54 protein-coding genes (2 of these 54 running past the window's edge) are annotated in these 56280 nt (G+C 58.3%); 23 read left to right on the top strand and 31 right to left on the bottom strand.

Translation table 11 applies throughout. The annotated features are described in order from the left end of the window. Nucleotides 1–305, bottom strand: partial view of a SusC/RagA family TonB-linked outer membrane protein gene (locus EDB95_RS17130; RefSeq protein ID WP_133995018.1) — the 5' portion only. The gene continues 2890 nt to the left of window position 1, outside the view; the window shows 305 of its 3195 coding nt (coding positions 1–305); it begins with the start codon at nucleotides 303–305; its stop codon lies beyond the left edge, outside the window. 208 nt (nucleotides 306–513) lie between these two features. Here EDB95_RS17130 and EDB95_RS17125 point away from each other — a divergent pair, with 208 nt between their 5' ends. After that, entirely contained in the window at nucleotides 514–1398 is an 885-nt protein-coding gene (locus EDB95_RS17125) for a helix-turn-helix domain-containing protein (protein WP_133995017.1), read from the top strand. Here the strand turns inward: EDB95_RS17125 and EDB95_RS17120 are convergent. Continuing rightward, on the bottom strand, nucleotides 1395–3542 hold the full coding sequence (locus tag EDB95_RS17120) for a penicillin acylase family protein (RefSeq protein ID WP_133995016.1): 2148 nt from the start codon (nucleotides 3540–3542) through the stop codon (nucleotides 1395–1397). The genes EDB95_RS17125 and EDB95_RS17120 overlap by 4 nt on opposite strands. A 54-nt stretch (nucleotides 3543–3596) precedes the next feature. Here EDB95_RS17120 and EDB95_RS17115 point away from each other — a divergent pair, with 54 nt between their 5' ends. Beyond that, nucleotides 3597–4982 carry a YfcC family protein gene (locus EDB95_RS17115; RefSeq protein WP_133995015.1) on the top strand — a complete coding sequence of 462 codons (1386 nt, stop codon included), beginning with the start codon at nucleotides 3597–3599 and terminating at the stop codon, nucleotides 4980–4982. On the opposite strand, the gene EDB95_RS17110 is transcribed toward EDB95_RS17115, so the two are convergent. Further along, nucleotides 4979–7996 (bottom strand): ligand-binding sensor domain-containing protein, encoded by a 3018-nt coding sequence (locus EDB95_RS17110; protein WP_133995014.1) that lies wholly within the window; start codon nucleotides 7994–7996, stop codon nucleotides 4979–4981. The genes EDB95_RS17115 and EDB95_RS17110 overlap by 4 nt on opposite strands. 110 nt (nucleotides 7997–8106) lie before the next feature. Between EDB95_RS17110 and EDB95_RS17105 the strand changes: the two genes are divergently transcribed. Genes EDB95_RS17105 through EDB95_RS17095 form a run of 3 tightly spaced genes read left to right on the top strand, consistent with a single transcriptional unit; the run spans nucleotide 8107 to nucleotide 9365 of the window. Continuing rightward, on the top strand, nucleotides 8107–8583 hold the full coding sequence (locus tag EDB95_RS17105; protein ID WP_162852643.1) for an RNA polymerase sigma factor: 477 nt from the start codon (nucleotides 8107–8109) through the stop codon (nucleotides 8581–8583). Then, complete coding sequence (locus EDB95_RS17100; RefSeq protein WP_133995012.1) at nucleotides 8564–8770, top strand: hypothetical protein; 207 nt, start codon at nucleotides 8564–8566, stop codon at nucleotides 8768–8770. The genes EDB95_RS17105 and EDB95_RS17100 overlap by 20 nt, the downstream gene beginning before the upstream one ends. A 10-nt stretch (nucleotides 8771–8780) precedes the next feature. After that, nucleotides 8781–9365: a ClpP family protease gene (locus EDB95_RS17095; protein ID WP_133995011.1), complete on the top strand. Its 585-nt coding sequence runs from the start codon at nucleotides 8781–8783 to the stop codon at nucleotides 9363–9365. Here the strand turns inward: EDB95_RS17095 and EDB95_RS17090 are convergent. Then, on the bottom strand, nucleotides 9340–10209 hold the full coding sequence (locus EDB95_RS17090) for an MBL fold metallo-hydrolase (protein WP_133995010.1): 870 nt from the start codon (nucleotides 10207–10209) through the stop codon (nucleotides 9340–9342). The two genes, EDB95_RS17095 and EDB95_RS17090, sit on opposite strands and share 26 nt — an antisense overlap. 86 nt (nucleotides 10210–10295) lie before the next feature. Here EDB95_RS17090 and msrB point away from each other — a divergent pair, with 86 nt between their 5' ends. Together msrB and msrA are read left to right on the top strand one after the other, a co-directional pair. After that, the gene (msrB, locus tag EDB95_RS17085; protein ID WP_133995009.1) at nucleotides 10296–10826 is read left to right on the top strand and encodes a peptide-methionine (R)-S-oxide reductase MsrB; all 531 of its coding nucleotides are present in this window, start codon (nucleotides 10296–10298) and stop codon (nucleotides 10824–10826) included. A 31-nt stretch (nucleotides 10827–10857) separates the two neighbouring features. Further along, nucleotides 10858–11496: a peptide-methionine (S)-S-oxide reductase MsrA gene (msrA, locus tag EDB95_RS17080; protein WP_133995008.1), complete on the top strand. Its 639-nt coding sequence runs from the start codon at nucleotides 10858–10860 to the stop codon at nucleotides 11494–11496. On the opposite strand, the gene EDB95_RS17075 is transcribed toward msrA, so the two are convergent. Next, a complete protein-coding gene (locus tag EDB95_RS17075; RefSeq protein ID WP_133995007.1) occupies nucleotides 11493–12842 on the bottom strand; it encodes a DUF1349 domain-containing protein in 1350 nt (449 codons plus the stop codon). The two genes, msrA and EDB95_RS17075, sit on opposite strands and share 4 nt — an antisense overlap. A 60-nt stretch (nucleotides 12843–12902) precedes the next feature. Between EDB95_RS17075 and EDB95_RS17070 the strand changes: the two genes are divergently transcribed. Both EDB95_RS17070 and EDB95_RS17065 read left to right on the top strand, forming a co-directional pair. Then, on the top strand, nucleotides 12903–13391 hold the full coding sequence (locus tag EDB95_RS17070) for an asparaginase domain-containing protein (RefSeq protein ID WP_133995006.1): 489 nt from the start codon (nucleotides 12903–12905) through the stop codon (nucleotides 13389–13391). A gap of 57 nt (nucleotides 13392–13448) precedes the next feature. Then, nucleotides 13449–13703, top strand: a complete 255-nt coding sequence (locus tag EDB95_RS17065) for a SemiSWEET transporter (RefSeq protein WP_133995005.1) — start codon at nucleotides 13449–13451, stop codon at nucleotides 13701–13703. Here EDB95_RS17065 and EDB95_RS17060 read toward each other — a convergent pair whose 3' ends face one another. Then, nucleotides 13704–14090: a TfoX/Sxy family protein gene (locus EDB95_RS17060; protein ID WP_133995004.1), complete on the bottom strand. Its 387-nt coding sequence runs from the start codon at nucleotides 14088–14090 to the stop codon at nucleotides 13704–13706. A 45-nt stretch (nucleotides 14091–14135) separates the two neighbouring features. Here EDB95_RS17060 and EDB95_RS17055 point away from each other — a divergent pair, with 45 nt between their 5' ends. Further along, nucleotides 14136–14690 (top strand): HdeD family acid-resistance protein, encoded by a 555-nt coding sequence (locus tag EDB95_RS17055; RefSeq protein WP_133995003.1) that lies wholly within the window; start codon nucleotides 14136–14138, stop codon nucleotides 14688–14690. Here EDB95_RS17055 and EDB95_RS17050 read toward each other — a convergent pair whose 3' ends face one another. After that, nucleotides 14691–15311, bottom strand: coding sequence for a hypothetical protein (locus EDB95_RS17050; protein WP_133995002.1), 621 nt, complete (start codon nucleotides 15309–15311; stop codon nucleotides 14691–14693). 58 nt (nucleotides 15312–15369) lie between these two features. Between EDB95_RS17050 and EDB95_RS17045 the strand changes: the two genes are divergently transcribed. After that, on the top strand, nucleotides 15370–17322 hold the full coding sequence (locus EDB95_RS17045; protein WP_162852642.1) for a M1 family metallopeptidase: 1953 nt from the start codon (nucleotides 15370–15372) through the stop codon (nucleotides 17320–17322). Nucleotides 17323–17390: 68 nt separating this feature from the next. Next, on the top strand, nucleotides 17391–18092 hold the full coding sequence (locus EDB95_RS17040) for an SDR family oxidoreductase (protein WP_133995001.1): 702 nt from the start codon (nucleotides 17391–17393) through the stop codon (nucleotides 18090–18092). Here the strand turns inward: EDB95_RS17040 and EDB95_RS17035 are convergent. The 8 genes from EDB95_RS17035 to EDB95_RS17000 form a co-directional block, all read right to left on the bottom strand. After that, a complete protein-coding gene (locus EDB95_RS17035; protein ID WP_133995000.1) occupies nucleotides 18089–18472 on the bottom strand; it encodes a DUF3037 domain-containing protein in 384 nt (127 codons plus the stop codon). The two genes, EDB95_RS17040 and EDB95_RS17035, sit on opposite strands and share 4 nt — an antisense overlap. After that, nucleotides 18450–19211 (bottom strand): HipA family kinase, encoded by a 762-nt coding sequence (locus EDB95_RS17030; RefSeq protein ID WP_133994999.1) that lies wholly within the window; start codon nucleotides 19209–19211, stop codon nucleotides 18450–18452. The genes EDB95_RS17035 and EDB95_RS17030 overlap by 23 nt, the downstream gene beginning before the upstream one ends. Continuing rightward, nucleotides 19208–19630, bottom strand: coding sequence for a hydroxyphenylacetyl-CoA thioesterase PaaI (paaI, locus tag EDB95_RS17025; protein WP_133994998.1), 423 nt, complete (start codon nucleotides 19628–19630; stop codon nucleotides 19208–19210). The genes EDB95_RS17030 and paaI overlap by 4 nt, the downstream gene beginning before the upstream one ends. A gap of 55 nt (nucleotides 19631–19685) precedes the next feature. Further along, nucleotides 19686–20201: a DinB family protein gene (locus EDB95_RS17020; protein ID WP_133994997.1), complete on the bottom strand. Its 516-nt coding sequence runs from the start codon at nucleotides 20199–20201 to the stop codon at nucleotides 19686–19688. A gap of 63 nt (nucleotides 20202–20264) precedes the next feature. Next, on the bottom strand, nucleotides 20265–21428 hold the full coding sequence (locus EDB95_RS17015) for a DUF6786 family protein (RefSeq protein WP_133994996.1): 1164 nt from the start codon (nucleotides 21426–21428) through the stop codon (nucleotides 20265–20267). A gap of 2 nt (nucleotides 21429–21430) precedes the next feature. Next, a complete protein-coding gene (locus tag EDB95_RS17010; protein ID WP_133994995.1) occupies nucleotides 21431–21904 on the bottom strand; it encodes a molybdopterin-dependent oxidoreductase in 474 nt (157 codons plus the stop codon). After that, complete coding sequence (gene ligD, locus EDB95_RS17005) at nucleotides 21901–22809, bottom strand: non-homologous end-joining DNA ligase (protein WP_211352153.1); 909 nt, start codon at nucleotides 22807–22809, stop codon at nucleotides 21901–21903. The genes EDB95_RS17010 and ligD overlap by 4 nt, the downstream gene beginning before the upstream one ends. Nucleotides 22810–22855: 46 nt before the next feature. After that, a complete protein-coding gene (locus EDB95_RS17000; RefSeq protein WP_211352114.1) occupies nucleotides 22856–23083 on the bottom strand; it encodes a DNA polymerase ligase N-terminal domain-containing protein in 228 nt (75 codons plus the stop codon). 152 nt (nucleotides 23084–23235) lie between these two features. On the opposite strand from EDB95_RS17000, the gene EDB95_RS16995 reads away from it, so the two are divergent. Continuing rightward, nucleotides 23236–23685 (top strand): hypothetical protein, encoded by a 450-nt coding sequence (locus EDB95_RS16995; RefSeq protein ID WP_133994993.1) that lies wholly within the window; start codon nucleotides 23236–23238, stop codon nucleotides 23683–23685. On the opposite strand, the gene EDB95_RS16990 is transcribed toward EDB95_RS16995, so the two are convergent. From EDB95_RS16990 to EDB95_RS16965, 6 genes are read right to left on the bottom strand one after another with little or no spacing between them, the layout of a single operon-like run. After that, entirely contained in the window at nucleotides 23657–24394 is a 738-nt protein-coding gene (locus EDB95_RS16990; RefSeq protein WP_133994992.1) for a CHAD domain-containing protein, read from the bottom strand. The genes EDB95_RS16995 and EDB95_RS16990 overlap by 29 nt on opposite strands. Nucleotides 24395–24446: 52 nt before the next feature. Then, nucleotides 24447–25445 (bottom strand): L-histidine N(alpha)-methyltransferase, encoded by a 999-nt coding sequence (egtD, locus tag EDB95_RS16985; RefSeq protein ID WP_133994991.1) that lies wholly within the window; start codon nucleotides 25443–25445, stop codon nucleotides 24447–24449. Between the two features lie 27 nt (nucleotides 25446–25472). Then, nucleotides 25473–26636 (bottom strand): ergothioneine biosynthesis protein EgtB, encoded by a 1164-nt coding sequence (egtB, locus tag EDB95_RS16980; RefSeq protein ID WP_211352113.1) that lies wholly within the window; start codon nucleotides 26634–26636, stop codon nucleotides 25473–25475. Continuing rightward, a complete protein-coding gene (locus tag EDB95_RS16975) occupies nucleotides 26633–28240 on the bottom strand; it encodes an ABC transporter permease/substrate-binding protein (protein WP_133994990.1) in 1608 nt (535 codons plus the stop codon). The genes egtB and EDB95_RS16975 overlap by 4 nt, the downstream gene beginning before the upstream one ends. Next, on the bottom strand, nucleotides 28233–29195 hold the full coding sequence (locus EDB95_RS16970) for an ABC transporter ATP-binding protein (protein WP_133994989.1): 963 nt from the start codon (nucleotides 29193–29195) through the stop codon (nucleotides 28233–28235). The genes EDB95_RS16975 and EDB95_RS16970 overlap by 8 nt, the downstream gene beginning before the upstream one ends. A gap of 31 nt (nucleotides 29196–29226) precedes the next feature. Beyond that, complete coding sequence (locus EDB95_RS16965; RefSeq protein ID WP_133994988.1) at nucleotides 29227–30618, bottom strand: mercuric reductase; 1392 nt, start codon at nucleotides 30616–30618, stop codon at nucleotides 29227–29229. A gap of 39 nt (nucleotides 30619–30657) precedes the next feature. On the opposite strand from EDB95_RS16965, the gene EDB95_RS16960 reads away from it, so the two are divergent. From EDB95_RS16960 to EDB95_RS16950, 3 genes are read left to right on the top strand one after another with little or no spacing between them, the layout of a single operon-like run. After that, a complete protein-coding gene (locus EDB95_RS16960; protein ID WP_211352112.1) occupies nucleotides 30658–31146 on the top strand; it encodes a DinB family protein in 489 nt (162 codons plus the stop codon). Beyond that, nucleotides 31143–32132: a phosphotransferase enzyme family protein gene (locus EDB95_RS16955; protein ID WP_133994987.1), complete on the top strand. Its 990-nt coding sequence runs from the start codon at nucleotides 31143–31145 to the stop codon at nucleotides 32130–32132. The genes EDB95_RS16960 and EDB95_RS16955 overlap by 4 nt, the downstream gene beginning before the upstream one ends. Further along, nucleotides 32125–33258: a DUF5009 domain-containing protein gene (locus EDB95_RS16950; RefSeq protein ID WP_133994986.1), complete on the top strand. Its 1134-nt coding sequence runs from the start codon at nucleotides 32125–32127 to the stop codon at nucleotides 33256–33258. Before EDB95_RS16955 ends, EDB95_RS16950 begins: the two co-directional genes overlap by 8 nt. Here EDB95_RS16950 and EDB95_RS16945 read toward each other — a convergent pair. Beyond that, complete coding sequence (locus EDB95_RS16945; RefSeq protein WP_133994985.1) at nucleotides 33255–35069, bottom strand: glycoside hydrolase family 9 protein; 1815 nt, start codon at nucleotides 35067–35069, stop codon at nucleotides 33255–33257. The two genes, EDB95_RS16950 and EDB95_RS16945, sit on opposite strands and share 4 nt — an antisense overlap. Before the next feature lie 40 nt (nucleotides 35070–35109). On the opposite strand from EDB95_RS16945, the gene EDB95_RS16940 reads away from it, so the two are divergent. After that, complete coding sequence (locus EDB95_RS16940) at nucleotides 35110–35868, top strand: helix-turn-helix domain-containing protein (protein WP_133994984.1); 759 nt, start codon at nucleotides 35110–35112, stop codon at nucleotides 35866–35868. On the opposite strand, the gene EDB95_RS16935 is transcribed toward EDB95_RS16940, so the two are convergent. Both EDB95_RS16935 and EDB95_RS16930 read right to left on the bottom strand, forming a co-directional pair. After that, on the bottom strand, nucleotides 35859–38594 hold the full coding sequence (locus tag EDB95_RS16935; RefSeq protein ID WP_133994983.1) for an LIC_10190 family membrane protein: 2736 nt from the start codon (nucleotides 38592–38594) through the stop codon (nucleotides 35859–35861). The two genes, EDB95_RS16940 and EDB95_RS16935, sit on opposite strands and share 10 nt — an antisense overlap. Nucleotides 38595–38612: 18 nt before the next feature. Beyond that, entirely contained in the window at nucleotides 38613–39299 is a 687-nt protein-coding gene (locus tag EDB95_RS16930; protein ID WP_133994982.1) for a DUF937 domain-containing protein, read from the bottom strand. A 150-nt stretch (nucleotides 39300–39449) separates the two neighbouring features. Between EDB95_RS16930 and EDB95_RS16925 the strand changes: the two genes are divergently transcribed. The 5 genes from EDB95_RS16925 to EDB95_RS16905 all read left to right on the top strand — a co-directional run bounded on the left by EDB95_RS16925 (nucleotide 39450) and on the right by EDB95_RS16905 (nucleotide 45555). Beyond that, nucleotides 39450–40268: an OmpA/MotB family protein gene (locus tag EDB95_RS16925; protein WP_133994981.1), complete on the top strand. Its 819-nt coding sequence runs from the start codon at nucleotides 39450–39452 to the stop codon at nucleotides 40266–40268. 145 nt (nucleotides 40269–40413) lie between these two features. Continuing rightward, a complete protein-coding gene (locus EDB95_RS16920; protein WP_133994980.1) occupies nucleotides 40414–42123 on the top strand; it encodes an IlvD/Edd family dehydratase in 1710 nt (569 codons plus the stop codon). Nucleotides 42124–42171: 48 nt separating this feature from the next. Beyond that, on the top strand, nucleotides 42172–42933 hold the full coding sequence (locus EDB95_RS16915; protein WP_133994979.1) for an SDR family NAD(P)-dependent oxidoreductase: 762 nt from the start codon (nucleotides 42172–42174) through the stop codon (nucleotides 42931–42933). 20 nt (nucleotides 42934–42953) lie between these two features. Next, nucleotides 42954–45179 carry a family 20 glycosylhydrolase gene (locus tag EDB95_RS16910; RefSeq protein ID WP_162852641.1) on the top strand — a complete coding sequence of 742 codons (2226 nt, stop codon included), beginning with the start codon at nucleotides 42954–42956 and terminating at the stop codon, nucleotides 45177–45179. A gap of 19 nt (nucleotides 45180–45198) precedes the next feature. After that, on the top strand, nucleotides 45199–45555 hold the full coding sequence (locus EDB95_RS16905; RefSeq protein ID WP_133994977.1) for a VOC family protein: 357 nt from the start codon (nucleotides 45199–45201) through the stop codon (nucleotides 45553–45555). Here EDB95_RS16905 and EDB95_RS16900 read toward each other — a convergent pair. Genes EDB95_RS16900 through EDB95_RS16880 form a run of 5 tightly spaced genes read right to left on the bottom strand, consistent with a single transcriptional unit; the run spans nucleotide 45552 to nucleotide 52793 of the window. Continuing rightward, nucleotides 45552–46616: a dipeptidase gene (locus EDB95_RS16900; RefSeq protein ID WP_133994976.1), complete on the bottom strand. Its 1065-nt coding sequence runs from the start codon at nucleotides 46614–46616 to the stop codon at nucleotides 45552–45554. The genes EDB95_RS16905 and EDB95_RS16900 overlap by 4 nt on opposite strands. 2 nt (nucleotides 46617–46618) lie before the next feature. Further along, nucleotides 46619–47614 (bottom strand): sugar kinase, encoded by a 996-nt coding sequence (locus EDB95_RS16895; RefSeq protein ID WP_133994975.1) that lies wholly within the window; start codon nucleotides 47612–47614, stop codon nucleotides 46619–46621. After that, nucleotides 47611–48072, bottom strand: coding sequence for a RidA family protein (locus EDB95_RS16890; protein ID WP_133994974.1), 462 nt, complete (start codon nucleotides 48070–48072; stop codon nucleotides 47611–47613). Before EDB95_RS16890 ends, EDB95_RS16895 begins: the two co-directional genes overlap by 4 nt. Before the next feature lie 13 nt (nucleotides 48073–48085). Then, entirely contained in the window at nucleotides 48086–49621 is a 1536-nt protein-coding gene (locus EDB95_RS16885; RefSeq protein ID WP_133994973.1) for a SusD/RagB family nutrient-binding outer membrane lipoprotein, read from the bottom strand. 19 nt (nucleotides 49622–49640) lie between these two features. Further along, nucleotides 49641–52793 carry a SusC/RagA family TonB-linked outer membrane protein gene (locus tag EDB95_RS16880; RefSeq protein WP_133994972.1) on the bottom strand — a complete coding sequence of 1051 codons (3153 nt, stop codon included), beginning with the start codon at nucleotides 52791–52793 and terminating at the stop codon, nucleotides 49641–49643. A 151-nt stretch (nucleotides 52794–52944) separates the two neighbouring features. Between EDB95_RS16880 and EDB95_RS16875 the strand changes: the two genes are divergently transcribed. After that, the gene (locus tag EDB95_RS16875) at nucleotides 52945–53730 is read left to right on the top strand and encodes a DeoR/GlpR family DNA-binding transcription regulator (protein ID WP_133994971.1); all 786 of its coding nucleotides are present in this window, start codon (nucleotides 52945–52947) and stop codon (nucleotides 53728–53730) included. Here the strand turns inward: EDB95_RS16875 and EDB95_RS16870 are convergent. Next, nucleotides 53725–54651: a glycoside hydrolase family 43 protein gene (locus EDB95_RS16870; protein WP_133994970.1), complete on the bottom strand. Its 927-nt coding sequence runs from the start codon at nucleotides 54649–54651 to the stop codon at nucleotides 53725–53727. The genes EDB95_RS16875 and EDB95_RS16870 overlap by 6 nt on opposite strands. Nucleotides 54652–54663: 12 nt before the next feature. After that, nucleotides 54664–56280, bottom strand: the 3' portion of a protein-coding gene (locus tag EDB95_RS16865; RefSeq protein WP_133994969.1) for a TonB-dependent receptor. 777 nt of this gene lie beyond the right edge of the window; the window shows 1617 of its 2394 coding nt (coding positions 778–2394); its start codon lies off the right edge, out of view; its stop codon occupies nucleotides 54664–54666.

Here is a 56280-nt window from a genome sequence, read left to right as displayed (position 1 = left end):
GTCAGGGAGGTCAGGGTGACATCGACGTTGGCCTTTGAACCGATGGACACCTCCGCCGCTTTCATGCCGACAAAGGTGACAATCAAGCTTTTGGCACCCGCCGGCACCGAGAGGGTGAAGCGGCCGTTCACGTCTGTTTTGGTAGAAATCTTCGTAGACTGGACCGTTACGGTGGCACCGGGAAGCGTGGTGCCCTTGTCATCTGAAACGGTTCCCGTGACCGTTTTTGTCTGTGCATGCGCCGTATAAAGGCACAAAAAACACAACAGGAGCATGCACAGAGGAAGCAGTAGTTTTCTTCTCATAACAAGCGATCATTAATTTTGTTAAAATTACGATCAATAGGAAGTGCCGAAATAATACTATTTTAGCAATCATTTGCGTTTTTTCACCCGGTCTAACGATCGTTATTTGAAAACCCTTTACTGTATTGGATTTCAGCCCGGTTTTAGTGAATGCTTCGGTTAGATATATTGTACTTTTTTATCAATAACTAAGCAATTTTTGTCCACTATGTCCAAGCCTATTATCAAGGAGATCACCCCGTTGACCAAGGCGGACTGTTTTACCTTGTTCTCACGGTTCAAGACCGAGTTCGACTTTCCGCTCCACTACCACGAAGAATACGAATTGAATTTTATCGAGAATGCCGCCGGCGCCCAACGCGTCGTCGGGGACGACGTCGAGGAAATCGAAGACCTGGAGCTCGTCCTGGTCGGCTCCAACGTGCGACACGCCTGGTTCACCCATAAAAGCGGCGGCAAAAAAATCCACGAGATCACCATCCAGTTCCACAAGGACCTGTTCAGCGATATATTTTTAAAACGCAACCAGCTCGGTTATATCCGGACCCTTTTTGACAAGGCCCAAAGCGGGATCCTTTTTTCGCGAGACACCATCGAACGGATCGCCCCCCGCATCAAAAACCTGGAGAAAAGAAGCGGCTTCGATTCCGTCCTGGAGCTCATGTCCATCCTCCACGACCTCTCCACCTCTCGCAACATCCGCGTACTCGCCGCCGGAAACGCCTGGGCGCCCGACGCCCAGTTCACCGACAGCCGCCGGATCGAAAAGGTCGTCCAGTTTATGAACGAAAACTTTGGCAAGGCCATCCGCCTCGGCGAAGCCGCCAAGATCGCCGGCATGACCGAAACCGCCTTCAGCCGTTTTTTCAAGGCCAAGACCGGCATCACTTTTGTCGATTGTCTCAACGACATCCGCCTCGGCCACGCCTCCCGCATGCTCATCGACACCACCAATTCCATCGCAGAGATCGCCTACGACTGCGGGTTCAACAGCATTTCCAATTTCAACCGGATTTTTAAGAAAAAGAAGGGAAGCCGGCCGAAGGAGTTCCGGCAGAATTATAGCAATACGGGGACGCGCATTTTTATCTAATCCCCCGGGTGGTACGTCCGCTCCGCATGGGCGAGCACATCCTCTTTATAGAAGTATACGTCTTTGAATTTCCCCTGGATATACCCCTGCGCCTGATCGGTAAAGTGCGGGCTCGCCGGGTTGCTGCTTTCGCCCCCCGTCACGATCGTGCGCGCTTTTATGCGCGGCCCGAATTCCACCGCTGCGATAAAGCTGTTCCCCGAAAAACCGTAGCGTTTTTGCGTGTGCTGATAGGTACTTGCAAACGACGGTAACGAACCGAACGCAGACGACGCCCACCCTACCGGAAAGCTCGGCTTGTTGTCATCATACGTCTCCCGGATCTTCCCCGTCAACCGCTGGTACCGGTTGAGGTTGCCCCAGGGCACCCGCCATGTGCCGAAACTGGAGTCCAGGCGATGTACGACATCCAGCAAAAAACCCGCCCTATCCGCCGCACTCGTGTTGTCCACTTCTCCCTGGATCATGGCCAGGGCATGGGTGTATTGTTCGGTAGTGGCCACACGCGGCGCTTTGCGCTGCATCAGCGTCCCCCACTCCACCGCCAGCGTGGTGGCCACGGAGGTGTCGGACGCAAAGCGATCCCAGTTTCGCAACAGCGCTATCGGCGCTTGCAATGCTGTATCCGGGGCCTCCTCATACGCCTTGAATAAGGAAGGCAAAAGCACCTCGAAGGCCGCCAGGTAATGGTTATACCCTTTCGCGATCAGGCTGTCCAGCGTCAGGTTATAGGCGTTTTGCAACAACCGGATCGCGTTCACCGACCGAAAGTTCTGCCCGTCCGGCGCCATATACGCCGGGTAGTCTTCTCTCCGCGGGCTCGACGCCCCCGACACTGCAAATGGCGTGGAATTACAGTTCTGTATCCATCCCGAAGCCGGGTTGAAGACATGGATACCCTCCTCCAGCCCCTGCCACTCGGTAGCCGTGGTCGTGCCATCCACCGGCAATGACCAGTCCAGTTTCGGATCCCGTTTCGGCATAAAGTTGCCATGCCAATACGCGATGTTTCCAAAGTCGTCTGCATACACCGTATTGTTCGTTGTATTCGACCGCAGCTCCATCGTTTTTTTATATTGAGCAAAAGTGGCCGCCTTCGTCGTCAGCCACGCCTCCATCAACGCCTTCATCGACCGGTTGTTCTCTTTCAGGCTCAGCCACTTCCCGTCGCGTTCGCCCATCACCGGGCCGTGACCCGTATAAAAGGCCGTGACCACCTGGGTTGCCGAGTCTTTGCACCCGATCCGCAGGGTCTTTGTCCGCATCCGCTTCCACGCGCCGTCGTACAAATATTGCCATCCCGCCGCATCCCGGCGCACCGTCTCTTTATAAAGGTCCGCCACGTCCGCATAGCTCGACGTATGCATCCATCCGCAATGTTCATTGAATCCCTGGTACACGAAAAACTGCCCCCACGTGACCGCGCCGTATGCGTTCAACCCTTCCTCACTCACAAGGTGGACCTCAAGACGGAAGTAAAATGGCACGTGAGGGTTGATGTATAACAGGGCGTGTCCGTCAGCTGTGCGCCCGGGCGCGATCGCAAAGCCGTTCGAGCCCGTTTCTGCCGGCTCCCCGGCCGGCGCAGCCGCCGCCACGGAGGGCGCCCTGGCATAAAAATTCCGCACTTCCTCCGGGTGAATCCCGCCGGTGCTCGTGGCCGACACGCTCCCGTCGGTGAACATCAGCGGAAACCAGGGCTCGAAGTGTTTCAACACCGCCGGTTTGCACGCCGGGTGTTTGTACAGATAATAGTTGACCCCGTCCGCAAAAGCGTCGAGCAATCTGACCAGCCAGGGCGGCGCGTTATGGTAGTCCCGGATGGCATCCGCCGTATCTTCGATTAGTTGCAATTCCAGGTCGTTCGTCAGGTAGGCCGGACCGTAAGCCTCCGCCTGCCGCCCCATCACTTCCAGGTAGTTTTTCTCGACACGGGCGAAGTCATAGCTGCATTCCTCGTACATCAACCCAAAGACGACGTCCGCGTCGGTCTTGCCATAAATGTGCGGGATGCCCCACTTATCCCGCACGATCGTGACACGCGCAGCTTCCGCCGCATAGCGCGCTGTGTCCGACGGCCCACCGGACACCTTCGGCGCCATCGCTATGAGGCAGCCCGCCAGGAAAGTGAAATGTTTCTTCATTTCTACTAAGATAAGTTTAAATTTATCCTTCACCCGCGCCCGGCGCGCCCGCTTATGAAGCTGTCCTTCCCCCACCCGCTCGTCATCCTGGTCAGTTGTATCTTATTGGCTGCCCTTTGCACTTATGTGGTCCCCGCCGGTCAATACCAGCGGTCGCACGACGCGGCCACCGGTCAGGACGTGGTGGTGCGCGGAAGCTATACCCGGGAGTCCTCCCGACCCGTAAGCGCCTGGGGCCTGATGATGTCGGTCCCCCGGGGCATCGAGTCGGGCGCCGATGTGATCATCAGCATCCTCATTTTTGGCGGCACCTTTTGCGTGATCGACAAAACGGGCGCCTTCCGGGCGGCCCTGTTGTCGCTGATCCGGCGAACGGGCCGCTACCGCTACCTCGTCATGGTCCTCGTCGGGGTGGCCTTTGCCGCCGGCGGTGCGATGGACAATATGTCCGAAGAGATCATCGCCCTGATCCCCGTTATCGTCTTTATGACCACCCGCCTCGGCTATTCAAAGATCGGCGCCATCGCCATCAGCACGGGCTGCGCCGTCATCGGCGCGTCCTTCAGCCCGATGAACCCCTTCCAGGTGGGCATCGCCCAAAAGATCGCGCAGTTGCCGCTCCTGTCGGGCGCGGGGTTGCGCCTCCTCTTCCTTGTGCCGGCGGTAGCCTTTTGGATCACCTGGGTGATCCGGCGCACGCGTGTGCAAGAGGACCCCGCGGCCGCAGGCCGCGACACGGCGATCGCGAATGGCGGCGCTGCGCGCGCCCGCGAGGGCATGGCGGGCGCCATCGCCGGCTCCCGCTGGCGCCACGCCCTCATCCTCCTTGCCGTCGCCGCGTCTTTCGCGACCATGGTCTTCGGCATCATCCGCCGCGGCTGGGGCTTTGACGAGATGACCGCCCTCTTCTTCGTCCTGGGCCTCGTCGCAGGCATCGTAGGCCGCCTGGGCCTCAGAAAAACGGCGGAAGCCTTCACGGAAGGCGCCAAAGAAATGACAATGGCAGCCCTGGTCGTGGGGCTGGCGCGGTCGGTCTACCTCGTCCTGAACGAGGGCCACGTCATCGACACCATCGTGCACGGGCTTTTTACGCCTTTGCAGCACCTGCCGCTGTTGTTGTCGGCGGGAGGGATGATGATCGCGCAATTGTTGATCCACGTGCCGGTGGCAAGCGTCAGCGGGCAGGCACAGCTGACGATACCGTTATTGACGCCGCTGGCGGACCTGACGGGCATGTCGCGGCAGGTGATGGTGATGGCCTTTCAATATGGGGCGGGGATTTGCGAGATGCTGGGGCCGACCAATGGGGCGCTGATGGGTGTACTGGCGGTGGCAGGGGTTTCCTTTGGGGAATGGTGGAAGTTTGTATGGCGGCCGGCGCTCATCCTGCTGGCACTAGGGCTAGGCGCGATGGCGGTGGGGCTGGCCATCGGGTATTAAAACAGCAGCGTGACGCGGTTACCGGTGACGCCGGGTGCGTCGATGGCGAGCTCACCCTGTATCCGGTCGAGCAGCTCCAGGACGATCTTGTAGCCGAAGCCTTGGGTGTTGCTGCCGGCCTGGTAGGGGGTGTTGAGGATCTGGTCGATCTGGTCCCGGCTCATGCTTCTGCCGCTGTCGGTGATGGTGATGTGCAGGCGGCCGGCAGACTCGAAAGCCTCTATCTTTATTTCCCCATTCAAGGTGTATTTATTCGCGTTGTCGGTCAGGTTGCGGATGATCAACTTTAGGATGTGGGCGTCGGACACAAGGGTAACCGAGTCGGGCACCAGGTTGTGGACGGCGTTGTTTCTAATGTCGGCCCCGGTTTCATACAATTGAACGATTTCTTCGACGATCTTCCGCAGAACGATGGGTTCCTGTTTGACGATAAAGCCCTCTCTTTGCGCATTGGACCAGACGAGGAAGTCCTGGGCAAATTCAAAAAGCTCACGGGTGGCGTTCCGGAACATCAGGAGCATTTCACGGAGTTCGGCTTCGGACGCTTTTTTGTAATTCTCTGAAATGCGAACGGCGAGCATGTGCAGGAAACGGAGGGGCGAACGGAAGTCGTGGAGGATGATGGCGATCATTTTTTCCTTGACCTCATTACTGAGGGAGAGGGCGACGGTCCTTTCGGCAACTTTTTGTTCGAGTTGTTCCGCTCTTTTGACCTGGCGGATATAGCGCAGCCGGAATATAAAAAAGAAAACGGAGGCGAGCAGCGCGGCGGCGAGGAGGTAGGCCCAGATGGTCTCGTACCAATAGGGAAGTATGGTCCACTCGACCGTTGCATATACATATTTTGCAAAAGGCTCTTGTTTCCGGACGGTCAGCCTGTACCGTCCGTTGTGCAGACCTGTCAGAATTAGTTTCCCGTCGGAGGGCAAGGGGTGCCAGTTGGTATCGAGCTCCGGTATGGAATAGTCGAGCCGGAGGTTGGCAGGGTTGCCGAAATAGGGGGAGGATATCGAAAAAATCAACGGACCGGCGTCCTGGGCCTGGTTGAAATATCCCGCGGGCAATACGGTTTTGTTTGTCGGGGACACCCGGTCGATAAAGATGGACCGGTCGGGCGTATTGACGGTGATGCTCTCCGGCTTGAACTGGATCAAACCATCCAGGGAGGGCAGGGAAAAATACCCGCTGCCCGTCATAATCGGCACGCAGGCGCCATTGAATTCATTGCTGCCAAACCCCGAGGACTTGTCGAAATAGTAATAGAAAACATTGTCCATGGCGCCGGCGGCGTATTGGTTCAACTCATTTTCCGACACACGGTAGAGCCCTTTGTTGGTGGATAGCCAGAAAAAGCCCTGCTTGTCTTCCATAATACTATTGATGGTCGCCAGGTTGTTCCCCGGATCAACGGGCATCCTGACAAAGTGTGACTGGACATACTTGTAAAAGCCTTGCCCGTAGGTACCGATCCAGGTACTTCCGTCCCGGGCAGTATAGATCGTCCGTACGGTCGCTTTTCTTAACCCCGGCAAACGTTTAACCGTTCCCCTGTCCAGGTCGTAGGAGAACAAGCCCGATACCGTCCCAAGCCATAGCTCATGAGGGTTCATCAGCCGGATCACAAATGTTTCGGAAGGCGGAGACAAATGGTCCAGCAAAACGGTGACTTTCCCGGCCCTCCACCGGAATAACTTGGCCGCGCAGAAAAGGATGTCCTTATTAGGAGCCTCGACGATTGAGGTCATCCAGCCACCGAGACCAATGTACTGAATGGCGGTGGAATGTTTCAGACCCGCGTCCATCTTTCGCACATAGCCATAAGAGGAATACCATATAGAGTCGTCCGAAGACTTGAAAAGGGCCATCCGGTCGTAAAGACCCGGCGCCGGAATATTTACCGGTTTATGGGTATCCAGGACGCCCGAGCCCGTCAACAAACGGCCGTCCGGTAATTCCACTTGTGCGTACAGGCTATTGATCGCATAATTGTCGCTGGTAAAACCCAATCGTTGAAACTCCTGTTTTTTCAATATGTACAGGCCGCTGATGGCCGTGCCTGCGTAGATGATCTTGTTGCGTTCGTCGTAGATCATGCAATTGACGCTGCCGATGGAGGTGTTGGCCGCAAGGGTATCGAAATCCACCACACCATGCCGCGCATTTAGCAACAGGATATTGCCTTTGTAGACGAAGAACGAATGACAGGTGTCTCTTGCCCACCTTAGGCTGGCCTGTACCGGGTAGGGACCGGTGACGCCAACCCGTTTCAACAGCTCCAGCAAACGGGGGCTGCCGGTCATCGGTTTCGGTTCTCCATTCCGGAATGCATACAGGCGATTCTGCATGTCTACAAAGACATACAGATCCCCCACGATAAATTGGACCTTGAGCGCATGTCCGGTGATCCCGGAAAGAAGGCGGACGTCAGCCGTCCGATCGTCGAGGAAATAGTAGCGGTTGATTTTTCGCACATAGGCCTGGTGGTCACCCACGGTGAGCAGGTCCGCGTTATATTCCAGCCCGTCGAAAAGCCCGCCGAAGACACCGGTATCGCGGGCCGCCCATCTGTTGTACAGGTTGTCAAAGGAGAACCGGGTGTCGTTTCTAAAATTGGCTTGGTGTGGGTCTGCGGAAAGGGCGCTGTCCACTTTTAATTGATAGTCGTCCGTGATCGTAAAGATGCGCCGGGTGTTGAACAATGGTTCTGTGATGATCCGCCCCGTGGACGGTTCGACGCTGATCCCGGCAATCCTGTTGGACGTCAACAAAGGCGTGTTCCCCGAATTGTATTCCCGGAAATGGAGGCCATCAAAACGGACCAGGCCCATTTCGGTGGCCATCCAAAGAAAGCCGTTGCGGTCAAAGGCCATCCCATTGATGCTGTTTTGTGGGAGGGCGTTGTCGCTGTTGTAATTGGTGATGCTATAGCCGGATGATGTCGTTTGCCCCCTTGAAACAAAGGATGCCAGGAGGTAAACCCAGAGCAGCAAAAGCGACCGGACGCGGTGAGCCATAAGTTTCTTCGGATAGGATAATGGATGATATCGGGGATAAAATTAATCGTTTCCACCAGAAAATTGTAACTTCTGAGGTGATATTTACCGTTTTCCAGACACTTATAAATATGATGGACGAGAAAGCACTAGAAAACATGTACCGCTCCGCCTTTCCCAAGGTGGCAGCCATGGTCAGGCGATACGGCGGCGACCTGGAAATGGCCCGGGACGTGTTCCAGGACGCGGTTCTGGTCCTCTTGGAACGGGACGAAGCACCCGATCATCCGGAGGCCTACCTGATAGGCATCGCAAAAAACCTTTGCCGGCGCGAAGCGCGGAGACCCGCAACGATCGGACTTCCAGCGGATTTGGTGGCGCCCGGGGCCAGGACTTCGACGCCCATCTGGGGCTACCTCCGGGGCGCCGGTGCCAGGTGCCTACAACTCTTGCAAGCCTTTTACTACAACAACCTTTCCATGGAGGACATCGCCGGTGAATTCCACTATTCCAGCGCGCACTCCGCTACGGTCCAGAAATACAAGTGTTTGGAACGCTTACGGGAACAATTGAAAGCATCCGAAGTGTATGAGGAAGTCCTTACGTGATACGGAGACGATTGACCGCTTTCTCCTGGGACAAATGTGCCCGGAAGAAGAAGAAGCCTTCCGGGTGCGTATGCTCGTAGAGGGCAAGCTACACGAGGACGTGCGGTTGCAGCGTCGCGCGCACCTGGTGATCCAGCTCGACGCTATATTCGAGCGCCTGATGAGAGAAGGCGCCATCACATTTTAAAACCTTTTTTATGCCGGTCATTCCAACCGTGATCGACAGCGCCACCCGCGGCGCTTTCGACATCTACAGTCTTTTGCTCAAAGAGCGCATTGTTTTCCTGGGAACGGCGATCGAGGACGTCGTGGCGAACCTGGTGGTCGCGCAACTCTTATACCTGGACTCGGAGGGTCATCAGGACATCAACCTGTATATCAACAGCCCGGGCGGGAGTATCTATGCGGGGCTCGCGATTTATGATACGATCCGTATCCTGAAGTCGCCGGTGTCCACGGTGGCGGTGGGCTCGACAATGAGCATGGGTACCGTGCTATTGTCAGCGGCGGCTACCGGTAAACGCTATGCGTTGCCGCACGCCACCATTCACATGCACCCGGCGGGGGGCAAAGCCATGGGCTACACGGAGGACGTTGGGATTGCTTACCGGGAACAGGAGCGGCTCCAGAAGGAGGTTTTCCAAATGGTGGCCAAAAGCTCAGGTCATACCGCGCCGGAAATAGAAGAAGCTTTCCGCCGGGATCGTTTTATGACGGCGGCGGAGGCCAAAGACTATGGGTTGGTGGACGAGTTGCTTAATTCGTTTCGGGAAACTGCTTAGCGGCGGCAACTTTCAAAGCGGTGTCCAATCCCTTGAGTTCGGGGAACTGGTCTTCGATGATCCCGATGAGCTCGTCGCCGCTATGGGACATCTTGACGGCCTTTTCGTAAATCTTCAGGTAATTGGAGGTGCCTTCGATGGACGCCAGGTCGTCCGCGGCGGCGGGGTCTTTGTGCCCGGCGACGACCATGAGGGGGGCGAGTTTTTTGAGTTTGTCGAGGCTCTCCAGCCAGTCCTTCCGCTGGTTGGGCGTTGTCCCCGCGGTCCAGGGGTGAACGTTCCCATAGGCGATGTCGCCGGTAATGAGCGTCTTGCTGGAGGGGATAAACAGGTAAGCAATACCGGGAACGGCGCCTTGCAGAGGGCCCCCAATCTCGACCTGCTCACCGTCCAGGATGATAGAGGCCGCCGGGGCCGGGAACACCTGGATGACGTGATCGGGTACCTCGCTGGCCCCCAGAATGGGTTTCCAGGCAGCGACATCGTTGGTGTAATTGGCGTTGATCCCCGTGATCACTTGGGGAATCGACCATACTTTGGCATGGGGAAAAGCAGCCTTTATGGTATTAAGACCAAAATAATGTTCGGGGCTGGCCGTGGTCACAAAGACTGCCATCAGGGTCTTCCCGGTGGCCTTTATTTTGTCGACGAGCTTGGCGGCGTCGGATTGGGTAAGGGGGGCGTCGACGAGCATCACGAAGTGCGCGCCTTCGATCATCGTGGAATTGGTTTGAAGCGTCGTGGGGCCGGACGTGAAAACGGTGACCTTGAGTTTGCTTTGAGCCTGGGCGGAACCTATGATCAGCAAAAGAAGAAGGGTCAATAGGCGTTTAGGATAGCGCATCGCTTAGAAATTTTGGGAAAAGTTAGGGAATTTTAACGAAACCCTTGGGGCGCGCCTTACGTATCTTTAAGGAACAAATCACATTCATGAAAAAGGTCGCTTTTATCGCGCTCGCCTGTGTCCTGGGTTGGAGCACCGGTTGCGTGCGCGCTCAATCTTCGAAATTCCCTGATCCACCCCGTGCAAAATCGGGGACCGTTTATCCCATGAAGCATACCGATGCAGAGTGGAAGACCATGTTGACACCGGATCAATATTATATCCTCCGGCAGGCCGGTACCGAAAGACCGTTTACGGGTAAGTATGATCACTTTTACCAAAAGGGCACCTACTACTCTGCCGCGAGTCTTCAACCGGTCTTTAGTTCGGACGCAAAGTTCGATTCGGGGACGGGCTGGCCGAGCTTCTATGCGCCCATCAACCCCGACGCGGTACGGCTGGTGCCGGACTACAGTGACGGCATGAGCCGGCTCGAAGTCGTGGACAGCAAAACGGGATCGCACCTCGGACACGTATTTGACGACGGCCCCGCGCCCACCGGTAAACGCTATTGTATGAATTCGGCGGCCCTGATCTTTGTGCCTGAAGGGGGAAAACCGCCGGTTGCGGCACATTAATAGCCGGTAGCGGCTTTTCAACTATATGCAGATGAAAACTATCCTTAGCACGGCTGTATTCGCGCTTTTGCTCGGCACTAGTTGCGCGCAAACCCCTTCCGTAAAGATCCCGCGGGCGACGTCCACAAAACCCGCTCCCGGCGAAAAGGTCGCCACCTTTTCCGAGGGCTGTTTCTGGCACGCGGAAATTGTTTTCCAGAGCCTGGAGGGCGTCAGGGACGCGGTTTCCGGTTATTCGGGCGGAACGGACACCGACCCGACGTATGAAAAGGTGGAAACGGGTGAGACGGGTCACGCCGAAACGGTAAACGTTTACTACGACCCGGCCAGGATCAGCTACGAAACCCTCGTCAAGGCCTTTTTTGCAAGCCAGGACCCCACCGAAGTCAACCGCCAGGGTAACGACGTGGGCACCCAATACCGGTCGGTCGCCTTTTACCGGAACGACCAGGAGAAGGCCACCATTCTCGCGGAGATCAAACGGATCACGCCTCAATACAAGGCGCCCATCGCCACACAGGTGGTGCCGTTCGAGCATTTCTATCCGGCGGAGGCATATCACCAGGAGTACATTTATCATCATCCGGAGAATCCGTATGTGGAGGGAGTGTCCATCCCGGATTACCTGAGGTTCCGGCAGACTTTTCCGGGGCCGTACAAAGCACTTTAGGGCTCGCACGCCCCTGTCTGCACGCTGAAAAACCGCACCTGCACAGGCAGCTCCTGCGCCGGGCGCCCGAAGCCTTTAAGGGCAAACAGCGCGATATAACGCGGTGTGAAGTAGATGCTCCGGCTCCCGACCTCCTGGAAGATAAAGTTATCGGTTTGCCCGCCCGCGTATAGAAAGCGATAGCTGGTCCCGCGTTTCTCGATGCGCAGGGCCGTGTGGTGCATACTTTCGTAGATCAGGCTGTCTTTCCCCCACCCCAGCAGGTAAAGGGTTTTGTGGAGGAACTCCTCCGGTTTCCGGTTGGGGTCGCTGGCGGAGCTGACTCCTTCGACGATGATTTGCCGCGGCTGGACGTAGTCCTCGAAGTAGTCGTTGTAGGCGATCGAAATACGGACGCTCCGGGCGCGCAGGCTGGTATCTTCCATGAGGAGAAGACCGGCCTGTTGCCAGTTGGCGGTGGGCGTAAACCCGGAGAACTGGACTTCGGCGGTAAAACAATCCCCGCCCAGGGGCCGCAGCAGAAGGTTGCCGATCCAGGGGTTGGCGGAGGAATCGGGCCAGTTGTCCCCCTGGAGCGTAAACAGCGTAAGGGCGCCCGGATTATCGGTGCGTCTGTTCCACCACGTGCTGTCCGGATCAACCCGCATCCAGCCACGGGTATACAGGGAGTCGCCGGCGACTTGTGTGAACGTATCGGTAAACGTATTGGTCTTCCGGGCATAATATTCGCGGACGCCCCAAACGACGGCCAGGGAGGTCAGCAAAAGAAAGGCCAGCCATGCCAGCCACGAATGCCGGATCCGTTCGGGTACGAGGAGCTTCCCCCATAAGATGAATTGCTCCGCGCCCCGGAACGTATGGAAGAAAAATCTTTTGGCAAGCCCGCGGGGAACAAGGTGTGCGTCGGGCAACCCCAGTTCGTGGACGACGGCCGGGAGGCGGTCGCGGTGGAAGGCCTCCTTGTAGCGGAACCAGAATGGGTAGGGCCCTTCAGCCGGGCCACCGTCCCCTTCGGTGGGGCCCGGCGTAGCCGCCGCGCCGCTCGCAGCAGCAGCTCCGCCGCGCACGCCGGCGTCACCCGCCGCCGCAACATATCGCGCCAGCGCCTCCAGCATCACCCCCGTAGGCCCCGTCTGCCTGCTCTCCTCCGCCACCTCCAGGTGCACCCACAGCGAATGCTGCTGCACCGTGCGCCAGGCGATCGGCGCGCCGGTTTCTGACAGCACCTCGGCGCACAAGAACTTGCTTTCGGTCGCGGACAGGGGCACCGATAGCTCCCGCCGGAAACAGCGCCGGCAGGCGTCGCGGAACAATTGTTTAAAGGCGGCGTCGTCTCCTGGTTGCATAACTGAGCCAAGATAGGTAATCTTGCCTTACCTTTGGCGCCTTCACCATCGCCAGCCTTTATGACCATTCGCATTTTTGTTACGGGAGGAACCTTTGACAAGGAGTACAACGAACTCAGCGGGGAGTTGTTTTTCAAGGAAACACACTTGCCGGAAATGCTTTTGCGCAGCCGCAGTACGCTCGACGTCACCGTCCGGACGTTGATGATGATCGACAGCCTGAACATGACCAACGAAGACCGGGAGCTGATCGCCCACCAGTGCCGCAACGCGCACGAGGACAAGATCGTCATCACCCATGGGACGGATACGATGTCCGTTACAGCGCGGATGCTCGCGGAGAAAGTACCGGGCAAAACGATCGTCCTGACGGGTGCGATGATCCCTTATAAATTCGGGAGCTCGGACGGGTTTTTTAACCTGGGGAACGCGCTGGCGTTTGCCCAGTCGCTGCCGCCGGGTGTGTACGTGGCCATGAACGGGCGCGCGTTTAACTCGGACAACGTCCGGAAGAACAAACAGACGGGGCAATTCGAAGAGCTGCACTGAGCGGCGCCCCCACAAGGGCCCCCTTTTTTCCCCTATCTTTGGCGCAAACCACGCACCGTGAACACCAGCACCCTCACCGGGCTCGCCGCAGCCTTTTGCACCACCGTTTCCTTTTTACCACAGGCCCTCCAGACGATCCGTACGCGGAACACGGCAAGCATATCCCTGCCGATGTATGCCTTGTTTACACTGGGCACCCTGTTGTGGTTAATATACGGGGTCTGGACGTCAAACATGCCGGTATACATCGCCAATGGGATCACGCTGGTGCTGGCGATGATTATCCTCGCTTATAAGATTAAGTACAAGTAACTATTTCTTCTTTTTGCCGGTAGGCGGCTTTGGCGAGCTGGTCGTCCTTTTGCCGGGAGACGGGAGGGCGACCTCATTGTAGTCCAGGGCGAGGTTGACCCAACGGCTTAACCCGGCCTTCGTCTGAATAGTCGGCCCCGTGACGAAAAGAAACCCCTTCATTTCGCGTCCGCTATGGATCATCGGCGAGACCCCATCCCCCTGAAGCTCGATCTCGTAGGTCTCCGGCGACAGCCGGAGCATGATGCGGTCGTTCTTTGTGGAAACGCACATCTTATCGTTGACCATAAAAGAGAGACCACCAAACATGGTTTTTTCTACGACGTCACTGGCGCGTAGGACAATCAGTTCGCGGATGCGATCGGCAAGAAGTGGATCATAGGCCATTGCATTAAAGTACAAAAATTTATAGTTTAGGAGCAAAACAATTTTATGACCCTCACCGACACACTCCAAACAAGCATTAAGAACTGGTGGCTGTTCATCATCAAGGGCCTTGCGCTCCTGGCAGCCGGTATCTTTATCTTTTCCCGCCCTCTGGAAGGTTATATCGGGTTGAGTATTATGTTTAGTGTGGTTATCCTGGTATCCGGTTTTTCGCAGATCTTTTTTGCAACGGCCAACACAAAACACAACAAAGGCTGGGGCTGGACCCTGGTCTCCGGTGTGCTGGACGTGATCATCGGGATCTACCTGTATGCGTTCCCCCTGATCACGATGGCCACCCTGCCCTTTATCCTGGGGTTCTGGCTGATCCTTCGGTCCTTTTACCTGATGGGGTCGGCGTATGAACTAAAAGCCCTGGGGGTAGCGCAGTGGGGTTGGCTACTCTTCGGCGGGATCGTCCTGCTGGCCGCCTCTTTTTTCGTCCTTTATTACCCAGCGGCCGGCGCCGTGAGCATCATCGTTAGCTCCGGGGTGGCCTTCTTGATCGGGGGTTTTCTGAACATTTTTCTTGCCTTCCGGCTGAAGGCTTTAAAGAAGTGATCAAATGTCCGTGTCCACGATCCTCCGGATGAATTGTTTATCCCGGATCACCCATGTCACTTCATAGTACCCGTTGACTTCCTTGTTCAGCATATAGATGTAGACCGTATGTTTATCGGGGGACAGGTACACGCCGTCATGCGTCGTGTTACTCTCCCCCATAAACAGCGGCTGGTAGAGGTCTGCAAAGGCGGCGGCGGGCACGTGGACGGTGTCTCGGCCGGTGATCATCGTAACGGATTGAATAGCCTCGGTCGGCAGCACGCCATAGTTGCCGAAGTAGGGTTTATTGTCGATACGGACGAGGTGTTTGTCGATATAGCCGAGCTTGCGCTTGCCTTGTTCGAATTCGGCGCCCCGGATGACGACCTGTACGTCGCTCCCGCTGAACTGGATGAAGTCGGACCCGGAGGCCGTGACGGGAAGGCTGGTGGCCTGGGGTTGCCCGACCCGCTGGTCGAGACCGGCGAGGGTAAAGAAGATAAGATCGTGTTTGATGACCGGGTCGGGGCAACGGGAAAGGTTGTCCCGTTTGGACCGGAAATCGGGAAAATCCTGGATGGCCTGGGCGGTGACGGACAGGGTGGCTACGGAAAGAAGGACCAATAAAAGGATGCGCATAGGGATTGTGTTTGACAAGCGGAAAGTACGATATTTTTCAAACGCCTATCTTAGCGGGATGAAGAAATTACAACGCTTTGTCATGGGAGGGCTGTTGCTTGCGGCTGTCCCGGGTTCGGCTTCCTGGGCCCAAACGACTTCGGGGTATGACCAGCACCAGGTCTTCTCCCCTTATTTTTTTCAGACCAACGGCAACGAATACCGGAGCGCCAGCGGCGCCCCCGGGCCAAAGTATTGGCAAAACCGGGCCGACTACCTGATCCGGGCCACGCTGAATGAGCAGGACACCACGGTGAGCGGGGAAGTGAGCGTCTTTTATACCAACAACAGCCCCGACAAGCTGGATTTTCTCTGGATGCAACTGGACCAGAACCTTTTCCGCCCGGACAGCCGGGGCGCGGCCACGACACCGGTGTCGGGCGACCGTTTCGACGTAAAGGGTTTTGCAAAGGGGGGGTACCATATCGAGTCCGTGGAGGTCACTTATGAGGGGAAGACCTACCATGTCGATCCGGTTATCACGGACGCGCGGATGCAGGTCCGTTTGCAGACACCGGTCAAGGCGGATGGGGACAAGATCACCGTCCGGGTCAAATATAGTTTTGCGATTCCCGTGTACGGGGCGGATCGTATGGGCCGCCTGGATACCAAGAACGGGATCGTATATGAACTGGCGCAGTGGTACCCGCGGATGTGTGTCTATGACGACATCGAATCCTGGAACACGCTTCCCTATATGGGTCTGGGCGAGTTCTACTGTGAATACGGGAACTTCGACTATTACCTGACCGCGCCGGCGGGCATGACGGTCGTTGCTTCCGGTGACCTGCAGAACCCGGCGGAGGTATTGACGCCAAAAGAAATCAGCCGTCTGGCGGAAGCACGCCGCAGTGACGCCACCGTGATGATCGTCACCCCTGATGAAGTAGGGCAGCCGTCGGGCCAATCGACCGCCAAAAAAACCTGGCACTTCAAGATGGACAATACCCGGGACGTTTCCTGGGCGGCGTCGCGCGCCTTTATCTGGGACGCGGCGAAAGTAAACCTGCCTTCCGGCCGTCCCACGATCGCCATGTCGGCCTACCCTGTCGAGGCCGCGGGTAAAGACCGCTATGGACGTTCCACCGAATACCTGAAACGGAGCATCGAACTCTATTCCGCCAAATACTTCGAGTACCCCTGGAACTCCGCGGTCAGCGTGGCCGGGGTGGCGCTCGGGATGGAATACCCCGGGATCATTTTCTGCCAGTCGAATCTGACGAACGGGGATCTTTGGGGGGACGTTACCCACGAGATCGGGCACAACTGGTTCCCCATGATCGTCGGCTCCAACGAACGCCGCTTTATGTGGATGGACGAGGGCTTTAATACGTTTATCAACGAATATTCCACCCACGAGTTTAACCACGGCGAATACGAAAACCCGCAGCGGAAGCCGGAAATGTTCTACCGGATGTTTATCCGGGACAAAGACCCGCTGATGACCGCTCCGGAAGGCATGAGCCTGAACGGGTACGGCGCCTATTACTTCAAAACCGCGGCGGGGCTGAATATCCTGCGCAGCTACGTGCTGGACACGAACCGTTTCGATTATGCCTTCAACCTGTACGTCAAGCGCTGGGCGTTCAAACACCCGCAACCGGATGACTTTTTCCGTACGATGAACAGCGCCACGGGCGAAAACCTGAACTGGTTCTGGAAGGAATGGTTCTTTACCAACGACAAGCTGGACCAGGCGGTCACTTCCGTGAAATATGTATCGGGTGATTCCACCAAGGGCGCCCTCATCACCCTCGATAACCTGGGTGGAATGGCCCTCCCGGTGATCCTCAAGGTGACGGAGGCCGGTCAGGATCCGCGCATCATCAAGCTGCCCGTCGACATCTGGCAAAGGGGCGGCACCTGGACATTTAAGTATCCGTCCACCGGTGCCATCACTTCGGTCGAGCTGGATCCGGATCATATACTCCCGGATGCCAACCGCCAGAACAACGTGTGGAAGGCGCAATAACGCTTTTTACCATAAGGTAAAGATCCCCCGGATACCCCGGGGGATCTTTGCGTTATAAAAAAGCGATTATGTCATTACAAGGAAAAAGAATCATCGTATTGGGCGGCACCTCGGGAATCGGTTTGGCCACCGCTGTAGAAGCCGCGGCCGGCGGCGCCCATGTCACCGTCGTTTCCAGCAAGGCGGACAAAGTAGCAAATGCGTTGCAAAAACTCCCTGCCGGCAGCGAAGGATTTGCCCTCGACCTCAGCCGGGAAAGCAATATCGCGGAATTCTTCCGCACAGCGGGCACGTTTGATCACCTGGTGTATACCGCCGCGGACAGCCTGAAACTCGACGTGCTGGCCAACACCGACCTTCAGGCATCCCGGGACTTCCTGACGCTCCGTTTTTGGGGCGCGCTCACGGCAGTGAAATACGCGTCTATACACCCCGGTGGGTCTATCGGGCTCATGGGTGGGATTGCCAGTGCACGCCCTGGTAAAGGATGGGCTATGGCGGCTGCGGTATGCGGTGCCATGGAAGGGTTGACACGGGCCCTGGCCGTAGAGCTGGCACCGGTCCGGGTGAACCTGGTGGCCCCGGGCGTGATCCGCACGCCGCTTTGGTCGGGGACACCGGATTCGTTTTTTACGGAAACCGCGGCCCGTTTGCCGGTGGGGCGCGTGGGTGAAGCGGAAGACGTGGCGGCCGGATTCATGTTCCTGATGCAACAGCCGTTTACAACGGGACAGGTCCTGACCATCGACGGAGGCACCGTGCTTGTTTAAAGCACCAGTTGCCGTTCCAGGTGTTCCAGGGTCTCCGCGGGGTCGATACAAAAACCGGAATGGACCCTGGATGTTTGTACGATGGTACTACGCGTTGCCGTTAGCCAGCGGAAGCGTTCGGCGAGGGGTAGCCGTGCGATGGGGCCACCCTCCTCCCCTCCCCTGCAGATGACTTCGAAGGCCCGGAGGAACTCACCGATCTCGGTGATGTCGAGCGCTCCGCTAAACGCGCATAGCCGGTTTATATCGAGGTGATAGCACACCCCCAGGTACTTCAGACCCTTGCAATACAAGATCACCCCCACGTTGAGGAATTCCTCGCGTTCCACCTTCGGGACCACCCGGAGGACGGCGTATTCAAATAAGTGCTTGTCTTGCATGGAGTGCTCCGTTTACAAAAATACTCGAATGCGCGACGCGTTCGTTGAGGAACCGGGCGTAGGCTTCTTTGTAGGCGAGCTCTTCGCCCAGCCATTCATCGGGGATCAGGCGGACAATGGCGTCGATCCGCTCCGGTGTGAGCAAGGCGCGGTTTTCAGCATCTACCTCCTTCAATGCGCTCGCCCAAGGGAGGAGTACATGGTCTTTGACCAAGGAAAAAGGCTGCTGCGCCCTGTTCTCCCAATCCTTCCAGTTATGGTGAAAATAAAAGGCCGCCCCGTGGTCGATGAGCCAAAGCTGTTTGTTCCACCACAGCATATTCGTGTTCCGCGCCGTCCTGTCCACATTGGTGATGAGACAGTCCAACCAAACGATCCTGGAAGCCAGGACGGGGTCGATAGACAACGCCGCGGGGTCGAAGGTGATGGACCCGGACAGGTAGTGTAAGGCCAGGTTGAGCCCCACGCTGGCCTTGAGGAGGTCCTGGATTTCCTGGTCGGGTTCGGTGCGTCCGTAGGCGGCGTCGAGTTCGGCAAAAACAATTTCAGGGACGCGCAACCCGAGGGCCCGCGCGATTTCCCCGCCAAGCAGTTCGGCGATAAGGGCCTTGGGCCCCTGGCCGGAGCCCCGGAATTTGAGGACATACAGGAAGTCGTCATCGGCCTCGGTGACGGCCGGAAGCGAGCCTCCTTCGCGCAAGGGGGTCACGTAACGGGTGACATGGACAGTTCGGATCATTCGACGATTTTGGAGGTCCGGTAGGCCGTGCCCTTGAACAGGGCCACGAGTGCCCCGGCCTCGTTGGTGGTGCGAATATCGTACAGACCCGTCTTATGCCCGAGATGAATTTCTTTTGCCTCGACGGTTAGCCGTTCCCCCAAGCTGACCGGCCGGGTGAACGTGATGCTCGCATCGAGCGCTACGGTGACGCGTCCGTGGGAATTGCAGGCAAAAGCAAAGGCTGAATCGGCGGCAGAGAAAATGATGCCGCCGTGGATGTTGCGGAAGCCGTTCAGCATGTCCTCGCGGACCACGTAGCTCAGCCGGCAATACCCTTCTCCGTGGGCCTCGATGGTCAGACCCAGCCATTCGGTGAACCGGTCTTTTTCCAGCATCGCCGCCAGGACCTCGGCGGGGGTTTTGAGGTGTTCGCTCATGGGCGGAAGCTACGCATTTTCGCGGAAAACCGCGTCGCCGCACGGCGCCCGCGCCCTACGAGTGCACCGCCCGCCGGCGCAATGCCGTCTGGATCCGGTGCAACTGGTGAATATGCCGCTGCGTATGCACCATGTAAAAGCTGATCCATTCCAGACGCGTCAGGAGCCCGAATACGGGCAGTTCCATGTCCGCACAGGTGAGCGTGGGATCAAGCGTCCGCGAGGATTCCGCTATACCGCCCCAGATGTCCGTCAGCGTAGCGATCTGCTCGCTGAACACAAACGGCCCATCCCCCGGTACGATAAAGTCCGGCGCCTTCATCTTGGCGTTAAAATCGAGGAAAATATGGCGCAGCATTTCTACCTTTTCGTCCGGTCGGCGCTGGGTGGGAACCGTGCGGCCGTGCAATATCCGGGTCACCCCGCCGGCTTTGACAAGGTGGTCGGTGACCTGACCCGCGGTCCAGCTCCCTGCGTAGGGCACGACATTAAAAGATTCCGGGTCGAAGGCCGAGAGGGCTTCCTGTAGCGCCGCCGCCGTGTCGCGAATGTCGTTGATCAGGTTGTTCATACCCCAAAGTTGGCGCAAACCGCCCAAAACACCGGGGTGCGAAAACGACAATCATAGGGGCGTTTATGGAAAATGAACCTTTTTCAACGAAATCCCCAGGAGGTGGACACTAAGGCTGTCGAGCGCCGCGTCGTCTCCTGTAAAGTGACAGACGAGGTGCCGGTGTGTCCCCTGCCCTTTGACCACCGGGGATACGCTTTCCAGCTCATAAAAGGGTCCCATCTGGCTGCCGTCGGCCAGGGGGCCGTCGTTATAAGCATTGACCGCGTCCCCGCTAAACGGCGGCTTTTGCGTGGTCCACTCCTGGTTGAGGTAGGGCTCACCGGGTACAACGTCGTATTGAATGACCGTCAACAGGCGAAGTGCCGGGTCATAGCTCCCGGCTCGGTTACAAGCCCGGGTGGGATGGATCCCCAGCTTGCCCCTGCTGCGGCCGTCGGCCTTGAGCAACAGGACGCTGTCCAGGTATTGGATCCTGTCCGCCGGGATCTCCCCGAAATAGTTGGTCGTGGCGGGCGATCCCTGTCCGGTTTTGTAAGGAATAATGATGACCGTGTGCTCCGAGGTGGGGAACATGTCCAGCATCCAGAGACAAACGGGTTGGTCCGAATCGTTCAAAAGCGTATTGGTCGTTTCGTATCCAACGGCCTTTACACCGGGTCCAAGCTCGATACCCAGCAGGCTGTCTATGCCACCCCTGTTCAGGAGACGGATGTTGCGGTCGACTTTTAAAGACAGGGACTTGCCCTGATAGTTCACCAGGTGCATCGTTTTGTGCAAATCCACCGTGGTGGCGGTTTGGCCCATCACCGTCCAGGGTTCGTTGTCAAAAGGCGCCGGTGTTTTCCAGTGCGCAAAGACCATCGAGTCCCCCGGCGCAAAGAAAAGGGAATACGGCCCCCCTTCCGGTCCCAGCCAGAGGCGGTTTTCCCCACCGTAGGCATTCATGTGCGTATTGGGCGGCGCGTCAAAAACGGGATAATGGATCCACCCATAGCTGGGGCCGTCCGGGCCCAGGGCGGTGGAGGTAAATACTTTGGCCTGGTACTTCGGGGACACGACGACCTGTGCTTCGCCGTTCTCCAGGAGGACGACGCTGTCGTAGCGTCTCAGGAAGGCAACGTCATAGCCAAAGGTACCTTTCGGGTAAGCGGTTTCTTCCCTGGCACCGCCGTTGTGACAAGAGGATAGTTCGAGCATGAGCAACAGCAATAAGGAGATACGCATAGCTATTCGTCTTTTGCAACGTGTACCGCCAGGCTCCGGACCTCGTAGATCCAGCGCGCGGGTTTTTTCTCACCGGGCACGATGATGCGGTAAGGGCCCCTGTTTTCCGGCAGTGGCTTTCCATCCATAAGGTCCGCCAGCATCACGGTCCGGTCTGTAAAAACCGAGTCCAGTTCGGGAAGCGCAAAAACGACCTCGTAGTTGTCCTTTGCTTTTACGACAAGGTATTGCGCCATATTCGCCCCCCTCAGTTGAGCGCCCATCGCGACCCCTGCCTTTTGCAACAGGTCCGACACGGCGACCCCCGAAAAGGTGTGCGTTAACCCGTCCTTGTCCTTTGCCTGAACGTCGATCCGCCGGAAGGCGTTCCAGTCGTCGTGGTGAAGGATCGTGGCGGGGGCATTGTCGCGGGTGATGGTCAGGTCCTGACCATACACCTGGCCGGCGGCGAGGAGCAACAAAAGAACGAGTCTCATGTCGTGAAGATACGGTTTATCGCCTGCTCCATGTCAACCCCCTTGCCCAGCACGGGTTTAAACAGGTCGCCCGTTTCCCTGACCCGGTCCACGGCATTGGCGATCGTGAAGTCGGTTATTTTTAGCCCTTTTTTGACCTCTTCCCAGTGGAGCGGCATGGATACCGGCGCCCCCGGTTTGGGCCGGAGCGAATACGCTGTCGCCAGCGTGGCCTGGGGACGGTTCTGGAGGAAGTCGATATAGATCCTGCCCGCCCGTGCGGACACGGTCCGTTCGAGGGTCGTGATGCCCGGTAACTGCTGCTGGACCACTTCCGCTATCGCCCGGCCAAACTCCTTGGATTGGTCGTATGTATACCGGGCGCCCAGCGGTATAAAGACATGGATACCGGTCGACCCGGTGGTCTTCGGGTATGATGGGACCTTGATGGCGTCCAGCACCTGGTGAATCACCCGGGCGGTTTCGATGACATTATTGAAATCGTTCTTTTTAGTAGGATCCAGGTCGAGCACGCACCAGTCGGTGTTGTCGGGTGTCTCCACCCGGCTGCTCCAGGGGTTCATCTCGATACAACCCAGTGACACCATGTACAACAGGCTGGCTTTCCCGTTGCACACCAGGAAGTGCCGCTGCCGTTCGTCCCCTTCGGCATGATAAGGAAAAAGCCGGGCCCAGTCAGGCGCTTTCCCCGTGACATCTTTTTGATAAAAGGATTCCCCGTTGATCCCGTCCGGGTGCCGGTTGAGCGACTGCGGGCGGTCCTTCAGGTACGGGAGTATATAGGGGGCTATACGGTCATAATAATTCAGGACGTCCCGTTTGGTGTAGCCTTCCTTTGGCCAGTAGACCTTGTCAAGATGGGTGAAGGACAGCTCGTGGCCCTCGATGGTTTTGGTCTCTGTCATGGCGCTTTTTTTTGCTTTTTCCAAATGCACATCACGCGCCGCCTCGTCAAACCCCGTCCCGGGCAGCGTGGGAAAGCGGTTTTTCATATAGCGGTTCGTATGTACCTTTATCCCAGACGATGACGGTCCCCGCGCCATAATTCCCTTCAGGAATGACCCCTTCGAAGTCCTTATAATCATACGGGTGGTCCTCCACCTGCATGGCCAGGCGCTTGTCGGAGGGATTCATGGATGGACCTTTGGGGATCGCCCAGCTTTTGAGGACGCCTTTCATCTCCAAAAGTTACGTTTTTATTTATAGCTGTTGAGGCCCATGGTTGGTTGAAGTTGCCATGATGCGGGTTTAAATATAAAGCGCAATAAGAATACCAGAAAACCTGGCACTATTCTGGCGCCATTTCTTATATAACCACACAAAAAACACCAATGAGTTCGACCGCCAACACGCAGATCACTGCCATTCTGGAAAGCCTGATCAGGACAAACGACCAGAGGATCCGTTGGTACGAAAAAGCCATTACCCAACTAAAACCGGAAGACCGCGACCTGGTCGGGGTTTTTGAAAGCAACCTCAGAAGAAGCCAGGAACACAACGAATTTTTAAACGAGGAGATCAAAGACCTGGATGACGAAAGCCTGGTACAGCAGGCGCTGCGCGAAGAACGACCCGAAGGCAGCCCGAAATTCACCGGCCAAAACCGGCACGCCGTGCTGATGAATTGCGAAGTGAGCGAGACCGCTACCCAACTCGCCTATCAGAAAGCCCTGAACAACCCCCAATTGCCGGGGTATATCAAAGAGCTCCTCGGAGAGCAGCGGGAAGAGCTGGAAAAAATGCGCCGGCGCATCATGGCGCTAAAGACCACGGCCCTTTGAGATTCCGGAACGCACGGATCGTGCGCTTTTGCTGGAGGCGCATCGACCGCTCCGAGTCCAGCTTCAATAATAAAACGTCGGGATCCGGCCCCGCCTCGCGGATGTAGTCATCGATCAGGGAAAGCGCCACCTGCAGGTCTACAAACCGCCCGGCCAGTTCCCCTACCCGGCCGATCTTTTGCGGCGGATTGCCGGTATACCATTCGACCACGTATTGCATGTCCTTCAAGATCTTTCGCACCTCGTGAATACTGTCTTCCTCGGGGTGGTTTTTCTCGCGGCGAATTTTTGCGCCCCCTTTTTCCAGGAAATGGCGCACCGTTTTTTTATGGGTATGTTTATGGACGTCTTTCTTGACCAATTGTCTTTGCTGATGGACAAACGATGGATTGTAGAAGGTGCTCCATTGCGCCGCCATCGTGTCGATACGGGTCCTGAGCCATGCCGTCAACCCCTCCGGTTGTCCCTTCAGACTTTCCAGGAATACCTGCGCATTCCGGATGTCGCCTAAAAACCGGTACATCGTTTTGATATGCCCGGACATTTTTTTCTCTTCACCAAGACAACGAAGCAACGCACGATATTTTTTGACGGTGGTCCGGACGTCATGAATTTTTCCCTGCTCAAACCCGGGTGACAACGCCGCGCATTCCCTGGCCAGCCGGCGGCCGTATTTGTGCAAACCATATCGTAGGGACCGATGGGGCATGGGGCTGACAAAATACTATTTTGGAACAGAATTTTTCAGGGAAAAAGAAAACTTAACCTACCACCCCCCACAGGCAATCCGCAAACCACCCCCGGCTATCCTGAAAAGCCACGAGCGGCTTAAACCCCGCGGCTAAAGCCATCTGTTCCGCGTCCTGGAGGCTGTATTTCTGCGAGATCTCCATGTAGACCGGCTCGTTGTCTTCGAAGTCGATGACCGTTTTCCCGATATGGACCTGGTGCGCCCGCTTGCTGAACAGGTAGCTTTTACAGCTCCCGCTCAGCGGGTCATACGTGGGGAAGTGTTCGAAGTCGTCGAGGTGGAAGTCGGCGCCCAGCTCCCGGTTGATCCTGGTGAGGAGGTTCAGGTTAAAGGCTTTGGTGACACCCTGGCGGTCGTTGTAGGCCTCCAGGATGACGCGTGGGTCTTTTTTGAGGTCGAAACCGATCAGCAAAAGGTCGCCGGGCTGGAGCTGTTCACGGATCGCCTGGCAGAATTGCAGGGCTTCCGCGGGATGAAAGTTCCCGATATTGGCACCCATCAGCAACACGACCTTGTGTTTCCGCGACAACGCGCCGGCCGCCCGGAGCATCTCGAAGTACTCCCCGTTCAAACCCTTGTAGCGAAGCGCGGGGAGCTCGGCCGGAAGATACTCCTCCAGCGAACGGATGACGTTGGTGGAAATGTCGATGGGAAAATACGTAAAATCCACCCCCTCGTCCAGCAGATCCCGGAGGAGGAAGCGGGTTTTGGTTGCGTCGCCCGCACCCAGCTCCACCAGGTCGAAGTCGCCGGTATGTGCCTGAATGGCATGAATGATCTCCCGGGTCTGGCCGGACAGGATCTCCAACTCACAACCCGTCAGGTAGTACTCCGGCAACTGCATGATGTCCTGGAACAGCTTGTCCCCGACGGCATCATAAAAGTATTTGGAATCCAGTCTTTTGGGTGTCCCGGTCAGGCCGCGTATCACGTCTTCCCGGAAGGTGGTGCGGTCGGTCGCAGGCGCCTTGGACAGGCCCCTGACAGGAAGGATCGTAAAAGTGTGCATATCGTTTACCGTTTATGACAGAATTCGTTATCTCGCTAATCTTATGCCAGTGAATTGCCACCTGGCGGACGGGTGGAAAAAATTACGGTAGGTTGACCGGCTGTGCCCCGGTGGCGTCACCTCGCTGGCGCCCCTGAGGACCATCTGGCTGATCATAAACTTCCCGTTGTATTCCCCGATCGCCCCGGGGGCTTTTTGAAAACCGGGGTACGGGAGGTAGGCGCTTTCGGTCCATTCCCAACGCCGCCCCCAGTCCAGTTCTTGCGCTGCGGTCTCCCATTCGGCTTCGGTCGGTAGCCGGGCGTCCCGCCACGCGGCGTAGGCGGCAGCCTCATAATAGCTGACGTGACAAACAGGCGCCCCCGCGGGCAACAGCTCCAGCCCCTGCCAGGAGTAGTGCAACCAGCGGTCGTCGATGTGGTACCAGTAGAGCGGCGCCTCGACCTTGTGTTGTCGTACCCAGTCCCAGCCTTCGGCGTGCCAGTACCGGAAGTCGTGGTATCCGCCGGCTTCCATAAACTCCAGGTATTCGCGGTTGGTAACTGGTTCGCGGGCGATGTCGTAGGCGTGAAGGTAGACCTTGTGGCGGCGGAGTTCGTTGTCGAAGCAAAAACCGCTGCCGGCGAAGCCGATTTCGGCGATGCCTTCCGGGCGGGAGAGCCAGGCGGTGTGGCTGGGCGCGGGGGCGGCGGCGCCATAGATGGATTCGCCATAGGCGGGAAACAACGGATTATGCCCCAGTATGTACTTAATGTCCGTATACAGCAACTCCTGGTGCTGCTCCTCATGGTTAAACCCCAGCACAATCAGCTCCCGTAACGCGGTACTCATGTCCTCATCCCGGAGAAACTCTCCCATGGCCTGATCCACGTGAATCCTGTAGCGGAAGATGTCCTCCACCGTTGGGCGGCTGAGGTTGCCGCGGTCGGTGCGGATCACCCTGGCGCCCACCGATTCGTAATAGCTGTTAAAGACAAAATTATAGTCGGGGTCGAACTCCTTGTATCCTTCGACGTGGGGTTTGAGCACAAAGGTTTCGAAGAACCAGGTGGTGTGGCCGAGGTGCCATTTGGGCGGACTTACGTCGACGATGGGCTGTACGACAAAGTCCTCGATCTTGAGGGGGTTGCAGATGGCCATCGATCTGTCCCGGACAATCCGGTATCGTTCCAACAGGTGCATATCGTTCATTTGGTGTATTGGCTAAGGTCTGATATGGAACGGATGTGCAGGGCTTGCGCTTCCCCGCGGCGCATCATCAGGGCGTAGGTATTGTTGAAACCAATGGGTTTTAGCCATTTGATCCCAAAGCGTTGCACAAAAGCCGTTCCAACATACGCATATACGCGACCGGGATCGTGGCCCAGGGAGTCCAATACACCCGGGTCCGCGTGAAGAATGACCAAAAGACCGGTCCCCGTGTATTCCGGGTAAAGGTCGATCTGGCCGGCCACCAGGGCGTTGAAACAGATGGTCGTCCCTCCCAGCCCGGTTTTGGTCACCGCCCGCAGGTTGGTGAAGCCCTCTACGAGCATCTTATACATGTTGGCCAGGATGTACCCATCTCCAAAGATTTTAGAGCCGATGACAAGGGTGCCGCCCAAGCCAAGCGCGGCAGCATTGCCGGACGCGCCGGGCTTGGCCGCCGGAGCGCCCAAAGCGCCAGGCTCGCGATAAAGCCCCCTCGACACGAGAAACTCCTTCGCCACGTCCTCCGGCGTCTCTTTAAGACAATCGACCCGGTAGTTGAGCTCCGTCATAATACTGTCATTGATCAACCCCGAAAGCGTATCCAGCACCCCCTCCAAAAAAGGATATTTGGTCAAAACCGCCTGACGCACGATGGGCGCCGCATAATACGGCGGAAAAATATGTTTATCGTCGTCCAGTATGGCAAGGTCGAACGCCCGGACGCGCCCGTCGGTACTGCTCCCGCTGATGACGTCCAGCTTTTTCTCCGCGACGGCGTTGTACATCACGTTGTCGTTGATCACGAGGGTTCGGACGTGGAGGCCGTAGACCTGCCGGAGACCAAGGTAGCCATCCTGACGACCCATAAACTCCGGGGTAAAACCGGCCTTGATCTTGCCGTCGTAGGCGGAGGGCAGCAAATAAAATGAAGACAGGAAAAGCACGGCGAGGGGGGCGAGGCAGTAAAAAAGGCGGCCGGCCCGCACGCGTTGGAGGAGGGACAACAGCCAGTCCAGAAGCAGCGCCAGCAGGGCGGCCGGGATGGCACCGGCGAGGATCATATTGGTGTTGTTGAGCGCGATCCCGCCAAAGATAAATTCCCCAAGCCCCCCGGCGGCGATATAGGCGGCTAACGTGGCCACCCCCACATTGATGACGGTGGCGGTCCGGATCCCCGCCAGGATAACGGGCATGGCCAGGGGCATTTGTACCCTCGCCAGGACCTGGCCAGGCCGCATCCCCATCCCCCTGGCGGCGTCCAGGATGGAGGGATCGACGCCGGTGATCCCGGTATAGGTATTGCGGATGATCGGGAGCAACGCATATAGGAAAAGGGCGGCGATGGCGGGTTTGGCGCCGATGCCCAGCAAAGGGATCATAAACCCCAGGAGGGCGATGGAAGGGATGGTTTGGAGGATACCGGCAACGCCCAGCACGCCGCCCGCCAACCGCCGGAAACGGCTGATGAGGAGACCCAGGCTGATCCCCACGGCCATGGCGATAAAGAGGCTGATAAACGTAAGGCCTATGTGCACAAGCGTTTGTTCCAGGAGCTTTGGATACTGCTGGTGGATAAATTGAAGAAGGCTTTGCTGGTTAGGCATGCTTACCGTTTTTATAGGCGTGATAAGCGTCCATGATGCGGCCGCTGTCTATCCATTTTATCCGCCCGTCGTTGTCTATGCACACACGCCCGTCGCCGGCGCTCAGCGCAGCTTCCAGGGCTTGCCGAAGGGAGGCGGCGGCGGGGAGGATCGCGCCGAACTTCCCGGGGCTCACGCTCGACAATTGTATCCAGACGTCACGAACGGTGACGACACCGAGCTCCAGGAATACCCGCTCCCCGTCAAAAAAGGTACGAACAAATTCGCTGGCGGGTTTTAGCAGGAGCTCGGCGGGGGTGCCCCATTGGGCGATCCGGCCCTCATCCATCAGGCAGATGCGGTCCCCGAGTTCGAGCGCCTCGGTCACGTCGTGGGTCACCAGGAGGACGGTCTTTTTCTGCACCTCGTCAAGACCCCGGAAGTCCCTGCGGACGTGGGCCCGGGTGATCGGGTCCAGGGCGCCGAAGGGTTCGTCCATCAACAGGATGGGCTGATCGGCCGCCAGGGCCCTCGCCAGGCCGACGCGCTGGGCTTGTCCGCCGCTAAGCTCGGCAGGATAGGCGTTCAGGTACTGGCCGGGGGGAAGGTGTAATTTTTCCAGCAGGGCCGTCGTCCGCTCCGCCATGCGCCGGGCATCCCAGCGCAGCAGCCGGGGTACTACAGCGACATTTTCGGCAACCGTATAGTGTGGGAAAAGACTGCTTTGCTGCAGCACATAGCCCATCCCCCGTCTCAGGGTTTCCGGGGCGACGTCCCGGATGTCTTTGCCCCCTACAAAAATCTGTCCGCTGCTGGGCTCGACGAGCCGGTTGATCATGCGAAGGGTGGTTGTTTTTCCGCTGCCGCTGGTGCCCAGCAGGACAAGCGTTTCACCCTCCCCTACGTCGAAGGACACTTGGTTTACCACGGGTTTACCCGGTGTATATTCCTTGACTACCCTGTCCAGTTTGATCATAGAAAAACAATAATACTAATTTTTTTAGCAACTAACGTTCCAGGGTCAGAAATAAATTATTCAGGGATTCGGCATAAAGAGGGTGCGCAAAAACCATGTCCCGGATCGTGTCATACGTAATCCCACCGGCCATGGCCATCTGAAGAACGGTCATGACTTCCCCGCCTTCTTCACCAAGGATGGCCGCCCCCAGGATTTGCCGGGTGTCTGTATGGACGATGGCCTTCATCAGCCCCTTGGTGTGACCGGTTTCGATGGCGCGGGCGACATGGGTCATCGGAAGGATGGCCGTGCGGATGGGCAATCCTTGCGCGAGGGCTTCCTTTTCCGTCAGACCAATACGGCCCAACTGGGGGTCGGTAAATACCGTATAGGGGACCTGCCGGTCTTTTATGGACATATTGGCTTTGTCCAATAAATTCCTCGATATGATGATGTAGTCGTTGTAAGAAATGTGCGTAAAGGCCGGACCGCCCTTGATGTCCCCCAGAGCATAAATGCCGGGGACGTTCGTCTGCAACTGGTCGTCGACCTTTATGAACCCGTGGGCGTCCATCTCTACCCCCGTTCGCTCCAGGTGAAGCTCAGCCGTCCGGGGTGCACGGCCCGTGGCGACCAGTAAATGGCTCGCGGAAAGGGAGCCGCTCCCGGGATCCAGGTCAAGCATCAGGGCGTCCGTGGCCGGCGCGTCCCGGTGCCAGCTGCTCACCTTGCGGACCTGTGTGTCCAGGTAGACGCGGATGCCTTCCTCTTCCAGGAATTGTTGCATCGCCTGTTGTATATCCTCGTCTTCCCTTGACAAAAGGGCCTTTCCCCGTTCGATCAGGGTCACTTCGCTGCCCAGCCGCTTAAACAATTGTCCCATTTCAAGGGCGATATAGCCGCCGCCAAGGACGACCAGGTGCGCCGGGATGACCGGTATATCGAGGATGGTTTTGGACGTCAGGTAAGGCACCGTGTCGATACCCGGTACCGGGGGGATGGCCGGGTAACAGCCGGCGTTGATAAATATGAGGTCTGCCCGGTGTTCCTGTTCACCCACCACCAGGGTCTTGGGGCCGCTAAACGACCCAAAACCCCGGATAAGGGTCAGGTTCGGCGTGGCCGCCAGGCCCTTTTCCCCGGCGGTACGGAAGGCGGTGACGACGCTGTTTTTGCGGGCGATGATCTGTGCCAGATCGACGGAGAAACCTGCCACGCCGATCCCCCTGTCCGGCGCCTCCCGGACCCATTGCGCCAGTTTGGCATCGGCGATCATGGTTTTGGTAGGGGTGCATCCTTCATTGATACAGGTGCCGCCCACGTGCTCGCCCTCTATCAGGGCCGTTTGCATCCCCGCCCGTGCCAGCTTTCGCGCGAGCGGCGTGCCCCCCTGGCCCGAGCCGACCACAATTGCGTCCCACTTTTTAGTTGGAGGTGTCATATCTTTATTTCAAGTTAACTCCACAAAATAAAGGCCGGTATGGCGATGGAAAAACATAACGAGGAATTGATAAAGACCCTGGCGCGCAACCTCCGGACCAGCCACGCCCATATTACCCTCGACCGGGCCTTGCGGGGTCTTCCGGAAGACTTACGGGGAAAAGTACCCCCTGGTTTTCCCTACAGCGTTTGGCAACTGGTCGAACACATCCGGATCGCCCAATGGGACATGGTGATGTTCGCCATAGATCCTTCGCACGAATCCCCCGACTGGCCCGAAGGGTATTGGCCTTCGGAAAGCATCCCGGTGTCCGGGGAGGTATGGAAAGAAAGCCTCCGCAAAATCGACGCCGACCGGGAAGCCTTTATCCATTTTCTGGAACGGCCCGGGACCGACCTCTTTACCCCCCTGGCCCACGGGGAAGGACAAACGCTTTTGCAGGAGGCCTTGCAAATCATCGACCACAACAGCTATCACGTAGCCGAGATCGTTACGGTCCGACGGGCGCTGGGGGCCTGGGCAAAATGACAGCCCCTATTTTTCCTTCCACTTATTCGACCTTATCCCCTGCCGCGCTCGCGCTCATGCTCCATGAGCGGTACGCACTCCGTCGGGTGCATTGCACCCTCTTGGTCAAAGGCGTCGGAGACACGTACCTGGTCGTCACCGATACGTCCCGCTATATCCTGCGTGTTTACCGGTCCAGCCACCGCAGCCCCGAACAGATCGCGGCGGAGCTGGAATTGCTCCTGACGCTGCATAAGGCGGCGGTGCGCGTCTCCCACCCACTCAAAGATAAAGAGGGTGAACTGATCCAGACGCTGCCCGCCGTGGAGGGGCCCCGTTATGCCGTTTTATTCACGTATGCACCCGGTGAAGTGGCCGCGGTCCCCAGCGACCGTCAACTGGAACTCCTGGGGGAAGCGACGGCGCGCTTCCACAACGTGTCGGCGGGGCTGAAGCCCGACGGCCGCCGGTGGACGTATGACCTGGACACGACCCTCCACCGGCCCCTGGCGATGGTGGAACCCTTTTTCGGGGAATACCCCGACGGGTATGCGTGGCTAAAGGATGTCGCGGTTGTCGTCGGAGACCGGTTACAAAAACTCGATACGGAGCACTTCTCCAGGGGCTTTTGCCATTTCGACCTGTTGCCCAAAAACTTTCATTTCAAGGACGATACGGTGACGTTGTTCGACTTTGATTTTATGGGCAACGGCTGGCTGGTGAATGACCTGACGGCCTTTTGGCAACACCTCCAGGTAGAGGCGTATACGGGGCGGACCACACAGGTGAGGGCGGACGAGGCCTATCAACGGTTTCTGAAAGCGTACCAGGCACACCGGGCGCTGACGGAAGACGAGCTGCAGGCAGTGCCGTACCTGACCCCCGGTTTTTGGGTGTTTTACATGGGTTTTCATACCACCCACGACCACTTCCTCCCCTACCTGCAACTGGCGTCGCTCAGGCCGAGGGTCAAGGCCCTTCAACAAATCATGACCGCTTATGTATAAAACCCGTCTCGGCTCGATCGACGTTTTCCGGGCCCTCACCATGTACCTCATGGTTTTTGTCAACGACCTGGATCCCATCCCGGGGGTGCCAGAGTGGATCAAACATGTCGGTAGGAATACAGACGGTCTAGGTTTTGCGGACACGATCTTCCCGGCCTTCCTGTTTATCGTGGGGTTGTCCATCCCGCTGGCATTGGACAACCGCATCCAAAAGGGGAAACCGGTGGTGGTCCACGTGCTGCTCCGGGGGCTTGCCCTGCTGGTCATGGGGTTTTTCCATGTGAACCTGGAGAGCTATGCCGGTACGGTGCTGTCCAAACCCGTGTGGGAGATCGGGATCACGGTGGCCTTTTTTGCGATCTGGCTGGACTATCCTTCCGGGTTTCGGTATAAACGGGCCGTTCAGGGGGCGGGCGTGCTGCTGCTGGTCGTCCTGGCGTTGCTATACAAGGGCAAAGAGGGCCCCCTGGCGCCGCACTGGTGGGGTATCCTGGGGCTCATCGGCTGGTCCTACCTGTTGTGCGCGGGCGCCTACCTCCTGGCACGCGGCCGTTTTTGGGTATTGCTTGCGTTTGCCGCGTTCTTTCTCGCGTTCAATATCGCGGTACATGCGCATCTTTTAACGGGTCTCGAAGGTATCCGGCCGTATGTGTGGATCGTGGGGAACGGCTCCATGCCGGCCCTGACGATGGCGGGTGTGGTGACGATCTGCTGGTACCGGACGTCGAAAAATTTTTTGCCTTGGGCTGCCCTCGCGGGCGCGGGGTGTATCGCCCTTGGTTTCGGGCTGCGGAGCCTGGGCGGTATTTCCAAAATCCGCGATACGCCTTCCTGGGTCTTGATCTGCACCGCTATAAGCATCTGGGTCTTCGCGTTTTTTACCTGGCTGATCGATCAAAAGAATAAAGCCTCCTGGTTTGCGTGGCTAAAGCCCGCGGGGACGAGTACCCTTACCTGTTACCTGGTGCCCTACCTGTTGTATTCGGTGTACCTGCTTTTGCACTTCAAATTTCCGCCGCCCTTTGACGCCGGTACGGGCGGGCTGATCAAATCCCTGGTGACCGCGGCGGTGGTCGTGTGGATCACGGGGCTGCTGGAGCGGGCAAAGCTACGGCTGAAGGTCTAAGGCGCAGTGTGCGCCGCCGCCCGGCTGGCCACCGCCAGCAGGTACCAGGACGCATGCGGCAGCCACTGTTCGGCCCAGCGCCAGTCATAGTCCTTGTGGGTGACCGCGTAGGGAATGTTGAGGGCGATGTCGTGTTCGTCCTCCAAACCCGACGTCACGCCGTTGACGATTCCTCCCGGTGCATTGGTGTATTCAAAGGTGCCAAAAAAACCATACGCGGGGTTGTTGTACCCCGTACCCTGGAGCAGGCTGGCGTCAAAGGGGTTTTCGCCGAGGATCCAGTTCAACTGGTCAAGCGCATACATCTCCAGGGAATCCCGGAAAGCAGGCTGGCCTGCAAACAGCGGTATTGCCATGCGCGCCGCGGTGGCCAGGGAACCCAGCCGGGCATCCTCTCCCTGCCACCAGGGCGAAGTTTCTGATGAATGAGGGAAAAAAAAGGAGCTACTTCGGGTCCCCAGCGTGTCCTGGACAAGCTGCCGCCCGTATCCGAAAGGGTTGCTTACTTCGTGGGTGATCGCCAGTTCGTGTTCCAGGGAGCGGTGAACGGTTTCCTTGATGCGTTCCTGCGTGGCGGACGACGCTACGGGATAAAAGTTCAGCAGGCTGACAACAGGGAGACCCGCGTCCGAGGGATGGAAAAAGGGCCGGTCTTCGTCGTCCGCCCTCCAATAGTCCGTATACGTTTTCCAGCGGTGCAGGCGGTCCATCAGGCGCGCTGCTCTTTGTTCCGCGGCCATTTTATAGGTGGCGTCGCCGCTGGCCTTAAACAATTCGGCGGCGGCCAGGAGCGCGCAGTAGTCGTCGAGGATGTTTTCGCGGTGGTCGCTGGTGAGGTCGGTGTTGTGTTTTTGCAAAAAGGCCCAGGCCTCTTCGGCGGCCTTTTTATAGTCGGCGCGGGTATATTCGCCATCCGCCGGCCCGGTAGAGGCCAGCGCAAGCGCGGCTATGGCCAATCCTCCACCGGAGCGGAAGCTGGATTGATACGCGTAAGGGCTCGACGGAAGCGGCGTACCACCCCAGGACTGGTTCGCGGTGGACTTTATGCGGTAGCTTTTTTCCTCCGGCCCGATCTGGCGGTCGGCCGGTAACTTCCCCGGTCCCGGGGCGCCTACGGAACGGTAAAAGGAACCCCCGGGTACGTGTGCCCGCACCAGGTAGTCTGCCCCATAAAGCGCTTCGTCCAACAAACGCCGGCAGTACTGTCTGTAGTCCGTACCTTTTCTATCCGACAACAATTGATAGGTCCGCATGAGCGTCCAGGCAGTAAAAGGGATCTGTTGGGGGTTGAAGAAGTTGGAAAAAGACAAATGCGACAAGTGTTTGCCATAGTCCCCCGTGGCGTCGTACCAACCTCCGTGCAGGTCGATCCGTTTGGCGGTGCCCAGGGGATCCGGCAGGTGGCGGTCCGCCTCGTCCAGAAGACCTGAACAACGCTGCCCCTTAAAGTAGTAAATGACGTCGGAAATAGTAGCCGACTCCAGGACGCTGGTCCCGATGCGAAACGGGTGCGACCTCGTGGTCCCCACGCAAAGACGGTACGTCCCCGGTGTCCTGAATTCGCTAAAGTCCGCGGTCCAGAAAAAACGGTGCGTCCAGTGATCCACCGGGCCGGCGTAGGTTAATTTGCCGGTGTAGACGATTTCCCCGCTGGCGTCGTCCTCGATCTGGAAGTTATCCAGGGATCGTATGGTATCCGCTTGAATGACTGCCCGTTTGGGGCCGATCGTTTCGTAGCCGACCTGGTTGGTCAATACAGTAACCTTTGGTGTTGATCCGGTGGCGAGCAGCCATAAGATTAGTATCGTCATGATTACAAGTGTCTGAGTATGGAAAAGTGTAACTTAGTGTATGCAATTGTTCGCGCCCACCCCCGTCCTGCGCCCCTATATCCGGTCCTTCCTGGTCCTGGATACGGCGTCGGCCATGGACAACCGGGTGGTGCCGGACACTTCGATCGTCGTGGCCTTTCGCTACGCGGGTGAGGTCAACACCGCGGAAGAAGGCACGCTCCCCCGCCTGGTCATCAGCGGTCTCCGGAAAACCGCCCGCGTCCTGCACTATGAACAAGGCACCGGGAACATTCTTGCGATCCTCCGCGAAGGTGCCGCACGTAGTTTTTTCCCCATCGCTTTTCACGAACTCTTTGGCCAAAGCATCAACCTCGACACGTTCGTCCCGGCTTCCCTGCTACAAGCGGTTGAAGAACGCCTGAACGAAGCCACGGACGCCGTTTCCCGCGTAGCCGTCGTAGCATCCTTTTTGACGGACCGGCTCAACGACACCCGGGAAGACCGCCTGATCACATCCGTGGTCCACAAGATCAGGGCCGACAAAGGCGAATTACCGATCGGTGCCCTGCTCCGCGACATCCCGCTCAGCCGCGACCCCTTCGAAAAACGTTTCCGCCAGGCCGTCGGCGCCACCCCCAAACAATTTTCCTCCATCGTCCGTTTCCGAAACCTGATCACGACCTATCCAAAAGCGGGCAGCCTCACCCGGATGGCCTACGCGTCCGGTTTTTTCGACCAGGCGCACTTTATAAAGGATTTCCGGGCTTTTACCGGGAAGGCGCCCCGCGAGTTTTTTGCGGGGGCGGATTATTGGTGAGCCGCCCGCAGCACCGTGACAGTCCCGTCCCCCTGGTTCCCCACCACAATGTTGCCTCCAAATATCGCGATCCCATCCGGCTGGTTCCCCACCTTCACCGTTCGGATCGCCTTCACGCTGTTCCTGTCCATAAAGTAAATCGTGATCGTCGCATCATTGTAGTTGGCCACCGCAATATCCCCTATCCCATCCCCGTCCACATCGCCGATGGCGACCCTGGTGGGTCCCGCGCCGGTGGGAAAAGGACCCGTGGTGACGAAATTTCCCCGTCCGTCGCTGAGAAGGATCATCAGACCATCCTGTCCTCTTTTGTCGGTGGTTACCGAGGGGGCGTCGCACACCGCGAGGTCCGGATGCCCGTCTCCATTGACATCCCCGATGGCCACCGCAAAAGGCATATTGCCCGCCGGATAAAGCGCGCTCCGGAACGTCCCGTCGCCGTTCCCCAGCAATACACTCACATTGTCCCCGTCCAGGTTGGTCGTCACAAGGTCGGCCTTTCCGTCTCCATTGACGTCCGCGCTCCTCAGGCGTTGGTACGGATGCAGCCCTACCTGCACGGAGTCTTCGTGTCCGAAGTTACCCTGTCCATCCCCAAAAAGCAATTTAAGCCGGTTGAGCCCCCAACTGTCCGTAGCCAGGTCCGGGTGTCCGTCCCCGTTAAAGTCCCCAATGGCAATGCCATGTGTGTGGGGTTTGGAATACACCGGGAAGGACCGGGCTTTCCCGAATTGGCCCTTACCGTTTCCGAACAACACGGTAAGCTGTCCCACTTCGGTATTGGCGATCCCCAGGTCCTTCTGACCGTCGCCATTGAGGTCGGCGATGGCCAGGTCGTTCGGGTGTGGCCCGCATGGGAAGGGTGAACCCGGTGCGGGCGCAAAGCCGCCTTGGGCGTCGCCTAAGAATATGCTGACGGAGGAATCTTCTTCGTTGGCGACGGCTATGTCGGGGATATTGTCCTTGTTGAGGTCTGCGACTTCCACGCTGCTTGCGCCTTTTCCGGCGCGAAGCACCAGGGCCTGGAGGCCCGCGGGCGCAAACCCCTCTTTCAGCGTGGCCCCGCGCCTGCGGATATCCCACCGCACCTGGTCCGCGCATGGCAGGTCGGTGCCCCAGCAAAGATCCAGGCGTTCAGGCGTATAATACAAAAACGGTGTTTGATGTGTGTCCACCGCGGGAACCGGGTAAGGTTGCGGCAAGATCCAGTGACCGGACCGGGGACTTTCAGTGATCGTACCTTCCGCAAGGAGCTGGTTCTTCAGGTGCCGGTACAACAAAAGGCTGGCCCCCATGCACACCAGGGCGGCGATCATAAAACACGACCGGAGGTCGCGGGAACGCACGAGCAGGGCGGCCACGAGGACAAAAAGCGGCGCGAGGTAGCCATACCCAAACCGCGGATCCGGCGCCTGCAGGAACCAGAACGCGACACCGGCCCAGATGAAAAAAAAGAGGGCATCCCAACCTGCCGGAAGGATTTTCCGCCTCCAAAAAACGACGAGGGGTGACAGCGGAACCGCGAGGAGAATGACAAAGTCGTACACGCGCACATTGTGCCGGAACAAGAACCGCAACCGGTCCCACCGGGTGTAGACTTCGGTGGCAGACACTTTGTTGCGGAGATACCCGAAGGCTTCGATGGCGTCGCGGGTTTGTTTTACTTTTTCCACCGGTACTTTCCAGTCAAACCCAAACAGGTCCAGGCGCTCGAAAGGGAACAACAGGTACCCGCTAAGGATAACGTTCCGGGCAAGCCACGGCAGGACAACGAACAGGTTTACGGCGGCCAGCCCCACCAGTGCCCGGTAGCGGCGTTCTTTTAAAAAACGCACCCCCAAAAAGACCGTGAGCACGAGCGCGGGGGCCGCAGACAGTTTTACGGTCAGCAGATAGGCCGGTATGATCCAGGCCAGGGTGGAAGCGCCGGGCAGGCTGTCCCCCCGCTCCAGGTGTTCAACCCAAAGCACGATGAGCAAAGCGAGCAGGTAAAACACGACGAGGTCGGCGGCGGGCGCGATCCAGTGGTAGACGCCCACCCAGGGCATGTGGATCAGCACTAACAGGCCGCCTTTGAGGAAGCGGCTGAGCGCCGCCGGGCGAGCCGCGGCGACGCCCTCGCCATGGCCGGTCGCCGCCGCGGAGCGGCCAGGCGCGGCCGGGTCGCCCCCCAGCAAATACAACACGACGAGAACATACAAGGCCCCATTCATCGCGTTCGATTGCATCCCCCAATTAAACAAAGCCGCCAGCACATGCCACCCCGAATCAAACCCAAAACGGTCATGGAGGTTCGCCAGCCCCGGCACGACCGGGTAAGCGCGTATCCAACGGATAAACTGGCTATAGTAAAGCCCTTCGTCGTACGTCAGGGTCTGTAGGCTGGAGAAAAAAAGGATAAAAAGCGCACACACCCCGAAAAAGACCTTTTGTCCGCGGGGAACGGAAGATAGACGGTCGCGGGCGATGGCCAACGTCTGCCAGATGTTGACGCGGAAAATGTACGCGAGCACTACGGCGCCCCCGGCAACCAACCCGTTCGCCAGCCCTCCCATAGGCAGGACAAGGGACAGGTAGTTGACGAAGACGTTGAGCGTGATCAACCCGGTGAGGGTCGTCAGGGCAAAAGAATCGCCGGCGCGCCGGGAAAACAACGCCGTCACTCCCACCCCATACACGAAGGACAACAAGAGGATGTACGCGAACTTGAGCAGCAGAAAGGCCATGCCGCAAGATAGGAAATGTCACTGGCCAAAAGCCGGTGCCCCGGTGCAGGATTTGAAGACGTAAAAAAGGAGCCCGGCGAGGATGATGATGGCGATGACGCCGTAGACCAGGGAGCTGCGCCGGGCGGAGGATACATCGCCTGCGCCGGGCAGGCGTTTAAGACCTAAGGAGGGGGCCACCCGCAAGCCGCTGGGGAGGGCCTGGACGATGCCGTCGCGCTGATCCCAAAGCCAGCGGGTCGCGGCGGCTACGTCGAGATGGGCTTCGCGGAGGTATCGCCCGGCCGCGTCCAGCACGGCAAAGGCCGAAAGACCAAGTAAGAAGGCGCCGGTATCGTTTTTTACCCCCGCGTAACGGGCGAGCTCTTCCGTCATGGGTTCGGCATATTCTCCCAACACCGCTTGGACATACTCCCTCCCGGTGGCGGAAAGGGCGTTGCCGGCAAGAAGCCCACCGGTCCCGTTGTCCCATTCCCGGAGCCACCCATACAGGTCCTGTCCCACGGCCTGGTGGGCCAGGTGATAAAATGACAAGGGACCTTCGGACAGTTCGGTCCTGTACAATAGTGCCGCTAAAAAGGCCGGGGGCGCGGCCCCCATGGCCAGATAAACGTCTTCGTCGTGTTCTCCCAGGCGGACGGAAATATGGTGACGCAGGTCTTCGTTAAAAAAGGCCTTTACGGATTCGATAAGAATGCTCGTCATGTCGTCAAGGGGTTGGTTCCATCCCCGAAGGTGCAATAATGGTGCCACCGGCGGCGGCCGAAAGCCGCCCCGCGCCGGGCGCGGCCTGCACCGACGGCAACGGCGTTGGCCCAAATATTGCATAGAGGGGGTAACGCAAACAAAAATCGTATGAAAAGCACGTTATGCATTCTCTTCGCCGGTGCGCTCCTAAGCGGCTGTGTCGCCACGCGCAAGTTCAGGGCTTCACAGGAGGCCAACGCCACACTTCGCGCGGACAGTCTCGCCCAGGCTCAAAAGATCGCCCAGTTGGAATCGCAGTCGCAGCAACAGCAACAACAGATCAGCGACCTCAATAATAAGGTCTCCGACTTGAACAAACAGGCGGGACAGCTTTCCTCGGACGTAGCCAACAAACAAAACCAGCTCGGCCAAAGTCAGCAACAACTGGCGGAACAACAAGCGAAGCTCGAACACCTCCAGGCCCTGATGGACCAGCAAAAGCGGGCCACCCAGGAGATCCGTAAACGGATGGGCGACGCGCTCACGGGTTTTAGCCCCAACGAGCTTACGGTGTCGGTCAAAAACGGCAAGGTCTATGTGAGCATGCAGGAAAGTCTTTTGTTCCCCTCCGGCAGCGCCGTGGTCAACCCCAAGGGAAAGCTGGCGCTGGGAAAACTGGCCGAAGCGTTGAACAAGGACACCTCCATTACGGTGGACATCGAAGGACATACCGATTCCGTACCCATACACATCCGCTATATCGACAACTGGGACCTGAGCACATCGCGGTCCAACGCCATTGTACGCATTCTGACGAAGACCTACGGAGTAGACCCGACGCGGGTCATTGCTTCGGGGCACAGCCAGTATGATCCGGTGGAGACGAACAGTACCCCGGAGGGGCGGCAGTTGAACCGGAGGACGGAGGTGATCCTCTCACCGAACCTGGATGAGCTCTATCGCTTGCTGGAAACGGGGACGGAGTGAGCCTTCGCCGAGGCGGAAGGCCCCCACGTGGAGACGGCGCGGCGCCCCACAGCCCCGCGCGGAGACGGAGCGGCCCCGCGCCGGGCGCGGAGCGCCTCGGCGGTGCGGTGGCGGCCCCGACGCAGAAAAACCTTAAATTGGCTCCATGAACCCCTTGCGCAGCAGCCAATGGTTTGGCAAAAAAGGAAAAGACGGTTTCATCTACCGCGCCTGGATGAAAAACCAGGGCTTCCCCCCGGATGAGTTTAAAGACAAACCGGTCATCGGTATTTGTAATACGTGGTCGGAGCTGACGCCTTGCAACGCGCACTTCCGGGAACTGGCAGAGTCGGTGAAACGGGGGGTGCTCCAGGCGGGTGGTTTCCCGTTGGAATTTCCGGTGATGTCGTTGGGGGAAACCCTGATCAAACCGACGGCCATGTTGTACCGCAACCTGGCGAGCATGGACGTGGAGGAGTCTATACGCGCGAACCCGCTGGACGGGGTGGTGTTGTTGTGTGGTTGTGACAAAACAACGCCCTCGTTGGTGATGGGTGCGTGTAGCGTGGACCTGCCGGCGCTGGTGGTGAGCGGGGGGGCGATGCTGACGGGGAAGTTCCGGGGCAGGGACATTGCCACGAGCGATGTCTGGCGGCTGACGGACGGGCTGCGGTCGGCCCAGGTGACGGAAGAGGAAATGAACGAAGCGGAGGCGGGGATGTGCCGCAGCCGCGGACATTGTGCGGTCATGGGGACGGCTTCGTCGATGGCTTCGATGGTGGAAGCGTTGGGGCTTTCGCTGCCCGAAAACGCAGCGATCCCGGCGGCGGATGCGCGCCGGAAGGTCCTGGCGCAACTGAGCGGGCGGCGGATCGTGGAGATGGTGCGGGAAGACCTGCGGTTGTCGCAGGTCCTGACACGAGAAGCCTTTGAAAATGCGATCCGTGTCAACGCGGCGATCGGGGGGTCTTCCAATGTCGTGGTGCATTTGTTGGCCATTGCGGGGCGGATCGGGGTGCCGCTGGAACTGGCGGATTTCGACCGGTTGTCCCAGAAGATCCCGCTACTGGCGAACCTACAGCCGTCAGGTCAATACTATATGGAAGACCTCTACTACGCCGGGGGGCTTCCGGCGGTCATGAAAGAGCTCCTGCCGCACTTACATACACAGGCATTGACCGTCAACGGGCGGACGGTGGCGGAAAACGTCGCCCGTTTTTCGTCCCTGGACCCGGACGTCATCGCCCCGCTGGACAGGCCGTTCAACCCCTTGTCGGGGATCATCGTCCTGAAAGGGAACCTCTGCGAGGATGGGGCGGTGGTCAAGCCTTCGGCGGCGAGCCCGCACCTGTTGCAACACACCGGCAAGGCGGTCGTTTTTGAAAACATCGACGACTATAAGGCGCGCATCGACGACCCTGCGCTGGTGGTAGACGCGAATAGTATCCTGGTGTTGAAAAGCGTGGGACCCAAAGGTTACCCGGGGATGCCGGAGGTCGGCAACATGGGGTTGCCCAAAAAACTGTTGGCCGAAGGCATCACCGACATGGTACGGATTTCTGACGGACGAATGAGCGGGACGGCCTTTGGCACCGTCGTCCTTCACGTCTCCCCCGAATCGGCGGTGGGCGGCACGCTGGCGCTGGTGCGGGAAGGAGACACCATCGCGCTCGACATACCGGCACGAACGCTTAACCTCCTGGTGTCCCCGGAAGAGCTGGCGGCGCGCCGGGCGGCCTGGACACCGGCCCCGGCGGAGTATACCCGGGGGTATGTAAAGATGTATCTTGACCATGTGGGGCAAGCGCATACGGGCGCGGACTTCGATTTCCTCGTAGGAGGCTCCGGCGCCGCCGTGCTAAAGGATTCACACTGATACGCCGTTTTCAAGACACACATTGACACCTCATTTTCAAGATTTGCTTTGACCCATCCATTTCGCGATAAAACTGCCGTGATCACCGGTGCCGGACAAGGCATCGGCCTCGAAATCGCCTCCCGGCTGGCCGCCGAGGGCGCCTCCGTCGTCCTCAACGACGTCGACAAAAACCTGGCGCACGAAGCCGCGGAACGCATCACGGCCAAAGGCGGCCGGTGTACCCCGGTTCCGGGCGACGCCTCGGAGGAAGCGGTCATCGAACACCTCGTCCACACCGCGGTGGAGACGTATGGCCGCCTGGACATTGCCATCCCTAATGCAGGGATCACTTTGTTCGGGCCCTTCCTGGACTATCCACTGAGCTCTTTTAACGCATTGCTTAAGGTAAACCTGGCGGGGACCTTTTTCCTTGCACAGGCAGCGGCGCGGCAAATGATTACCGGCGGACGGGGCGGCTCTTTGCTCTTTATGTCGTCGGTGACGGGGCACCAGGCGCACCGGGACCTGGCGGCCTACGGCATGAGCAAGGCGGCCATCGAAATGCTGGCGCGGAGCCTGGTGATCGAGCTCTCGCCGCACGGGATCAACGTCAATGCCGTCGCACCGGGGGCCACGCTCACGAGCAGGACCCTCGATACCCCCGGGTATGCACGGCGCTGGTCGGAGATCACGCCCATGGGGCGGGCGGCCACCACCGTCGATATTGCGGAAGCCGTATTGTTCCTGGTGTCCGATGCGGCCCGGCATATCACCGGGCAATGTCTTGTCGTGGACGGCGGCTGGACAGCAGTCAGCCCCGAGCCGTAGCTTTTACCTATTTTCGCGGCATGAAGTTTTCCTTGACCATGATCCTTTTGGGTGGGCTCGCCGTACGGGCGTTCGCACAACCCGTGTTGATTCCTGCGCCGCAGACCATGACGCTGCATGAGGGGCACTTTGCCCCCGGGACGAACACCACGATCGTCGCAGACAAGTGGTTCGCCCACGAAGCCGCCGCCCTGGCTCAGTTGCTACACGTGACCGTTGCCGGAAAGGGTGCCGGTGCGGCGTCGCACCAAAGCGCCATCCGGTTGTCGCACGACAGCACGCTCAGCAACCCGGAGGAATACGTCCTGGACATCACCGGCAAAACGGTCTTGATCCGCGCCAAAGATGCCGAGGGGGCCTTTGATGCGGTGGAGACGATCCGGCAACTGCTGCCCGCGGATGGGTCGGTGGCGCCCCTACCCGGCCTGCACATCGACGACTACCCCACCTACGCCTGGAGGGGGATGCATCTGGATGTGTCGAGACATTTTTTTTCCATACAATACCTGCAAAAATTGATCGACCGCCTGGCGTTGTATAAGATGAACAAGCTCCACCTTCACCTCTCGGACGACCAGGGCTGGCGGATAGAAATCAAAAAATATCCTTTGCTCACGGAGCGGGGCGCGTGGCGGACCTTTAACAACCAGGATTCGGCTTGTATGCGCGCCAGCAAGGACAACCCGGACATGGCGATCGATCCGGGCCATATCATCCACAAGGACGGCAAGACGTTGTACGGCGGGTTTTATACGCAGGAGCAGATGAAGGCCCTCGTTGCGTATGCGGCGGCGCGGCACGTGGACATCATCCCGGAAATCGACATGCCGGGCCACATGATGGCGGCGATCAACAACTATCCTTTCCTGACGTGTAACGGGGAAAACAGCTGGGGGACGTTGTTTACGAAACCCATCTGCCCGTGTAACGAAAGCACGTTTACCTTTGCCGAGAATGTGTTTAAGGAGATCATGTCCATTTTCCCTTCCACTTATATCCACATCGGGGGTGACGAGGTAGACCGCTCGGACTGGGCGAAATCGGCGGCGTGCAAGGCGTTGATGGCGAAAGAAGGGATTAAAGACCTGCCGGGGTTGCAGAGCTATTTTATCAACCGGATGGAAAAGTTTTTTAACGCCAATGGCCGCAAGCTCATCGGCTGGGACGAGATCATCGAAGGGGACGTCAGCCCCAGCGCGGTGGTGATGTACTGGCGCACCTGGGTACCGGCCGCACCGGCCAAAGCGGCAGCAGCGGGTCATCCCGTGATCATGGCGCCGGGGGAACCTTTGTACTTTGATCGCCCCGCCGATCAATACGACCTGTTCAATGTGTATCACTTCAACCCTTCCCGGACGGCGCCGGCCGTCGGCGCCCAGGCTTGTCTCTGGACGGAAATGGTGCCGACCGAAGCCCGGGCGGACTTTATGACGATGCCTCGGTTGACGGCCCTGGCGGAAAACCTGTGGACACACGATACGACCCGATATACGGACTACCTTCAACGCCTCGGCAAGGAATACGCGCGCATGGATGCGATGCATATTCACTATCGTCTTCCTGATCTTCAGGGGTTGCTCAACGACTATGTGTTTACAGATGCGTATGCGCTGACCATTCCTTCGCCTTTGCCGGGCTGTACGATTCGTTACACGACGGATGGGACGGCGCCGGTGGTTTCCTCCCCTGCCCTGCCTGCCACGTATACCGTAACGACAAACCAACAACTCCGGGTGGCGGCCTTTTCGCGGAACGGCGAGCGGGGGGATGTCTATACGCTGAACTTTACACAGCAGGCGCTGCTGGACCCGGTCGCCACTGGCGGTCAAACAGGTCTGGCCTGCAACTTCTATACAGGTTCGTTTAAGAACACCGCGCGCATGATGGAGGCGCGAATCGACACCGCCTTTACGACCGATACCATCGCGGTCCCGGATTGGGTGCACGCGCCTGCTTTTGGGATCGACTATACCGGCTTCATCGAAGTGCCGCAGGGCGGCATCTATACCTTTTTCCTGAATTGCGACGACGGGGGCGTGTTGCATATCGGCCCTTATACCACCGTGGATAATGACGGCAACCACAGCGCCCGCGAAAGAAGCGGGCAGGTGGCCCTGAAGGCGGGGGCGCATCCGTTTGACCTCCGGTTTATCGAGGCCGGTGGCGGATATAAACTGCGGTTGCGCTATAGCTTTAACGGGTCGGCGCCGCGGGATGTGCCGGGGGAGTGGTTTAAACAACCGTAAACCGTATTATTTTAGGGGCATGAGCAACACAACCACAACACATCCCGTCGTGCACTTTGAAATCGGGTGCCGCGACCTGGAAAAGACCACCGCCTTTTATACGGGGATCTTTGGGTGGGCACCGACCCCCATTCCCCAGGCCTCACTCCTGAATACCCAAAGCCCGGAAGGGATACAAGGCCATATCACGGCCTTAGGTCACGAACCCCACCAGTACGTGCTGTTTTATATTCGAACCGCGGATATAGAGGATAGCCTGCAAAAGATCGAAGCGGCCGGTGGCCGGAAGGTCGTGGGGCCGTTCCCGCTGCCGGACGGACGGAAGTTTGCGTGGTTTAGCGATCCGGAAGGGAATATGGTGGGGCTGACGACTTAGCCCCACGCCTTCCGCAGGAACCTCAACCAGTTCCCGTGCATCACATTTTCAATATCAGCGGCGGAATATCCCCGTTTCGACAGGAGCGCGGGTACTTTATTCAAGTCCGTGATGGTCTCCAGGTCCGCAGGGCATTGCTCCTTGCCAAAGGCCCCGTCGAGGTCGGTGCCAAGACCGATGTGCTCCGCGTTGCCCGCGATCTGGCAGATATGGTCCATGTGGTCGATGAGCTTGTCGAGGGTGCAACCCATGCCCTCCGGTGTGGAGCGCCCGCGCACCCACCCGGGGACCATCATCCAGGCGTCGAGGGCGCCGCCGATGACCGCGCCCTTTTGAACAAGCGTGCGGATCATATCGTCGCTGAACTGGCGGTTGTGATCGACCAGCGCGCGGCAGTTGTTGTGGCTGGCCCAGACGGGGCCGTGGTAGAGGTCCATGGCGTCCCAGAAGGCGTCGTCGCAGAGGTGCGTCGCGTCGAGGATGATACCCAACTGCGCCATCTCGCGCAGCAGCGCCTTGCCTTCGGCATTCAGGTGCCCGGTGGCGTCGGTGCCGTTGGCATAACGTCCGGGGCCGTAGTGGGCGGGCCCCAGCGCCCGGAGGCCGTACGCGTGGGCGCGGTGCAGGTGGTCGAGCGTGACTATGGAGTCGGCGCCTTCGAGGCTGAGGATGTAGCCGATGGGGAGGCCGGGAGAACCGGACAGCCACCGCGCCACGTGCGCCTCCAGAGAAGCCGCATCGCGGATCATCACCATTTCCCCCTCGTCCTCCATCGCTTTATACCACGCCAGCTGCCCCTGCGTCTGCGCCCAAGCCTGGGCGGGCGAATGCCACCCCGGTAAGGGATTATCCGGCGCCACAAATCGCCCAATCTGCGTAGCCACCACGAGCCCGACCTGCCCCTCCCGGAGGGCAGGCAGGGAAACCGTACCAAGCCCCCGGTCAGGTTTATCAAACAACCCCTTTTCGCGGAGGCGCAGGGCGGCCACGGAGGTTCGGAGGTCACGGTTCCACTCCAGGGCATTCATGCTAAGGTCAAGGTGGGCGTCTATTGTAAACATAATTAACGGATGACGCGGCCGGACAGGCCGCTTTGGATAAAGTGTTCTATCTCCGCCAGGTTGAGGATGGCCCAGTCCCCGACGATGCTTTGTTTAAGGGCGCCGCAGGCAGTGGCGAATTGGATGATGTTAAGACCAGGCAGCCCGTTCATGATCCCATACAACAATCCCCCGGTAAAGGCGTCCCCGGCGCCGATGGGATCGGTGACATACGGCAGGTCGTAACCGGGCGCAAAGAAGTAGCCGTCCTTGTGCCAAAGCGCCCCCGAATACGTCTGATGCCGCCGGAAGCTCATAGCGAGGGTTTGAAGGGATGGGAACACGCTATGCAGCGCCTGGACGCATTGGACGAAACGGTCTTCAAAACCGGCCTCGCGGTCGGTGTCTATGCCGCAGTATACATTGACGGAATCGAGGTCGGCCACGGCGATGCGGCTAAAGGGCAACAGGTCGCCCATGACCTCCCGGGGGTGTTTGCCGTACTTCCACAACATGGACCGGTAGTTGAAGTCGCAGCTGATGACGATTCCTTTTTCGTCGGCCCGGACCAACGCTTCACGGCAGGCGTCGGCGGCGCCCTGGGACACCGCGGCGGCGATGCCGGACCAATGGAAGTGGGAGACGCCTTCGAAACAGGAAGCCCAGTCGATCATGCCGGGTTGCAGACCGGCGTAGGAGGAACCGGCCCTGTCATAAATGACACGGGTCGGCCGGATGCCGTTGCCCTGTTCGGTGAAATATACGCCCAGCCGGTCACCGCCGTAAAGGATGTGACCGGTGTCGATGCCGTGTGCCCGGAGCTGTTCGACACCCGCCCTGGCCAGGTCGTTTTCGGGGAGGCGGGTGATGTACCGGACGGGGACGCCCAGCCGCGACAGGAGTACCCCCACGTTGGCTTCCGCCCCGGCGTAATAGGCGTTATAAGCGTCACTTTGGAGGAAACGCCTGGCGTCGCTGCTGTGCAGGCGAAGCAGTAATTCACCGAAGGCTGCTGTCATTGCAATTCAAATATAGCTTCAATTTCGACAGGAATGTTGTCGGGTAAGGACCCAAAACCGACGGCGCTGCGGACCCCGATCCCGTGCTCCTCGCCCCAGACGGAAGCGAAAAGTTCGCTGCAGCCGTTGATGACAAAAGGATGCCGTTCGAATTCGGGGGTGCAGTTGACCATCCCGAGGACCTTGAGCACGCGTTTGACCTGGTGAAGGGGGCCGACGTGGGTGCGGATGGTGGACAACATAGTGAGCCCGACCTGGCGGGCGGCCAGCTTGCCCTGGTCGGGGTCGAGGTCGCGGCCGATCCGGCCGATGATCAGCGTTTTGTCGTCTTGCACGGGGCCGTGACCGGATAGGTAGAGGTACTTGCCATCGATCAAAAAAGGTTTGTAGACACCCAAAGGGGCCGGGGCCGGTGGAAGGCTTAGCCCCAGGGTAAGAAATCGCTCGTCTGCGTTCATATATTGCTAGCTTTTATTTATCCCACCATATATGGGTCAAAAAATCATCCGGCCCCTGGCGCGCGATCGCCGCGGCATAAGAGGCGGCGTTCAGGTTTTGCTCGGAGAGCGGATACTCCATCCTTCTGAAGATCTGGCCGCCCGTGACGTTGCCCGGATAATTATTGGGTACCAGTGCCGGGTAACCGGTGCGGCGATACGTGGCAAACACTTCCTGGGCGTCCGGGAAAATGCCAAACCAGAATTGGGTATAGATCTGTTGCATTTGCTGGGCCATCGTACCCGCGGTATTGAGCGGGTGGGCGGCGATATAGGCGTTGATCTGGGCCGTGGGGATGGTACCTGCGCCTGGCGCGATGATGCCCCACTGGCGCATGGCGGCGGCGATCCCGTTTTGATACAACGCGGCGGCGGTGGCGCCGGTATACCAACCCCGGAGGGCGGCTTCGGCGAGCAGGAAATCGGATTCCGCGGCGGTAAAAACGAGCTTTGGCGACCCCAGCAACAAAACCGTGGCGGGGTTGGGTTCGGAGTAGGTGACGAAGTTGGCGGGTTTGACGTTGTTGATGTCGGGGGACATGCCTTGCTGAACGGATACGGCGGTATCGGGCTGTCCATTGACCCAGACGACGGAGAGCACGGGTAGCCGGGGGTCGTTGTAGGCTAAGAGGGAATCGATCCAGACCGCCTGGTATTTACCGCCCTCGGTGTTGGTATTCCCGTTCTGGGCGATATAGTCGTTTGACCAAAGGTCGAGCACCAGCGAGTTCTGGTTGATCTTCTGACCGGTGGCGATGTAGGGCATCTTTGCAATGTCGGCATCGGCGGTGATGACACCCCCGGCGATTGCTTTAGTGACCCAGGTCTGTGCGGTGGCGGGATCGACATTGGTCAGCCGCATCCCGAGCCGGAGCATCAGGGAGTAGGCAAATTTTGTCCATTCCACGGTATTGCCGCCATAGATCAGGTCGGCGGCGCCATACGTCGTTTTCGACACATCCATGCTCGCAATAGCGCCGGACAATTCATTGAACATGTCCATATAGATGGACTGTTGGGAATCGTACGCAGGTTTGTATACTGAGGAATCATACCCCAAACCGGCCTGGGAATAGGGTATATCGCCATAGAGGTCGGTCAGGCGGCTGAAACAATACACCCGCCAGATGCGCGCCTCCGCGTAAAGATTGACGTGTGCGGTGTCGTTACGGAGCGTTTTCAGGACGATCCCGAGCTCGTTGATCTCGTCGGGATAGGCCGCGTTAAACATTGTATACGACTGGGAAATCTGGCTGGAAACGTATTTGGACCCCCACCCCGCTACGTCGTTATAGCTCGTGGTGTACTGCATCGTACCCAACAGGAAGTCGGCGGTGCTGCTTCCGTAAATGCCCTGGCCATTCCCCATACCGTCATAGAGCGCCTTTGTAAAAAGGAGGGAAGGGACAGGCGTGGACGTGGCGTCGGGGTTTGTATTGAGGGTCGTGAAATTCTTGGTACACGAGGACGCGCCAAGAACCAGCAACACAGAAAATATAGACAAGCGCATAATAAAATAAGTTTTGGAGTTAGAACTTGACGGCCAGGTTCAGACCGTAGGAACGCGTGTTCGGCAACCCGATGGATTCGAAACCCTGGCTGCTGCTGTTGGTAAAGCTTTGCTCGGGGTCGAAATTCCGCGTCTTCCGATAAAGGATGAGGAGGTTCCGGGCGACAAACGAGACGTTGGCGGACTGTATCCGCACCAACGGAACGCGGCTGACGGGAATATTATAGGAAAAAATCACCTGCCGCAGCTTTACAAAGCTCCCATCATGGAGAAACAAGTCGGAATACGTCTTATAGTTGTCGTAATAGGAACTTAAGGCAAGACCGCTCGTGGGATTGAGCAACACGGTATTGCTAAAGGCATCCCCGTTCTGGTCGACGCCGTGAACCGTGAGGCCGCCCGCCCGTCCGGCCAGGGTGGTCTTGAGCTTGCCCATCCGCGTCGCGTAGAGCTCGAAGATGGAAAAGACCTTGTTCCCGAATTTGCCGTCCAGCAGGAAGCTCAACCCAAAACGTTTGTAGTGAAACTCGTTGGTCAGTCCCATGGTCAGGGGCGCCACGCTGTTGCCCAGCGGGTGCAGGGGGCCGACGACGGGTTCTTTGGTATTGGCGTTGAAAACGGTGTCGCCCTTGGCGTCCCGGAGCATGCTCGTGCCGACGAGGGTGCCGAAGGGTTTGCCCACGATATTGTCCAGGAAGGCCCAGCCCCCCACCGACGTCGCGAGTTGGATGGAGTTCAGACCGGGGGCGAGCTGGATGACCTTGTTGTTGTTGTAGGCGACGTTGTAGCTCACGTCCCAGCTGAAGTTGGCGGAGCGTATAGGCGTGCCCGTGACCAACACTTCAACGCCCTTGTTGTCCAGCTCCCCGATGTTGAGGATGGCGTTGCTGTACCCGGAGGTCGTGGAGATGGCCGTGTTGACGATGTCGTTGGTGGTCTTCCGGTCATACCAGGTCAGGTCGAGCCCCAGCCGGCTTTTGAGCAGGGAAAGCGCCAGCCCCGCCTCGGTCGTGGTGGAGGTAAAGGGTTTCAGGTTGGGATTGGAGATGACATTGGTCCCCGCGGTAGGATCGGGGGTGACGTTGAGCAGCGGCTGGCCGGAACTGGGGACGTTGCTGTAGCTCAGGTTGATCGAATACGGCGTGGGTTCGCCCCCGCCGACCTGTGCCCAGGAGCCCCTCAGGCTGACCTGGTTGAACACCTCCGGGAGCTTGACAGCGTCTGATAAAATAAAGCTGCCCCCGATGCTGGGGTAAAAAATACGGTTGTGTTGCGGACTGAGCGTGGAAAACCAATCCTGGCGCCCCGTCAGGGTCAGGTAAAACAGGCTGTTCCAGTCCAGGTCGACGGACCCGAACACCGAATTGGTGGCAGTGTGCGCGGTATACGGTGCGACGGAAGACGAAGACAGGTTCGCGAAACTATAAAAGTAAGGGATCGTAAAACCGGCCCCGGTCATGGTCAGCTGGCTGTTCTGGAACTTCCGGCTGTTGGCGCCCGCAAGCACGTTGACCCCCAGTTTTTGCAGGAATGTATGATGATAGGTAGCGGTAAGCAGACTGTTGGTTTCGTTGACATCGGATTTGATCCCCTGGTATTGCCCCTGGGGCACGTACAACGTCCCCGTGGGTACGATGTCGGTAAAATTATAGTTGTAAAAGTCCTGGCTGATCGTGCCCTTCACGACGAGGTCCTGCAACAACCGGTAGGCGATAGAGGCCTGCCCGATAAAGCGGTTTTTGGTGTCGTCTTCCTTCCACTTGTTGATCACGAAATACCCGTTGGACGCGATGGCAGCGTCGTTCCAGATGGTCTCGTTGCCGTTCGCGTCGAACCCCGGTTTTAGCCAGCGTACGTCGGCCGTGTTGGCGATTTCAAGCGGCGTCCAGTTGGGATTTCCCAATGCGTCCCCCGCCCCGGTCCGGTCGTGTCCGATCTCCTGGTTGTACTGGGCGAGGCCTTCCAGGGTAATACGGCTGCCCAGTTTGGCGTCGACCGAAAGGTTGAATGTCTTCCGGCTGTAGGTCGTGTTCGGAAGGATGCCTTTGCTGCTGAGGTCGGAGGCCGAGAAGCGGTACGTGGCCACGTCCCCGCCCCCCACCAAAGCAAGCGTGTTGGTGTAAGCAGAGCCCGTCTGGTAATAATTTTTATAGTTGTCTTTTTTTGCGGTGTACGGATGGGTTTTGCCGTCGACACCGACATAGTTGGTGGAACCGTCGATCGGTGCACCCCAGGACCTTCTGCCGGAAGCCTGTGCGGCAGCAAGGGTCGTCGGCATGACGCCGTTGATGCCTTGTCCGTAGGTATACTGAAAGTCGGGCACCACGGCTACGTTTTGAAAGGTCGCGGTCGTGTTGTAGTCGACGCCTATCCCCTTTTGTGCACGACCCTTTTTGGTCGTAATGAGGATGACCCCGTTGCTGGCGCGGGAACCGTACAAGGCCGCGGCAGTCCCGCCTTTAAGGACGCTGATCGATTCGATGTCATCGGGGTTGATGTCCGCGATCCCATCCCCGCGGTCGATGTTGAACGTGATCCCGTTTGCGGTAGGGGCGCCCCCCGGTACGGAATTGTCGATGGGCATCCCGTTAATGACGTACAAAGGCTGGTTGTCACCGACCAGCGAGCCGTTGCCCCTGATCGTGACGCGGCTGGAGCCGCCGGGCCCCGTGGACAAACCGACGGCATTGACCCCGGCGATTTTCCCCGTCAGCGCGTTGGCGACGTTGTTTTCGCGGGCCTGGGTGAATTCGTTCCCCGCCACGGTCGTCATGGCATAGCCCAGGGACCGTTTTTGCCGGTTGATCCCCAGCGCCGTCACCACGACTTCGTTGAGGGTGGAGCGGCTGACGTCGAGCACGACGTTTACGTCGGTTTGACCCGGTTCCAGGGTCACAACCCTCGTCACAAAACCCACGGAGCTGATCGTAAGCCGAATGGTTTTTGCACTTTTTGCAGCGGGGATAGTCAAGGAAAAATGACCCGCGGCATCCGTCACCGTAGCCACCTCTTTGTCGAGGGTGACCGTGGTGCCCGCCAGGTTCGTACCGTCGGCACTCCCTTTGACGGTTCCTTTGACCTGGACGGCGTGGCCCTGGCCGAAACCCATCGTACAGGCCAGCAGGCAGCAGGCAAGGGCGCTGCCCAGCGCAGTTAGTTTGGTTGTAAGCATGGAAGGTTAAGGTTTACGTTAGAAAATCAAGCCTGAGTAGAATTTGCAAATATTGCAACTAAAGTAATCATTTTGGGATTAATTGCAAATATTGCTGCAAAAATTTGGCGGTATTTGTAATTTCGCCGGATAGTGTAGATTTACCAACACGATGGCAAAGACAAAGATCAACGGTGGCACCGCCGTGCCGGCGCTCCCCAAAAAAGAGCGGAAAGACTTGATCCTAAGACAAGTCAACATCCATACGCGTCTGATGTTCAATGACCTCGTAGCATTGATCGACGTCTCCGAGGATACCATCCGCCGGGACATCAACGAACTTGCGGAGGAAGGCAAAGTCATCCGCATCAAAGGAGGCGTCATGTCCGCCGCCTATCACTACGGGCACGAGGCCGAAACCTACGCCCAAAAGAGCAAGGCCGTCATCGCGGATAAGGTCCTCTCTCTGCTGAAAGACGACATCATCATCCTCGCCGGCGGCGGTACGACGATCCGCGAATTCATCAAAAGGATCCCACCCACATTGCGCGCTACTTTTATTACCGTCAATGTGCTGACCGCGGTCGAATTGCTCGACAAACCCATGATCCGCACCATCATGATCGGCGGACAGGTCTCGGCCTATAGCCAGATGACCGTCAGTGGCGAAGTATTCGAATACCTCGCGGGCATCAAGGCGGACCTCTGCATCATGGGCACCAACGCCATCGATCAGGTCGCCGGGCTGACCGATTCCGACTGGGAAACCATACAGGTGAAAAAAGCCATGATCAAGGCTGCGGAAAAAGTGGCCATCCTGGCCATCAGCGAAAAGCTCGACTCGACGATGCAAATGAAGATCGCCGATATAGACGAGGTGGACTATCTGGTCACGGAGTTACCCCCGGATCACCCGAATTTGCAGGCGTACCGGTTGAAGGATCTGACGATTCTATAGCGGCCGCGGCGCCACCCCTTCCATGGTAATCTTCACCGGCTTTATGGTCCCGTCCGGCGCAAACTCCATCTTGTCGATACACACGACGCGATGGTTCGCGTCGGTTTCACCCAGCGGCCGGCGGTGATAGACGATGTAATAGTCATCGGTTCCGGGGATGTGAAGGATGCTGTGGTGACCCGCGCCCGTGGCCACGGCCATATCCTGCTGAAGGATTTTGCCGATGCGTTTGAAGGGGCCCATGGGGCTGTCTGCCATGGCATAAGCGACCGAATAGTCAGGACCCGTCCAACCACCCTCGGACCACATAAAGTAGTACTTGCCCTTCCGGTAGATCATATAGGGGCCTTCCACGTAGTGTTCGGGGGTGATTTCCTTAAACGCCGACGCAAACCCCGTAAAGTCGTCCTTGAGCTTTGCAATGTTACAATGCCCCCAACCTCCATAGATCATATACCAGCTTCCGTCCTTGTCCTGGAATACCGCCTGATCGATAGGTTGGGCGCCGTTGTGAAAAACGCCGATCAGCGGCTTGCCGAGGTAGTCGCGGTAGGGTCCCCCGGGGCGATCGGCCACGGCCACACCTATCCCGCCAAGAGAAGTATCGTTCTGGATGTCGTTGGCGCCAAAGAAGAAATAATACTTCCCGTCTTTCTTCGCGATGGCCGGGGCCCACATCGCGCGTTTGGCCCAGCGGACGGAGGTGGTGTCCAGGATATGCGGATGTTTTTGCCAGTGTACCAGATCGGTGGAGGAAAAAGCATCAAAAAACACCTGGTCGTTATACCGGGCGGAATAGGTGGGATAGATCCAGTAGGTGTGCCCGTAGACCGCGGTCTCGGGGTCGGCGTACCAACCGGGAAAAATGGGATTGCCGGAAGAGGATGGCAACAACAGCAGCAGATAAAGATAGACGCCCATCGGCCAAAGATACTATAATCTACCTGCCCACCGAAGCGTAACGCCATAAGTACATGGGTCCCCCAGGTGCGTCGCGCCGAAGTCGTACGCGTAGGCGATGTACCGTGTTTTGGACAGGTTTCTCGCCCACCCTTCCAGGGTGACGTCGCCGTAGGCAACACCCGCGCCGGCGTTGACGACCTGGTAAGCGCCCTGCTCGATCTTATTGGCCAGGTCGAAGTACTGACGGCCGCGATAGATCCACTCGCCCCTTATATGCGCGCTCCATTTGGAATCCAGTTTTACCGTGTACTGCAACCCCAGGTTGGACGTCATATCCGGCGTAAAGACCTGCGTCTTGCCTTTAAGATCCTCGGCGCTCCCGTTTTGCGACAGGTCGAGTTTGTCATACGTCGCGTGGGTCAAGCCAAAGCCATACGTCAACCGCAGCCCGGTCGCGAGGAGCGCCTGAACGTCGGCGTCGAGACCCCGGCTTTCCAGCCGGCCCGCGTTCTTTGTCACGGTCACGCCCGCCGGGAGTTCGAGCGTGGGTACCTGGACGTCGTTGATGACGCAATAGAAAAGGGCGATGTCGGCGGTGACCCGTCCGTATGCTCCTTTTACGCCTGCTTCCCAGTTGTTGCTGTATTCGGGTTTGTAGGGATACAAAGGCGGCTGGGTAGGATCCCCGCTGATGGCGGTAAGCCCTCCCGTGCGGTAGCCCCGCGCATAGCGGGCGTAGGCGCTGGTGTGCGGGTCAAGCGTTTTGGCGATCGCGCCCATGGGGGAAAAGGCACCATAAGAAGCGTTCGCCGCGGTATCGGGTTGGATCGTGCTCGCGCTGCCGCCGTCCGGCACGTATGCGCCGTATACCCGTTCATGGTTGTGCTCATAATCATACCGCAACCCTGCGGTCATACTCCACCCGTGGGCCAGGTGACGGGTAACCTGCCCGTAAGCGGCCAGCCCTGCACCGTATTGCGTGGAGTTGTCGACGATCGCATAGTTGCTGTCTGGCGAACCGACCAGGGCGGCGTCCTTTCCATAGTGGGTGCCTTGTTTAGTGGGGACGTCTTGGTAAAAGCCGTACAGACCGGCTGTCCAATCCCAGCCGCCGGCTTTGAGGCCTCGCGCGGCCGCCGCGCTCCCAAAGCGCAGCTCCTCAGTCACGTTGCTGACCTTGTTCCAAGGCTTCCCATAGTTGTTGATGAGGGTGATGGCATCCACCGGCGAAAAATCCCCGTCGATCGGCTGTTGATAGATGCGATAATTGGAAGCATAGGCTGTTTGCGTGCTAAAGGTAAAGCGCGGCCCCGCGTACCGTGCCGCCAGCGACGCATTCACGGTATTGTCCACCATCGTGGTGACGGCATTCTGGTCGACATGATAGGGATGGGCCAGGACCATCCCTGGCGTCGCCATCAGCGGAAAGGCGCCGTTGTTGCGGTTCTCCAGGTGTTTGAAGGTACCTTCCACAGACCAATGGTTCCCAGCCAGGTAGCGCAGCGCATAGTTCCCGCCGAAACGGTGCTGGCGGTCGAAGTCGGTATGGGTATAGTCGTTGGTGTAAAAACCGTGGCGGCCTTCGTATAAGACAGCGGCGGACAGGAACAACCGGTCGCGCACGACCGGCAGTTGCAGCCCCGCCGA

Source organism: Dinghuibacter silviterrae, assembly GCF_004366355.1.
Lineage (GTDB): Bacteria > Bacteroidota > Bacteroidia > Chitinophagales > Chitinophagaceae > Dinghuibacter > Dinghuibacter silviterrae.
This window is presented reverse-complemented; position numbering and strand designations above follow the sequence as displayed.

Bases quoted from the DNA above. Each gene is read 5' to 3' on its own strand.
- EDB95_RS17125 (WP_133995017.1), top strand. From the start codon at position 514: ATGTCCAAGCCTATTATCAAGGAGATCACCCCGTTGACCAAGGCGGAC.
- EDB95_RS17120 (WP_133995016.1), bottom strand. From the start codon at position 3,542: ATGAAGAAACATTTCACTTTCCTGGCGGGCTGCCTCATAGCGATGGCG.
- EDB95_RS17115 (WP_133995015.1), top strand. From the start codon at position 3,597: ATGAAGCTGTCCTTCCCCCACCCGCTCGTCATCCTGGTCAGTTGTATC.
- EDB95_RS17110 (WP_133995014.1), bottom strand. From the start codon at position 7,996: ATGGCTCACCGCGTCCGGTCGCTTTTGCTGCTCTGGGTTTACCTCCTG.
- EDB95_RS17105 (WP_162852643.1), top strand. From the start codon at position 8,107: ATGATGGACGAGAAAGCACTAGAAAACATGTACCGCTCCGCCTTTCCC.
- EDB95_RS17100 (WP_133995012.1), top strand. From the start codon at position 8,564: ATGAGGAAGTCCTTACGTGATACGGAGACGATTGACCGCTTTCTCCTG.
- EDB95_RS17095 (WP_133995011.1), top strand. From the start codon at position 8,781: ATGCCGGTCATTCCAACCGTGATCGACAGCGCCACCCGCGGCGCTTTC.
- EDB95_RS17090 (WP_133995010.1), bottom strand. From the start codon at position 10,209: ATGCGCTATCCTAAACGCCTATTGACCCTTCTTCTTTTGCTGATCATA.
- msrB (WP_133995009.1), top strand. From the start codon at position 10,296: ATGAAAAAGGTCGCTTTTATCGCGCTCGCCTGTGTCCTGGGTTGGAGC.
- msrA (WP_133995008.1), top strand. From the start codon at position 10,858: ATGAAAACTATCCTTAGCACGGCTGTATTCGCGCTTTTGCTCGGCACT.
- EDB95_RS17075 (WP_133995007.1), bottom strand. From the start codon at position 12,842: ATGCAACCAGGAGACGACGCCGCCTTTAAACAATTGTTCCGCGACGCC.
- EDB95_RS17070 (WP_133995006.1), top strand. From the start codon at position 12,903: ATGACCATTCGCATTTTTGTTACGGGAGGAACCTTTGACAAGGAGTAC.
- EDB95_RS17060 (WP_133995004.1), bottom strand. From the start codon at position 14,090: ATGGCCTATGATCCACTTCTTGCCGATCGCATCCGCGAACTGATTGTC.
- EDB95_RS17055 (WP_133995003.1), top strand. From the start codon at position 14,136: ATGACCCTCACCGACACACTCCAAACAAGCATTAAGAACTGGTGGCTG.
- EDB95_RS17050 (WP_133995002.1), bottom strand. From the start codon at position 15,311: ATGCGCATCCTTTTATTGGTCCTTCTTTCCGTAGCCACCCTGTCCGTC.
- EDB95_RS17045 (WP_162852642.1), top strand. From the start codon at position 15,370: ATGAAGAAATTACAACGCTTTGTCATGGGAGGGCTGTTGCTTGCGGCT.
- EDB95_RS17040 (WP_133995001.1), top strand. From the start codon at position 17,391: ATGTCATTACAAGGAAAAAGAATCATCGTATTGGGCGGCACCTCGGGA.
- EDB95_RS17035 (WP_133995000.1), bottom strand. From the start codon at position 18,472: ATGCAAGACAAGCACTTATTTGAATACGCCGTCCTCCGGGTGGTCCCG.
- EDB95_RS17030 (WP_133994999.1), bottom strand. From the start codon at position 19,211: ATGATCCGAACTGTCCATGTCACCCGTTACGTGACCCCCTTGCGCGAA.
- paaI (WP_133994998.1), bottom strand. From the start codon at position 19,630: ATGAGCGAACACCTCAAAACCCCCGCCGAGGTCCTGGCGGCGATGCTG.
- EDB95_RS17020 (WP_133994997.1), bottom strand. From the start codon at position 20,201: ATGAACAACCTGATCAACGACATTCGCGACACGGCGGCGGCGCTACAG.
- EDB95_RS17015 (WP_133994996.1), bottom strand. From the start codon at position 21,428: ATGCGTATCTCCTTATTGCTGTTGCTCATGCTCGAACTATCCTCTTGT.
- EDB95_RS17010 (WP_133994995.1), bottom strand. From the start codon at position 21,904: ATGAGACTCGTTCTTTTGTTGCTCCTCGCCGCCGGCCAGGTGTATGGT.
- ligD (WP_211352153.1), bottom strand. From the start codon at position 22,809: ATGACAGAGACCAAAACCATCGAGGGCCACGAGCTGTCCTTCACCCAT.
- EDB95_RS17000 (WP_211352114.1), bottom strand. From the start codon at position 23,083: ATGAAAGGCGTCCTCAAAAGCTGGGCGATCCCCAAAGGTCCATCCATG.
- EDB95_RS16995 (WP_133994993.1), top strand. From the start codon at position 23,236: ATGAGTTCGACCGCCAACACGCAGATCACTGCCATTCTGGAAAGCCTG.
- EDB95_RS16990 (WP_133994992.1), bottom strand. From the start codon at position 24,394: ATGCCCCATCGGTCCCTACGATATGGTTTGCACAAATACGGCCGCCGG.
- egtD (WP_133994991.1), bottom strand. From the start codon at position 25,445: ATGCACACTTTTACGATCCTTCCTGTCAGGGGCCTGTCCAAGGCGCCT.
- egtB (WP_211352113.1), bottom strand. From the start codon at position 26,636: ATGAACGATATGCACCTGTTGGAACGATACCGGATTGTCCGGGACAGA.
- EDB95_RS16975 (WP_133994990.1), bottom strand. From the start codon at position 28,240: ATGCCTAACCAGCAAAGCCTTCTTCAATTTATCCACCAGCAGTATCCA.
- EDB95_RS16970 (WP_133994989.1), bottom strand. From the start codon at position 29,195: ATGATCAAACTGGACAGGGTAGTCAAGGAATATACACCGGGTAAACCC.
- EDB95_RS16965 (WP_133994988.1), bottom strand. From the start codon at position 30,618: ATGACACCTCCAACTAAAAAGTGGGACGCAATTGTGGTCGGCTCGGGC.
- EDB95_RS16960 (WP_211352112.1), top strand. From the start codon at position 30,658: ATGGCGATGGAAAAACATAACGAGGAATTGATAAAGACCCTGGCGCGC.
- EDB95_RS16955 (WP_133994987.1), top strand. From the start codon at position 31,143: ATGACAGCCCCTATTTTTCCTTCCACTTATTCGACCTTATCCCCTGCC.
- EDB95_RS16950 (WP_133994986.1), top strand. From the start codon at position 32,125: ATGTATAAAACCCGTCTCGGCTCGATCGACGTTTTCCGGGCCCTCACC.
- EDB95_RS16945 (WP_133994985.1), bottom strand. From the start codon at position 35,069: ATGACGATACTAATCTTATGGCTGCTCGCCACCGGATCAACACCAAAG.
- EDB95_RS16940 (WP_133994984.1), top strand. From the start codon at position 35,110: ATGCAATTGTTCGCGCCCACCCCCGTCCTGCGCCCCTATATCCGGTCC.
- EDB95_RS16935 (WP_133994983.1), bottom strand. From the start codon at position 38,594: ATGGCCTTTCTGCTGCTCAAGTTCGCGTACATCCTCTTGTTGTCCTTC.
- EDB95_RS16930 (WP_133994982.1), bottom strand. From the start codon at position 39,299: ATGACGAGCATTCTTATCGAATCCGTAAAGGCCTTTTTTAACGAAGAC.
- EDB95_RS16925 (WP_133994981.1), top strand. From the start codon at position 39,450: ATGAAAAGCACGTTATGCATTCTCTTCGCCGGTGCGCTCCTAAGCGGC.
- EDB95_RS16920 (WP_133994980.1), top strand. From the start codon at position 40,414: ATGAACCCCTTGCGCAGCAGCCAATGGTTTGGCAAAAAAGGAAAAGAC.
- EDB95_RS16910 (WP_162852641.1), top strand. From the start codon at position 42,954: ATGAAGTTTTCCTTGACCATGATCCTTTTGGGTGGGCTCGCCGTACGG.
- EDB95_RS16905 (WP_133994977.1), top strand. From the start codon at position 45,199: ATGAGCAACACAACCACAACACATCCCGTCGTGCACTTTGAAATCGGG.
- EDB95_RS16900 (WP_133994976.1), bottom strand. From the start codon at position 46,616: ATGTTTACAATAGACGCCCACCTTGACCTTAGCATGAATGCCCTGGAG.
- EDB95_RS16895 (WP_133994975.1), bottom strand. From the start codon at position 47,614: ATGACAGCAGCCTTCGGTGAATTACTGCTTCGCCTGCACAGCAGCGAC.
- EDB95_RS16890 (WP_133994974.1), bottom strand. From the start codon at position 48,072: ATGAACGCAGACGAGCGATTTCTTACCCTGGGGCTAAGCCTTCCACCG.
- EDB95_RS16885 (WP_133994973.1), bottom strand. From the start codon at position 49,621: ATGCGCTTGTCTATATTTTCTGTGTTGCTGGTTCTTGGCGCGTCCTCG.
- EDB95_RS16880 (WP_133994972.1), bottom strand. From the start codon at position 52,793: ATGCTTACAACCAAACTAACTGCGCTGGGCAGCGCCCTTGCCTGCTGC.
- EDB95_RS16875 (WP_133994971.1), top strand. From the start codon at position 52,945: ATGGCAAAGACAAAGATCAACGGTGGCACCGCCGTGCCGGCGCTCCCC.
- EDB95_RS16870 (WP_133994970.1), bottom strand. From the start codon at position 54,651: ATGGGCGTCTATCTTTATCTGCTGCTGTTGTTGCCATCCTCTTCCGGC.